This is a genomic window from Streptomyces sp. UG1 (genome assembly GCF_049974585.1).
Classification (GTDB): domain Bacteria; phylum Actinomycetota; class Actinomycetes; order Streptomycetales; family Streptomycetaceae; genus Streptomyces.
Map to the genome: position 1 here is coordinate 1 of NZ_JBNGGG010000011.1, position 56,227 is coordinate 56,227.

A 56,227-nucleotide genomic window follows, 5' to 3' on the forward strand; every position below is an offset into this window, starting at 1 on the left:
CTTCAACCGATCACTCGGGAAGGTACGCCCTTCGCGTCCCAACCCGAGCCCGATCCACAGGTCCTGAGCATTGCTCGCCGGAGAGGTGGATGGGGTGGGAGCAGCCGCCGGTGGCGGTGATCTGCTCCAGCCAGCGCGAGAACTGTGGGTCTTGGGCGAGCCGGATGGCGTCGCGATCTGCTTCGGAGAGCTGACGCAGGCGCGCCGCGCGGTCGAGAGCGGCGCGCCTGTCAGCCGGGGAGAACTCCGGGGTGATGGTGGTGACCTTCCGGGGTGGGCCGCCGCAGCGGCACGGTCAATGGGTGGTGGCGCGAGGTCGCTCATGGGGTGGCTCCCTTGCTGTTCAGGTGTCGTGCGGCGGGGTATCAGCGGATGGTTCCGGTGCCCCGGCAGACGCGGCAGCGCCGCCGCCGTCCAGTCCAGGTCCTGCGGGCGCCGTCTCCCTTGCAGTGCGGGCACCTCACGCGAGGCATAGGCATGAGTGGTGTCCCTTCCTGGTCAGAAGTTGCTGAAGCCGGTGAGGAACCAGGTCACGAAGCCGTCGACCGTGAGGCTGGCCGGGGTCTGGCCCAGGTACATGCCGAACAGGGCGATGCAGATCGCTTCCCAGGCACGGACGCTGTGGGAGCGGACGAGGAGGGCGGTGATGATCCCGAAGATCACGACCAGTGAGACCGCGCTGCCGGTGCTGATCACTTGGCGCCTCCTTCCAGCACCGCGAGGGCGCGGTCAATGGCGGGCAGGTCGGGTGCCATCGCGCCGTACTTCCGTGCCGTCGACACCGCTTCCTCCGTGGGGGTGAGGTGGGAGCGGGCACGGCTCCAGCCACCGTCCGGGCCGGTGCACACCGCCACGCCGCGTTCGGGTGCGGTGATCGACTGGGCGACGGCGACTGCGTCCTTGTTGAGGTCGCCGAGGGTCATTTCGGCGGTGCCAGGGTCGTTGACGCGGTGGCAGATCCGGCCGCCGAGCTGGGCGCGTAGTGCGGTGACGCCGGGGCCGAGGTCGGAGCCGACCCGCTGTCCGGCCACCACCAGGTGCAGCCCCAGCGCGGCCCCGAGCTGCGTGAGGCGGAGCAGGAGCGTGGAGCACTGCTCCGCCTCCGCCTTGCCCTCCCTCGTACCGTCGGACAGACAGTTCCGCGATCTCGTCGACGATCACGACGACCGGCACAGGCCGGAGATCCTCGGGCAGCTCCCAGATCGAGCGCACCCCGGCCGACCGGCACGTACTCATCCGGTCCTGTATGTCGACGACCAACGCGGACAGCACGCCAACCGCCTCACGCCTGCATGTGGCCAGCGCGCTCAACCGACCGGCGAACAGGCCCAGTTCCATGCCGCCCTTGCAATCGATGCCGACCAGGGCGACCGGCTGTGTCGCGAGCTGTGTAATCAGCCGGGCGAGGAGTGTGGACTTACCCGAGCGGGTGGCCCCGGCGATGAGCCAGTGCGGCACCAGGCGCAGGTTCATGACCCAGGCGCCGCCCGACTCCAGGACGCCGATGAGCGCCGAGAGGAGTTCCGCCGGGGCCGTGGCTAAGCCAGGTCGCTCTAACGGGTCGGTGGCGGTCGCGGTCAGCAGCACCAGCCCGCGTTCCGGGGAGGTGATGCGCACGGCGTGGACCTTCCACGCGTGCACCAGCGCGTCGGCCGCCTGCATATACGCTGCCGGAGTCTGTCCCGCATGCAGGCGCGCGGTCACGGTCAGCCCCATCCGCGTGGCGCGCGGAAAGGAGATCCGGGGAGCCACCGGCCGTAGCGGATCACCCTTGACCATCAGGTCCCCGAGCAGCCCGCGCGGCGGACGCCGGGAGACGGCAAGGTCGTTGAGGATGGCCACCTTGCGCCAGGTGAACACCACCCGGCACGCGGCGGCGGGGTAGCCGACGAGGTACCAGTGCCAGGCAGGACGGTGCCGGCGCACGAGGTCACCGACGACGAGCAGCCAGGCCAGAGCGGCGAGGACGAGCGCGAGGAGGATCGGACCCATCACGCCTCACCGCCCTTGCTCTGTAAGGGCGTTCCATGCACGGGCGTGATCGCGTCCGCGCGGAAGCTGAGCCCGTGCCGGTCGCCCATCGACCAGGCGAACGCGGTCAGGCCGGTGACCTTGACGATCTGGCCCTCTTGGATGCCCTTGGGTTCACCGCTCACGGCGATCTCGATCACGGAGATCCGCCGTCCGTCCTGCCGCACGGTGACGGCCACGGTATAGACGGGGTTGCCGTCGCGGTCTTTCTTCACCTCCTGCGTCTCGTGGTTGCTGATCTTTGCTTCGGGCGCGATGGCGCACCGCAGTACGCCGAGCCGCGCCGTGTCCACAGGAATGGACTGCATTTCGTTGGCCTCCTTGGCCAGTTAGGACGCCGACTCATATGCCGACGTCACTTGTCCTTACGAGTTATGACTATGAAGTCCTGTACGACGAGAGTGCAACTACTTATGCTGACGAGTGATGTCGCGCGTGCGACGTGCCTACGACCTCACCCGGAGATGCCGAGATGTCAGAGATCCAGCGCCCTGGAGCCCTCTACCAGCAGGTGGCCGCCGCCATCCGCGAGGCCATCCTCACCGGCGAGTTCGCGCCCGACGCCCTGTTGCCATCCGAAGCGCAGCTCATGACCCGCTACGGCGTCTCCCGCCCCACCGTCCGCAACGCCGTCGCGGCACTGCGCGCGGAAGGCCTGATCGACGTCCGCCACGGCAAGGGCAGCTTCGTACGCTCCAGCGGACGGCCATACCTGACGATCGAGCGCCGCATCAGCCGTACCACCGGGGGCGCATTCGTCATGCCGGGCGCCGACGTCTGGCAGGAGGTCGAGGAGCCGACCACCTACCGCACGCACACCACCAAGGACACCGGCCGAAGCCTCCAACTCGGCGAGGAGGAGGCACTGTTCGGCTGTGATCGCCTGCTCATCGACCCTGGCACCGGCACGCGCGCCATGCACCGCACGCTGATCCCCTTCGAGGTGGCCGAGGCCGTCCCCGGTCTTGCCGAGCAGCCATGCGAGCACCCGACGGCTCTCTACGGACTGCTCACGGAGGCCGGGCACAAGCTGTCCTGGACGGAGACGGTTCGCGCGCACATGCCGCTGCCGGACGAGCGCACCACGCTCCGCCTGCCGGACGCGACCCCGGTCCTGCACGTGTCCCGCGTCGCGCACGGCGCCGACGGCCGCCCGCTGGTTCTCGAAGAGCTCCGCATCGGCGCCGACCGTGCCGAACTCGCCTACCGGATCACCGCCGACAAGCAGCCCGCACGGCGCACCCGCACCTGACCCCGAGCGGGCATCGGTCGAAACAGTCTTCACTTCCTCAAGGGCGCGCCTGCGGCGCGCCGGGTCGCCCGGCCGCCCCGGCCGGGCGTGCGGCGTGGACGCCGGTCCCGTCCGGTCGCCCGGCGCCCGCAGCACACCCGAGGAGTCGAAGCGTCGACCGGCCGCCGGGAGCAGGGGCCCGCGGGGCTGGGGGTCGACGGCCTCCGGGACTTTAGGCAGCCACCATGGGGCGAGCCTCGAAGACCAGGGGGCCCATCGGGCACATACGCAGGCAGCACCAGGGCCTGCCCGATTCGCCGGGCCAGCGTAGGGCCCCCTGTTCCCTCGCCCCATGGCAGCTCCCGCCCAAAGTCCCTCCGGCCGGCGACGTGCCCGCGCGCACCGCTCACCAGCGAAGCCGCTCACGCTGCACCACCGCCGCACTGCGCGCGCTCCTCCAGGAGCCCAGCGAGCCGCATCACCGCGCCGGGCGTGCCGACCAAGCGAACAAGCCCCCGCCCGTCGTCGGCCGTCGCAGCCACGGCCCGTAACTCGGACGGCTCGAACTCCGCTCCGAGGAAGGCCAGGTTCACGTGATCAGCAGCCTCCCGAGCCTCACGCCAGCCAGCCACATAATCGACGCCGCTCACCCACAGGCCGGATTCCGCGCCTGTGACGTCCAGCCCGTCGCCGTGCCACTCCGCACCCACGCCAGTCACCTTGCCGCTCCCATCGAGGTAACAGATCGTCAACTCTCTTTGGCCCAGGGCGAATGCACAGCACAGCGACCCCGGTACCATCAGGCACCGGGGATCGCTGTGTCCCCTCCCGGACCACCCCGGTTGCTGCCAGGCGCGGGGGTGGTCCGGTCTCGGTATGGGGTTGTGAAGCGTGGCCCCCAAGGGGCCGGGTGGGGAGCCCGACGGGAAGTCCCGGGGAGCCACGCCCCGATCACCAGAGGAATCAACCTCCAGCCCCGAACTGCCGCCCGCTCCCGAGAGAGCAACGAGGAGGCGACAGCCCGGAGATCATGACGGTGGGCCGCCTCCAGCACTGCTGTCGAGGTCGAAGCGGCACCACACGGTCTTGCCACCGTGATCTTCCGGCGTGCACCACACCGCCGCCGCCAGCCGCTGGACGATGAACAGCCCACGGCCGCTGTCAGGCACGACAGCCTCCGCCAACTCACCCATCAGGCCCGGCGAGAAGCTGTCACCAAGTGGAAGCACCGGAGGAGTCGAATCCTCGTCCGTCACGCCGATGAAGACCCACTTCGGCCAGATCTTGAACGTCACGTGGATGCGCCGACTGCCGCCAGGACGGCTCAGGGAGGGTTCCGGCACCGCGTGGTTCACCACGTTGCCCACCAACTCAGACACAGCCAACTTGGCGTCGTCGACGATCTCCGCCGCACCGGAGTCCTGGAGGAGCTGAGCCGTCACGTCACGCGCGACGTGCGCGGAGTCCGGGAGCTCCGCGAAGAGCGTCAAGGCCGCGTAGCGCGCGCCCGCCGACGGATCCGGCGCCGCGAACCAGTGAGTGAACGCGTCTAAGTCACCCATCACCCGTTCATGCCGTCGCGTTTCTCTCGCGTTCATGACACGGATCACCATCTCTGGTCATGCCTGCCGAGCCCCTCCCGGCAGGGTGACCCGAGAGTGCACGCCATGTCCCGCCTGTCGCTCCCCCCTCTTGGGGACCCCCCTCGTGGGTACACTCGCGAGAGGCACAAGGCACGGACGAGAACAAAACACGCAGGTCAATCACAATGGGGAAGTGAGATGGCCGAAGCTGCACCCACACCGGCAGCTCTACCGCCGCACGTGCTGGAACGAGCAGACGTGCGATCCGCAATCGCCAGCCACGACTTCGGCGAGGTCTTCAGACTCGCCAAGATCCACGGCCACATCAGCTACGCCAAGATCGCCGAAGCGGTCAACTACAAGCGTGAGCACATCGGAAAGATGGCCCGCCCGGAAACCGACGGCAAGGGCGTACGACCCCGGATCACCCAGTACTCCAAGATCCTCGAAGTGGTGGACGGCCTACGGATTCCCGGTCACCTCGCGGGACTCGCGCCACGCCCATGGGAGCAGAACCGACCGGCCGCGATATCCGCACCCGACGACCCGAGCACCCTGATCGCTCAGGGCGGGGCCGGACTCTGGGACGTCGCCGAGATGCTCCGGCGCACGGAGATGTCCAGCATCAACAGCGCCGCCCTGGAGTCGATCGAGCAGGGCATCGACCAACTGGCGCGCGCCTACCCGTACGCCGACGCCGACTATCTCCACGACCGCACCCGCAACGGCCTGCAATACGTCACCAAGCAGCTCGAAGGCCGGATGACCCTACGCCAGCACCGCGAACTACTCGTGGACGCCGGATGGCTCTTCCTACTCAACGCGTGCGTCCAGTACGACCGAGGGCAGCGCGAAGCCGCCAACCTCAGCAAAGCCGCCGCACTCCGCATCGGCGAGGAAGCCGGGCACGGCGAGATCAAGGCATGGGCATGGGAGATCGAGGCCTGGTTCGCCCTCACCCAATGCCGCTGGCAAGACATGCTCGCCGCCGTCGAGGCCGGGCACATGGCCGACCAGACCCACTCCGTCGGCGTCCAGCTCTACGCCCACAAGGCCCGCGCCGCAGCCCGCATGGGGGACGGCCGCCTGGTCCGCGACTCCCTGGACGCCGGCCGAGCCCGCCTGGACCGCCTCCCCAAGCCCGACCACCCCGAACACCACTTCATCATCGACCCCGACAAGTGGGACTTCTACGAGATGGACGCCTACCGTCTCCTCGGCGACGACGAACGCGCCGCCACCCACGCCCGGTCAGTAATCAACATCAGCACCGGCCCCGACGGAACCGAGATCTCCCCCATGCGCGCAGCAGAGGCCCGGCTCACGCTCGGGGTCGCCGCCGCCCGCACGGGCGAGATCGAAGAAGCCATCGGCATGGGCACCACGGCCCTGGAGGCCGACCGCAAGTCTCTGCCGTCCCTGCTTTTAGTTGCCGACGAGTTGGACAAGGAACTGCGCGCGCGGTACCCCCGAGAAGCGGCAACACGTGACTTCCACGAGCAGGTCACGGCGATCAAGCGAGGCGCCGCCCGTCCCGAGCTTCCCTTCTGAACAGACCAAGTAATGCCCTACGCTCCCGTGCCAACGCGGTCCGTGCGGGTAGTGCGACTCATTTTCCAGGGCACGAAGCTCAGTCGGGCAGTGGCAGGTAAATCCTGCGGCCTCGTAGGGCAACAATTTGAAGCTTTCCGTGATCGAACGGAACACGCTGTGTGAGCTATTGGCCCTGCGGGAGGCCAGGATCTTCGACAGCTGCGAACAAGAAATCTGGGTGCACACTGGAGGAGCGGGCAGATAGCCGAGATGTAGCCGCTCGTTTGGACGTGGGAGAGCAGATGTCGACCGTTGAGGATGATCCCAACATTATTCCCATCACACGCGAAGAGATCGTCGAGCGCCTCGCTTGGGCTGCCAAAAGCCGCTGCGGCATGAGCCTGGAAGAGGTTCTCAAGCAAGACCGTTCGGGAAAGTTGGAGGACAGAGGAGCCCTCACCGACGTCCTGATCCTGCTCCATCTACTCCCAGCCGACGACCCGTTGCTGAGTGTGCGATCCGATGAGTGAAGTCGAGAGCGGCCGCGCTGAAGTGCGCGCGCTGACCGCCAAGGTTCACCAGGGCGGCAGGCAGTCTGCCAAGGCATTCCGCGATCTTGCCCAGAAGCTGCTGGCGATCACGGTCATGGCGCAGGGGCAACACCTGGTCCTGAGGCCTAACCAAACGGGTACCGGACCATGGGTTATGGAAGGGGCGCACAAGTCACAGATCGCTTCCGACGCCGGGATGGTAAAGCTTCGAGACGGCCACTGGCTGAGGGTCGGCTACCTGCTGTCGCTCACAGCGAACGATCGCTTGGCAGTGACTGAATCCAAGATCCAATACCAGTGGACAGACGGCGACCGATCTGAAGTCTTCCGATATGACTACGCCTACGAGGCAGAGGGCCAGCACCCGGCAGCGCATCTCAACATTCATGCCCTGCTGCGCCAGCCTGATGACCTAGGCAGCTCCGAATGGCCCCTTGAGCGAGTTCACTTTCCCACCGGCAGGACCTCTCTTGAACAGGTGCTCCGTTTGCTAGCTCAGGGATTCGGGGTCGCCACCGCCAAATCAATCGAGGTCTGGGAGCCTGTTCTGGCAGAGGCGGAAAGAATGTTCTACGAAGTAGCTCACCAGCCGGGATTCACTTCCGCAGATGCCGCATGACAAAAACCCAAGATGGGTCGCATCCCTCTTATTCCGAAGGACATCCGCTCAATTTACGCGCTGGGCACGCCATCGTTCATTATGAGCAATTGTCATGTTTTCCAGCGAGCGACCCTCTCCGTGCAGATCACCATCTTGCCGGTATAGCTCAGCAGCTTGACGAAAGGCGTCGATGGATTCATCAAACCGGCGCAGCCTTAGGAGTGCACCGCCACCGTTTCCGATCGCCCTGGCTCTGCGATGCGTGTCACGAAATCGCTCAAAAATTTGTGCAGATTCCTGATGGACACGGAGCGCTTCGCGGAAACGTCTTAGTCGGTACAGTGCTGTACCTTGGTTATCCAGGGACCCAGCCCGCCGATGCTGGTCACCGAATTCCCCAAATACCTCCGATGCTCGTTGGTGAAGATTTAGAGCTTTACTGAACTCCTGTAGTCCCTGAAGTGCCGTTCCCTGATTATCCAGCGCTGCGGCTCTGCGATAGCGATCGTCTAGATCTTCATAAATTTCCGCAGCTCGGATGTGCGCATCGAGTGACTCCTCAAAACATGACAACTCCATCAGCGCCACTCCTAAATTCGTCAGAGCGCCAGCCTCACACTGCCAGTCACCAAGTTCCTGGAATACCGATGCAGCTTGCCGGTGAAGCTCTGCCGCCTCATTGAAACGCCGAACTCCCTGCAGAGAAACTCCACTAGCGTCCAAGGCTTTCTGTTCGCCAAGCCGATCTCCAGTTTCCCGAAGAATCTCTACTGACTGCTGGTAGGTTTCGGCGGCCTCCTCAAAGCGTCGCGCTTCTTGCAGGTCCAGGCCCAAGCTGTGAAGTACTCCGCCCTCGCGCTGACGGTCACCCACACTCTGAAAAATCGAAACCGACTCCCGATGAGCTTCGATCGCTTCATCGAATCGCCGCACTTGACGTAAAACCAGCCCCAGATTATTCAGAGCAGTTGCTTGGCCATGACGATTTCTAGTCGCTCCAGTAGCGCGCACGGCCACCTGTGCAATTTCCAGCCAATCCTCGATGTGGCGACGCCAGTTCAAGAAAGGACTCAGCGCCAAAGAAAGGAGCGCGGCTACTGTGAGGAGGTTTTCATCTTCGGCAAAGCGCACAGCTGCGACCAGACATTCATACTCATCATCGAGCCAAGACAATGCAGCGTGGCGATCGGCAAAGCGTTGCGAATCACCCGCGTTATGTACGAATTGGAGGAATGAATTAGCTGCGCGAGTGCTAGTCAGGAGATAGTCGAGGAGACGTTCAATAGCCGTCTGACGTTGATCAGTATTCGCTTGTTCCCGACTAAGCTCATCGGCGTAAAGACGAATCAGATCGTGCATAGCCCAGCGCTCACTCTGCTGCTTTTCCAATAGGTGAGCGCGTGTGAGCCCCGCGAGGAGTCTCCGTGTGGTGGCGATAGGGCGGTCAAGCAGGATCGCAGCAGTCTCCGTAGAGATGTCCGAACCAGGAGCTAGAGCTAGCAAGCGAAAAGCACGAGCTCGTTCACTGTCATCGCTAACCAGTTGGCTGTACGACAAGTCAAAGGCAGCACGTACTGAGAGCGGACGGCCCTGTTCGTCAACGTCGTCGTACTGAAGAATTTCCAAACGAGTTCGGGCATCGCTAAGATCGGCGATCTGGTCGACCAGAGGTCGATCTGGCTCGTCCCGAAGTAGCGCCGCGATGATATGCAAGGCCAACGGCAACCGTCCGCATAGCTTGGCAAGACGCTTGGCATCCGCAGGGTGATCCGATACCCGGTTGTCACCCGGGCGGGTCGCTCGTAGAGCTCTCTGGAGAAGTTCAACGGCCTCATGTAGGGAAAGTGCTGTGACCTCTACACGGTGAGCGGGCAAAGCCGAAAGAGTGTGACGGGACGTGACGATCACGCGATGGGGTGGGCCAGGCAACAATGGCGAAACCTGCACAGCGGTCGCAGCATTGTCCAATACTGCCAGCAGAGGGTTACCACTCTCGGCCAGGCGATCTAGGAGAGCGCGCCATGAATCCATTTTCGCCTCGAAGGTTGGCGGTATGGCTGTGTCCGCCAATCCCAGTGCACGCAGAAATTGTTCAGCGGTAGTGCCTGCCTGTTGCGGGCCACTGTGGCCGTAACCGCGCAGATCAGCGAAGAGGATGCCGCCTGTAAACCAACCACGTTCACGGGCCCGGTGTGAGGCGTGTACCGCTAGGGCAGTCTTGCCTGCGCCCCCCATACCCACGATGGCCGAGGCAACCGGCGCAGTTGGAGAGCTCTGGATACTTGGATCGAGGTGATCAAGTAGTTCCTCCAGCAGCCCGCTGCGACCGGTAAAACCCACTGGGTCAGGAGGTAGGGTCACTGGCCCACGAACTGGCATGGAGGCCTCTGCCAAGCCCTGCGCTGACCTAGGTCGACCACCTCGCTTAGCCGATCGCTCTCCTCGGGCTGCGGCAAGCATCTGCAGCCACACCCCCTCTGAGCGCTTTTGATATGCGCTCTCTTGCGGCACCCGGGCTTGAAGGAAAGCAATCAGCACCTTGAAGTAGCGCTCGGACCTGTGGCCGGGCACAGCCTTGGCGGTCAGCCAGTCGTCGATGGTCGCGACGCCGAGACGAAGTGGTGGCTGCTGATCCTTGCCGAGCTTGACCAGCCGGCTGAGCGGAGGCGCTCCCGCCACGTCATACAGTCTGCGCAGTTCGCCCCAGAACCGCTCCGCAGCCCCGCTCACGAAGAAGCACCGCCCGTCCGGGCCATCCGGAACATCTCATGCCCGGAAATCCTGTTCTTGCCGTGCTGACCAGCGTACTTACCACGCGATGCCGAGGCAGCAGATCGCCGGAAACCCTCCGGAAGATGGACACCTGTGCCTCCAGCGCCCGGCAGGAGACAACCCACCGGGCCCGTTCCGGAGGTCTGTTCTCCATGTCCGTCCTGCCTCAGGTGTTCCACGACGGGGCCATCCTCGCTGGCGCCGCCACCCTCCTCTACGCAGCTACGGTCGCCACCACAGCTGTCACCTCTGTCCTCGCCCCCTCCTCAGAGCGGCGCCGCGACGCTCGCGAGACCCTCAAGGTCCTGCTCGGCCGCCGACCTGCACGTTGACTCTTCGTCTTTGGGATCACGACGAAGGGTGATCTCACATCAGGCTGGCGAGGGGGCAGGCTCGATGGTCTACCCCCTCAGCCGCGCTACCACCGGACCGCTCTGGGAGGCTTTGGCCGATCTTCATCGGGCAAAGCCTCCCACCCTCGAATCGAGCCGGAGCGAGCCGTATCCCGCACGAGCTCCTCGCTCGCCGGTCCCGCTCGGTCCATCCCGGGGCACTCATCGTGTCGTTGCCGACCAACCAGGACATCCTCAAGGCGCCAATGCGCCCTCTCCCAGCAAGGAGAGGGCCACTAGGCGACTCAGACCCACTCGACCTCGGAGACAACCTGCGAGGCACTCCCAGGGCTAGGCAGAGGCGTCGGGGAGGAGGTCGCTGGCCCCGCCGGGCGAGGACGAGAAGTACTCAGCGCAGCCATGACCGTAGCTACCTCCTCCTCATTCACTCCCGCCAGAGCCTCGACCACCCTTTCGAGTGCCTCGCTCACCTCAGTGCGAGTGCTCGCTCGGCGCTGGCGCAGCGTTCTTGACCGTAAGAGGCAGCAGCTTCTTACCGGTCGGCCCGATTTGTATAGCCGTATCCATCTGCGGACACACCCCGCAGTCGAAGCACGGCGTCCACCGGCAGTCCTCGACCTCGGTCTCGTCGAGGGCGTCCTGCCAGTCCTCCCAGAGCCAGTCCTTGTCCAGGCCCGAGTCCAGGTGGTCCCAGGGGAGGACCTCCTCGTATGTGCGCTCGCGCGTCGTGTACCAGTCGACGTCCACGCCGAACGGCTCCAGCGCCTTGTCCGCGCAGCTCATCCAGCGGTCGTAGGAGAAGTGCTCGCGCCAGCCGTCGAAGCGGCCGCCGTCGTCGTAGACCGCGCGGATGACCGCGCCGATACGGCGGTCGCCCCGTGAGAGGAGGCCCTCGACGATGCCGGGCTTGCCGTCGTGGTAGCGGAAGCCGATCGAGCGGCCGTACTTCTTGTCGCCGCGGATCTTGTCGCGGAGCTTCTCCAGGCGGGCGTCCGTCTCCTCGGCGGAGAGCTGCGGGGCCCACTGGAAGGGGGTGTGGGGCTTGGGGACGAAGCCGCCGATCGAGACGGTGCAGCGGATGTCGTTGGACCTCGACACCTCGCGGCCCTTGGCGATCACGTTCATCGCCATGTCGGCGATCTGGAGCACGTCCTCGTCGGTCTCCGTCGGCAGGCCGCACATGAAGTACAGCTTCACCTGGCGCCAGCCGTTGCCGTAGGCGGTGGCGACCGTGCGGATGAGGTCTTCCTCCGACACCATCTTGTTGATGACCTTGCGCATGCGCTCGCTGCCGCCCTCGGGGGCGAAGGTCAGGCCGGAGCGGCGGCCGTTGCGCGTCAGCTCGTTCGCCAGGTCGACGTTGAAGGCGTCCACGCGGGTGGAGGGGAGGGACAGGCCGATCTTGTCCTCTTCGTAGCGGTCGGCCAGGCCCTTCGCGATGTCGCCGATCTCCGAGTGGTCCGCGGACGACAGGGACAGCAGGCCGACCTCCTCGAAGCCCGTCGCCTTCAGGCCCTTGTCGACCATCTCGCCGATGCCGGTGATCGAGCGCTCCCGGACGGGGCGCGTGATCATGCCTGCCTGGCAGAAGCGGCAGCCTCGGGTGCAGCCGCGGAAGATCTCGACCGACATGCGCTCGTGGACCGTCTCGGCGAGGGGGACCAGGGGCTGCTTGGGGTACGGCCACTCGTCCAGGTCCATGACCGTGTGCTTGGACACGCGCCACGGGACACCGCTCTTGTTCGGTACGACACGGGCGATACGGCCGTCGGAGAGGTACTCGACGTCGTAGAACGCCGGGATGTAGACCGCGCCGGTCTTCGCCAGGCGGAACAGGACCTCTTCGCGGCCGCCGGGGCAGCCCTCGGCCTTCCACTCGCGGATGATCTTCGTCATGTCGAGCACGGCCTGCTCGCCGTCGCCGATGATCGCCGCGTCGATGAAGTCCGCGATCGGCTCGGGGTTGAAGGCCGCGTGGCCGCCGGCCAGGACGATCGGGTCGTCGATGGTCCGGTCCTTGGACTCCAGGGGGATGCCCGCCAGGTCCAGGGCCGTGAGCATGTTCGTGTAGCCGAGCTCCGTGGAGAAGCTGAGCCCCAGCACGTCGAAGGCCTTCACCGGGCGGTGGCTGTCCACGGTGAACTGCGGGACGCCGTGCTCCCGCATCAGCGCCTCCAGGTCCGGCCACACGCTGTACGTGCGCTCGGCGAGGACGCCCTCCTGCTCGTTCAGCACCTCGTAGAGGATCATGACGCCCTGGTTGGGCAGCCCGACCTCGTACGCGTCCGGGTACATGAGCGCCCAGCGGACATCACAGGACTCCCACGGCTTGACCGTGGAATTGAGTTCTCCGCCGACGTACTGGATCGGCTTCTGCACATGCGGGAGCAGAGCTTCGAGCTGCGGGAACACGGACTCGGCGGCCGCAGCGGCTTCGGCAGGCATCTCGCGAACCTTCGTGAGCTGGACTGAACTGACAGGGGTGACCATCCAGCCTAACGCGACCGCGAGGGTCCTCCGTACGCCCGCACTACCACTTGGGTGCCGGTGACCTCAGACGGCCGACCCGGCTTTCATCTCCGCCCACGCCTGGGGCAGCGCCGCCTCGTCGGCCGCCGCTCGCTGCTCCTCCCTGCCGTACAGCAGCCCGTACGTGAACGAGCTCTCCCCCGCCGCATGCGCCTGCCGCGCCAGTTCCCGCAGGGCCTCCCGGGTCATCACGCTGTCCTGGTGGTCGCCGAGCAGGTTCTGCAGGGACTTCATCGACTTCACCAGCTTCCCGGCCCGGTCCCCCAGCGCCGGTACCGCCGATTCCGCCGCGTAGCGGGTGCGCTTGGCCTTCTTGCGCGCCTCGTGCAGTGCCAGGTCGCGGTCGGCGCCGGGCTCGAGTTCGAGGGCTTGCTCGACCAGCCCGGACAGCTTCGCGAAGTCCGTCCGTACGACCTTGCCGATCACCTTCTCCGGCGGTCCGGCGGCCGCCTTCAGCAGGGGCGGCTCGGCCACCAGCGCGTCGAGGGTGTCGAGGAGCTGCAGATACCTTTTGCCGTCCAGCACGTTCATCAGCCGCCGGCGCGAACCGCCCCGCCTGGCGTTGGACCAGGTGCGCAGCCGGGTGCGCACGGGCCCGGAGAGCAGGGTCCGCGGCAGCTCGCCGATGGCCGCCGTCAGGCGCTCGGTCAGCACCTCCTGGTCGCGGTCCACGCCCAGTTCCCCGGCCAGCCACTTCAGCTCCTCGCCGATCGGGTCGGTCACCGCCCGGTCGAGGACCTTGCCATACGACCTGAAAGCACTGCGCATCCGACGGGTCGCGACCCGCATCCGGTGCACGGAGTCGTACACGTCCCGCCGCACCGCCGGGTCGAGCTCGACGATGGCGTCCCGCTGGGCACGGAGGTAGGCGAGCACATGGTCACCGGCGGTGGCCGGCGCCTTGGCCGCCCGGGCCTTCTTGCCCCGCTTCTTCTTCGGCGCCGTCTCCTCCAGCGCCCTTTGCAGCTTCGACGCCGACGACGAGGGCCGTACGCCCGCCTTCCGCAACCGCTTCTCGACCTTGTCCAGGAACACCGGATCGTTGCCGTCGGCCAACTCCACCTCGATCTCGGTCCACTGGACGGTGCCGCCGCCCCCGCCCAGCCGCTCGGCCCGCACGGCGTCCACGCCGACCTCGGCCAGCAACCGGCCCTCGGCGTCCACGAGGTGGCGCACATCGCGGTCGGAGCGCAGCCGGACCACGGGCACCAGCTCGGTCTCCCGGACCCGGGAACGGACCAGCCCCGCGAGCGTCCGGGGCAGCTCGTCGGACAGCGGGGCCTGGATCTCGTCCCGCACGCCTTGCGCGACGGGGAACTTCAGATGCCAGCCCGCGTCCGCGCCACCCGTTCTGCGGCGCAGCGTGATCGACGACGCGGCCAGGCGCTCGTCCGGGGTGTCGTAGTAGGTGGCGTCCAACTGCGCTACACCCTTGTCGACAACGGCCGCGACACCGGCGACGCCGGTCAGATCGGGCAGGCCACTGTCATCGGATTCATACTTACGCTCGATTTCGCGCTTCGTGTCCGCCATGAACCGAATCTAGTGGGAGTCCCGACCGGACGACAGGGCTTACCAGCCATGAACCCCGAGGAAACGGACGATGACGGCGCGGAAACGACCCATGGAACCCGGCCTCAGGCCGACATCGGACGCTGCACCCGGATCGACTGGAGCAACCCCACCGCCACCCACACCGCGAACATCGACGATCCGCCGTACGACACGAACGGCAACGGCAGACCCGTCACCGGCATGATCCCCAGCGTCATCCCGATGTTCTCGAACGACTGGAAGGCGAACCACGCCACGATCCCCGCCGCCACGATCGTCCCGTACAGCTCCGTCGTCTCGCGTGCGATACGGCAGGCCCGCCACAGGATCACGCCCAGGAGGAGGATGATCAGCCCGCCGCCGACGAAGCCCAACTCCTCCCCCGCCACCGTGAAGACGAAGTCGGTCTGCTGCTCCGGCACGAACTGCCCGGTGGTCTGCGAGCCATGGAACAGCCCCGCGCCCGTGAGCCCGCCGGAACCGATCGCGATACGGGCCTGGTTGGTGTTGTAGCCGACGCCCGCCGGGTCGAGCTCGGGGTTGGCGAAGGCCGCGAAACGGGCGATCTGGTAGTCGTCCAGGACGCCCAGTTGCCAGACCGCGATCGCGCCGATCGTCCCCGTCCCGATCAGCCCGAAGACCCAGCGGTTGGAGGAGCCGGACGCGAGCAGCACGCCCAGCACGATCACCACCATGACCATGACCGAGCCGAGGTCGGGCATCAGCAGCACGATCAGCATCGGCACCGTGGCCAGCCCCAGCGCCTGCATCACGGTGCGGTGGTCGGGGTACTGCTTGTCGCCCGCGTCCACTCTCGCCGCCAGCAGCATCGCCATGCCCAGGATGATCGTGACCTTCACGAACTCCGAGGGCTGCAGCGAGAATCCGCCGGGGAGCTTGATCCAGGAGTGGGCGCCGTTGATGGTCGAGCCGAGCGGGGTGAGCACCAGCAGGATCAGGAAGACCGAGACGCCGTACAGAATCGGCACCGCGCCACGCAGCGTGCGATGCCCCAGCCACACGGTCCCGACCATCAGCGCCAGCCCGATACCGGTGTTCAGGACGTGCCGGATCAGGAAGTAGTACTGGTCGCCCTGGTTGAGCTCGGTGCGGTTGCGGGTCGCCGAGAAGACGAGGAGCGTGCCGAGCAGCGACAGGACCAACGCCGACAGCAGTATCGGCCAGTCGAGCCGGCGGGCGAGCGAGTCGCGGGCGAACAGGCGGGTCCACCCCGCCCGTTCCGGCCCGTACCCGGAGACCTGGAAACTGTTGGCGCCGGTCATGTGAGCATCCTCCGGCTTTTCCGCTTACGGCCCCCGCGTCGCCTGCGCCGGGTGTCCCGGTTCTCGGCCGTCGGCGGCGCCACCGTCCCGGCGAGCCGCTGCTCGTCCGGCGCCTTCTCGCCCTCCTGGCTGGCCCGCTGGTCCTTGGCCGGGTCCTTGGAGACCTTCGGCGAGGTCATGGTGCCGTCGGTGCGGACCTTCGGCAGGTTCTTCTGCGGCGTCGGCAGCAGTGCGTTCTTCTTGTTGATCGTGCCGTCGTCGGAGACGCCGTACAGCGCGTCGTAGATATTGCGCACCGCCGGACCCGAGGCGCCGGAACCCGTACCACCCTGGGAGATCGTCATCACGATCGAGTAGTCCTTGGTGTACGTCGCGAACCACGAGGTCGTCTGCTTGCCGTAGACCTCCGCGGTACCGGTCTTGGCGTGCATCGGGATCTTGTCCTGCGGCCAGCCGACCTGCGCGAACCGCCACGCGGCGGTACCGCGGGTGGCGACACCGGCGAGGGCGTCGTCCATCTCGGCCAGCGTCTTGCGGCTTATGGGCAGCTTGCCGTGCGACTTGGGCTCGATCTCCTGGACGGTCTTGCCGTCGGCGCTGACCACGGCCTTGCCGACGGTGGGGTCGTAGAGGGTGCCGCCGTTGGAGATAGCCCCGTAGATGGTGGCCATCTGGATGGGGGTGACCAGGGTGTCGCCCTGTCCGATGGAGTAGTTGACGGAGTCACCGGCGCGCATGCGGTTGCCTTCGAGGCAGTTCTCGTAGGCGATCTTCTCGGCGTAACTGCCGTTCTTCTTGCCGTACTTGCACCAGGCGTCCTTGTTGGCCTCCCAGTAGTCCTGCTTCCACTGGCGGTCGGGGACGCGGCCGGTGACCTCGTTGGGCAGGTCGATGCCGGTCTCCGCGCCGAGGCCGAACTGGTGGGCGGTCTTGTAGAACCAGTCGTTGGGGTTCTTCTTCGGCTTGTTGCCGCCGTCGCGCTTCCATTCCTGGTGCGAGAGCCGGTAGAAGACGGTGTCGCAGGAGACCTCCAGCGCTCGGCCGAGGCTGATCCCGCCGTAGCTCTGCGACTCGAAGTTCTTGAAGACCTGCCCGCCGATCGAGTACGAGCTGGAGCATTCGTAGGGGCCGTCGAAGGAGTACCCGGCGTTGACCGCGGCGGCCGTCGGGATGACCTTGAAGATCGAGCCGGGTGCCGACTGGCCCTGGATCGCCCGGTTGAGCAGCGGGTAGTTGGAGTCCTTGCCCGTCAGCGCCTTGTAGTCCTTGCCGGAGATGCCGCCGACCCAGGCGTTGGGGTCGTAGGTCGGGTTGGACGCCATGGCGACGATGCGGCCGGTCTTGGCCTCCATCACGACGACAGCGCCGGAGTCTGCCTTGTACGGCTTGTTGGTGTTGCGGTCCCACTCCTTGCGGGCCTGCTTCATCGCCTCGTTCAGCTCGTACTCGGCGACCCGCTGCACACGGGCGTCGATGCTGGTGACGAGGTTGGAGCCGGGCTGCGCCTCATCGGCCTTGGCCTGGCCGATGACGCGGCCGAGGTTGTCGACCTCGTAGCGGGTGACGCCCGCGTTGCCGCGCAGCTCCTTGTCGTACTGGCGCTCCAGGCCGGAGCGGCCGACCATGTCCGATCGCAGGTAGGGCGAATCGGTGTCCTCGGACTGCTTGATCTCCTCGTCGGTGACCGGGGAGAGGTAGCCGAGGACCTGCGCGGTGTTGGACTTGCCGGGGCCCGGGTAGCGGCGCACGGCCTGGGGCTCGGCGGTGATGCCGGGGAAGTCCTCGGCGCGCTCACGGATCTGCAGGGCCTGCTTGGCGGTGGCCTCGTCGGTGATGGGGATCGGCTGGTACGGCGAGCCGTTCCAGCACGGCTGCGGGGTTTCGGCGTCGCACAGCCGGACCTTCTCCATGACGTCCGCGGGCTTCATGCCCAGCACGCCGGCCAGCTTGGTCAGGACGGCCTTGCCGTCGTCCTTCATCTTCAGCAGGTCGGTGCGGGAGGCCGAGACCACAAGCCGTGTCTCGTTGTCGGCGAGCGGCACTCCGCGCGCGTCCAGGATCGAGCCGCGCACGGCGGGCTGGACGACCTGCTGGACGTGGTTGCCGGACGCCTCCTTGGCGTAGGCGTCGCCCTCGCGGATCTGGAGGTACCACAGGCGTCCGCCGAGGGTGCCCAGCAGGGAGAGGACGAGGATCTGGATGACGACGAGCCGGATCTGGACGCGTGGCGTCCGGCCGGTCTCGGGGATGTTGGTCACTGCGCTGCCTCCCCCTCTCAGTGCGAGTACCAGTGCGAGTACCTGTGCGGATACGACTGTGTGCGTTCGACTGGTGAACGTCCGGCCCGCATGGCCCGGTTCCTGCCGGCCTCACCCGTCCGGGTGAACTCCCCTGCCCTCACAGCCGCTTGACCCCCTTGATGCGCCCGGCGCGCGCCGTGCGCGCCCGCACCGCCTTCACCTTCAGACCGTTCTTCAGTCCGGCGCGCTGGCCGCCGATGCGCAGCCCGGTGCCGCCGGAGAGCCAGCCGGAGGAGATGTCGGCCTTCTTCGCCTGGGAGCCGGTGTCGGCGAGCGGGTCGTTCTCCGCGCGCCGGGCCAGCGCCATGATCCCGGGGACGACGAACGGCGCGAGCAGCAGGTCGTACAGGGCGGCCGTGAACAGCAGGCTGCCGAGCCCGACATGCCGCGCGGCGGTGTCTCCGACGAGGGCGCCGACACCCGCGTACAGCAGCGTCGCGCCGATCGCGGCGACGGCCACGACGACCATCGGCCCGGTGGCCGACTTCAGCCGGCCGTTGTCCGGCTTGATGAGCCCGGCGAGATAACCGATGACGCACAGCACCAGCGCATAGCGGCCGGCGGCGTGGTCCGCGGGCGGGGCCAGATCGGCGAGCAGTCCGGCGCCGAAGCCGACGAGGGCGCCGCCGACATGGCCGTACACCATGGCCAGGCCCAGGACAGTGAGCAGCAGCAGATCGGGGACGGCGCCCGGGAGGTGCAGCCGGGCCAGGACGCTCGCCTGAAGGACCAGGGCGACGACGACCAGGGAGGAGGAGAGCAGGATTCGGTTGACGCGCATGGGGCTTCAGCTCCTACTGCTCTTGCTGGTACTCGTACTGGTTCTGGCCGTCGAGCGCCGGCTGGTCCTCGCCGTCGACCCGGGGCTCGAGGCGACCGTCGGCCTGTGGCTGGTTCTGACCGTCCTCCTCGGGCTGGACCTCACCGTCGGCGCCCGGCGTGACCGTGACCGTCACGGTCGGCGTGGGCTTGGGCCGGGCCTTTTCGGGGAGCACCGTGTCGCGCGGGTCCTTCGTGGGGGCCTGCACGACGACACCGACGATGTCGAGCTTGGAGAAGCCGACGTACGGCGTGACGTAGAGGGTGCGGGTCAGGTCGCCGCCGGACGGGTCGACGCGGGAGACGACGCCGACCGGGACGCCGGGCACGAAGGGCTTGTCGGCCTGCGAGCCGAAGGTGACGAGCCGGTCGCCCTTCTTCACCTCGGCCTTGCCGTTGAGGAGTTCCACGCGCAGCGGGCGGTCGCCCTGGCCGGAGGCGAAGCCGAGTTCGTCGGTGGACTCCATGCGCGTGCCGACGGTGAAGTCGGGGTCGTTGGCCAGCAGCACGGTCGCGGTGTTGGGGCCGACGGTGGTGACCCGGCCGACCAGCCCGTCGCCGTTGAGGACGGTCATGTCGCGCCGGATGCCGTCGTTCGCGCCGACGTCGATGGTGATGGTCCAGGAGAAGCCCTGGGCCGCTCCTATGGCGATGACCTCGGCGCCCTTGATGCCGTACTGGCCCTTGCCCGCGACCTTCAGCATCTTGTCGAGCTGCCGCAGCCGGCTGCGATCGCGGTCCTCGCTGCCCAGCTTCGCCTTGAGGGCGGCGTTCTCCTGCTCCAGCCGGGCGAGCCGGTCGTGGCGCTCGCCGGAGTCACGGATCGCGGCGACCGCGTTGCCGACCGGGTTCACCGCGGCCGACACGCCGTCCTCGATCGGGCCGAAGACCGTGGCAGCGGCCTGGCGGGCACCGTCGACCGGGGAGTCCTCACCGCCGCGGATGTCCACCGTGATCAGCGCGAACGCGATGGCGATCAGCAGCACCAGGAGCAGCCGGCTCTCTCGTGTGTCCCTCACGTGCGGCGGCCGTGCCTTTCCTCATAGGAATGTGCAGAGGTTTTGGTGTTCAGGTGTACGGAGGCTCACGGGCGAGCTTATGCCTCCATATCAACGATCCGCCGTACGAGAGGAGATCATCCCGTACGGCGGAACCGAAGAGTTACTCGGGTCTGCGTCATCTGCGCGGCTGGGCGTCCAGCACCTGCTGCAACGCCTCGAACTCCTCGACGCACTTGCCGGAGCCGAGCGCCACGCTGTCGAGTGGGTCCTCGGCGATGTGGATCGGCATGCCGGTCTCGCGGCGCAGGCGCTCGTCGAGGCCGCGCAGCAGGGCGCCGCCGCCGGTCAGAACGATTCCTCTGTCCATGATGTCGCCGGACAGCTCCGGCGGGCACTTGTCGAGGGTCGTCTTGACGGCGTCCACGATCGCGTTGACCGGCTCCTCGATGGCCTTGCGCACCTCGGCCGCGGAGATGACGACGGTCTTGGGCAGCCCGGAGACAAGATCCCGGCCGCGGATCTCGGTGTGCTCGTCGGAGTCGAGGTCGTACGCCGAACCGATCGTGATCTTGATCTGCTCGGCCGTCCGCTCACCCAGCAGAAGGGAGTACTCCTTCTTGATGTGCTGGATGATCGCGTTGTCCAGCTCGTCGCCCGCGACGCGGATGGACTGGGCGGTGACGATGCCGCCGAGGGAGATGACCGCGACCTCCGTGGTGCCGCCGCCGATGTCGACCACCATGTTGCCCGTGGCCTCGTGGACCGGCAGGCCGGAGCCGATGGCCGCGGCCATGGGCTCCTCGATGATGTGCACCTGACGGGCGCCGGCCTGGGACGACGCCTCGATGACGGCGCGGCGCTCGACGCCGGTGATGCCCGAGGGCACACAGACGACGACCCGCGGACGAGCCAGATACCGCCGCTTGTGGATCTTCAGGATGAAGTAGCGGAGCATCCGCTCGGTGATCTCGAAGTCGGCGATCACGCCGTCCTTCAGCGGACGCACGGCAACGATGTTGCCGGGCGTGCGCCCGATCATCTTCTTGGCCTCGGCACCGACCGCGAGAATGCCACCGGTGTTGGTGTTGATAGCGACCACGGACGGCTCGTTGAGTACGATCCCGCGACCCCTGACGTACACCAGCGTGTTGGCGGTCCCGAGGTCGACAGCCATGTCACGGCCGATGAACGACATTGAGTTCCCCATCAGGATTCGTCTGGCCTTCCTGGGAGCTTTTGATGGCTTGTCAGGTCGGCGAAGTGGGTGCTGTGACGTGAAGGCTTCCATCGTAGACGCGCCTGCACGAACACTGCGGGAAGGTCTTCGCCATTGTCATCAGATGGCGTGCCGCCCCGCTTGTGGAGACGGGCCATCGGGGGCTCTCGTTCCCTCGATCGCCACGCATATGCCTGCTACTGCATTCGGGTGCCGCCGTGGGCGTCACGCACGGCCCGGGAAGAAGATCTTCACCTCGCGCTCGGCGGACTCCTCGGAGTCGGAGGCGTGGATCAGGTTCTCACGGACGATCACACCGTAGTCACCGCGGATGGAGCCCGGCGCGGCGGCGATCGGGTCGGTCGGACCGGCGAGCGCGCGCAGCCCCTCGATGACCCGCTCGCCCTCGACGATCAGCGCGACGACCGGACCGGAGGCCATGAACTGAACCAGCGGCTCGTAGAAGGGCTTGCCCTTGTGCTCCCCGTAGTGCTGCTCCAGGGTCTCCTGATCCAGCGTGCGCAGCTCCAGCGCCGTGATCTGCCAGCCGGCCTTGCGCTCGATACGGCTGATGATCTCGCCGGTCAGGCCACGGCGTACAGCGTCGGGCTTGAGCAGGACGAGGGTGCGCTGGGTCACGGGAGGGCTCCTTCTTACTGCCGGTGTGCGGTGGGATGAGGTTACAGGGCGTGTCCGGGCGCCTGTTACGCAGCGTCAGGTGTGGAGGCGTCCCCTTGCTCGGCCTGCGCAGCGAATCTCGCCTTCGCCTCGTCGACCTTCCGGCCGTAGTGCACCGAGGCCCACCACAGCGCCGCGAAGACCACGCCCAGGAAGAACATCGTCGGGACGACGAACCCGGAGGCGATGAGGGCGATCTGCAGGGCCCAGCCGAGCGCGACACCGCCGGGCCGGGTCACCAGACCGCACAGCAGCACGCACAGGAACATCGCGATCCCGCTGACCGTCCACACCGTCGACATGGCCAGATCGGGGTCCTTCATGGCGACCAGACCGGCGAAGCCGATGACGAAGAACTCGCCGATCAGGGTCGAGGAACAGAGCGTACGCATCGTCGGACTCAGCCCTTCCCCAGCAGCAGCCGGGCCTCGCCGACCGTGATGACGGATCCGGTGACCAGCACACCGCCGCCCGCGAACTCGCCCTCCTCCTCGGCCAGCGTGATCGCGGCCTCCAGGGCGTCCGGCAGCCGCGGCTCGACCTGTACGCGCTCGTCGCCGAACACCTCGACGGCGATGGCGGCCAGTTCGTCGGCGTCCATGGCGCGGTGCGAGGAGTTCTGCGTGACGACGACCTCGGCGAAGATCGGCTCGAAGGCCTCGAGGAGATCGCGCACGTTCTTGTCGCCGCTCGCGCCCACGACGCCGATCAGTCGGCTGAAGTCGAAGGCCTCCCCGATCGCCTCGGCGACGACCCGCGCACCGGCCGGGTTGTGGGCGGCGTCCAGCACGACGGTCGGAGAGCGCCGTACGACCTCCATCCGCCCCGGCGAGGCCACGGCCGCGAACGCCTTGCGGACCGTGTCGATGTCCAGCGGCTCGGCCCGCGCGGCGCCGACCCCGAAGAACGCCTCCACGGCGGCGAGGGCCACGGCGGCGTTGTGCGCCTGGTGCGCGCCGTGCAGCGGCAGATACACCTCGGGGTACTCACCGCCCAGCCCGCGCAGGGTGACGAGCTGCCCGCCGACGGCGACCTGACGCGAGACGACCCCGAACTCCAGGCCCTCGCGCGCGACGGTGGCGTCGACCTCCACGGCCTTCTTCAGCAGCACCTGCGCGGCGTCCACCGGCTGCTGGGCCATGATCACGGTGGCGTCCTGCTTGACGATGCCGGCCTTCTCGGTGGCGATCTCGCCCGGAGTGGAGCCCAGCCGGTCGGTGTGGTCGAGGTCTATGGGCGTCACCACGGCCACGTCACCGTCGATGACGTTGGTGGCGTCCCAGGAGCCGCCCATGCCCACTTCCACGACGGCGACGTCGACGGGCGCGTCCGCGAAGGCCGCGTACGCCATGCCCGTGAGCACCTCGAAGAAGGACAGGCGGTACTCCTGCGAGGAGTCGACCATCTCGATGTACGGCTTGATGTCCTGGTACGTCTCGATGAACCGCTCGGCGGAGATCGGGGCGCCGTCGAGGCTGATCCGCTCGGTGATCGACTGCACATGCGGCGAGGTGTAGCGGCCGGTGCGCAGCTCGAAGGCGCCGAGGAGGGCCTCGATCATGCGGGCGGTCGACGTCTTGCCGTTGGTGCCGGTGATGTGGATCGAGGGGTACGACCGCTGCGGGTCGCCGAGCACGTCCATGAGCGCGGCGATGCGGTTGACCGAGGGCTCCAGCTTGGTCTCGCCCCACCTCGTCGCGAGTTCCGCCTCGACTTCGCGCAGGGCCTTGTCGACCTCGGGGTCCTCGGGGCGCGTGGGCACGTCTGCCTGCGGCGGGCCGCCCTGCGTGCGCAGGGTGCGGCTGCCGGCCTCGATGACGGCGAGGTCGGGGTCGCGGTCGGTTTCTGCCGCGATGATCTCGTCGAAGGGGTCGTCGCTCTCACTCACGGGGTCAGTCTACGGAGGGGGACTGACAGAGTGCGTAGGGAGTGGGGGCGGAGTGCCTAGTGGGTGGGATGGCTGATGCCGTCCGGCGGGCGCGGGGAGGTCTGTGGCTGGTCGCGCAGTTCCCCGCGCCCCTGGGTCGGCTACTGCTGGGGCAGCCTGTCCAGCTGGGCCTGGATTCGGGTGATGTCCTCCTCGGCCTTCGCCAGCCTCCCGCGGATCTTGTCCACCACCTGGTCCGGCGCCTTCGCCAGGAACGCCTCGTTGCCGAGCTTGGCCGTCGCCTGGGCCTTCTCCTTCTCGGCCGCCGCCAGATCCTTCGCCAGGCGCTTGCGCTCCGCCGCGACGTCGATCGCGCCGGACAGGTCGAGCGCGACCTGCGCGCCCGCGACCGGCAGCGTCGCCGTGGCCGTGAAGGCGTCGCCCTCCGGCTGGAGGCGCAGCAGCTGGCGGATGGCCGGCTCGTGCGGGGCGAGTGCCGTGCCGTCCAGGGTCAGACGGGCCGGGACGCGCTGGCCCGGCTGCAGGCCCTGGTCGGCGCGGAAGCGGCGGACCTCGGTGATGACCTGCTGGAGAACGGCGATCTCCTGCTCGGCCGCCGCGTCCCGGAAGCCACTGTCCTTCGGCCAGTCGGCGATGACCAGCGACTCGCCGCCGGTGAGCGTGGTCCACAGGGTCTCCGTGACGAACGGGACCACCGGGTGCAGCAGCTTCAGCGTGACGTCGAGGACCTCGCCGAGGACGCGCTTGGAGACCTCGGCGGCCTCGCCGCCCGCGGCGAACGTCGTCTTCGACAGCTCGACGTACCAGTCGAAGACCTCGTCCCACGCGAAGTGGAAGAGCGCGTCCGACAACTTGGCGAACTGGTAGTCCTCGTAGAACGCGTCGACTTCAGCGACGACGGAGTTGAGCCGGGAGAGGATCCAGCGGTCCGTCGAGGACATCTTCGACGGCTCGGGCAGCTCGCCCTCCACCGTCGCGCCGTTCATCAGCGCGAAGCGCGTCGCGTTCCAGATCTTATTGGCGAAGTTGCGGGAGCCCTGGACCCAGTCCTCGCCGATCGGGACGTCGACGCCGGGGTTGGCGCCGCGGGCGAGCGTGAACCGCAGCGCGTCGCTGCCGTACTTGTCCATCCAGTCCAGCGGGTTGACCGCGTTGCCGAAGGACTTCGACATCTTCTTGCCGAACTGGTCGCGGACCATGCCGTGCAGGGCGATGGTGTGGAACGGCGGGGTGCCGTCCATCGCGTACAGGCCGAACATCATCATCCGGGCGACCCAGAAGAAGAGGATGTCGTAGCCGGTGACCAGGACGGAGTTCGGGTAGAACTTCGCGAGCGACTCGGTCTGTTCGGGCCAGCCGAGCGTGGAGAAGGGCCACAGGCCGGAGGAGAACCAGGTGTCGAGGACGTCGGTGTCCTGGTGCCAGCCCGCACCGGACGGGGGCTCCTCATCCGGTCCGACGCAGACGACCTCACCCTCCGGGCCGTACCAGACCGGAATCCGGTGCCCCCACCACAACTGCCGCGAGATGCACCAGTCGTGGAGGTTGTCGACCCAGTCGAAGTACCGCTTCTCCATCTCCTGCGGGTGGATCTTGACGCGCCCGTCACGGACGGCGTCACCGGCGGCCTTGGCCAGCGGGCCGACCTTGACCCACCACTGCATGGAGAGCCGGGGCTCGATGGTGGTCTTGCAGCGCGAGCAGTGCCCGACGCTGTGGACGTACGGCCGCTTCTCCGCGACGATCCGGCCCTCGGCGCGCAGCGCGGCGACGATGGCGGAGCGGGCCTCCAGCCGGTCCAGCCCCTGGAACGGGCCGTGGGCGGTGATGACGGCGTGCTCGTCCATGATCGCGACGGTGGGCAGATCGTGGCGCTGGCCGATCTCGAAGTCGTTCGGGTCGTGCGCCGGGGTGACCTTGACGGCGCCGGTGCCGAACTCGGGGTCGACGTGCTCGTCGGCGACGACGGGGATACGGCGGCCGGTGAGCGGCAGCTCGATCTCGCGGCCGACGAGGTGGCGGTAACGCTCGTCCTCGGGGTGAACGGCGACGGCCGTGTCGCCGAGCATGGTCTCGGCACGCGTCGTCGCCACGACGATGGCGTCGTCACCGTCGCCGTACCGGATGGAGACGAGCTCGCCGTCGTCGTCCTGGTACTCGACCTCGATGTCCGAGATGGCCGTCAGACAGCGCGGGCACCAGTTGATGATGCGCTCGGCGCGGTAGATCAGCTCGTCGTCGTAGAGCCGCTTGAAAATGGTCTGGACGGCCTGCGAAAGCCCTTCGTCCATGGTGAACCGCTCGCGCGACCAGGCGACGCCGTCACCGAGGCGCCGCATCTGCCCGCCGATCTGCCCGCCGGACTCGGCCTTCCACTGCCAGACCCGCTCGACGAACGCTTCCCGCCCGAGGTCGTGCCGGGACTTGCCTTCCTTCCCCAGCTCCCGCTCGACGACGTTCTGCGTGGCGATGCCGGCGTGGTCCATGCCGGGCTGCCACAGCGTCTCGAACCCCTGCATGCGCTTACGCCGCGTCAGCGCGTCGATGATGGTGTGCTCGAAGGCGTGCCCGAGGTGCAGACTGCCCGTGACGTTCGGCGGCGGGATGACGATGGTGTACGGCGGCTTGTCGCTCTTCTCGTCCGCCTCGAAGTAACCGCGCTCTACCCAGCGCTCGTACAGCGGCCCCTCTACATCGGCCGGCGCGTACTGGGTCGGCAGTTCGGTGTGGGGCGCTGTTGGCTGCTGCTGAGCGTTCTCGGTCACGGGCTCAGTTTAGGGGTGTCCCGGGCGTGTCCCGAAACACGATTCTTCTGTAACGGTGGGCACCCCGATGCCATGCGTTGCCTGTGTCTGCGCCAGGATGTCAGGAACACATAAGCATCTGGAGGGGAACCCAGAAATGAGCTACAACCAGCCGGGCCCGTACGGCGGGCAGCCCCAGCAGCCCGGTCCGTACGGCCAGCCCGGACCGTACGGCCAGCAGCCGCAGGCGCCCCAGCCCGGCTACGGCTACCCTCAGCAGGCTCCGCCCGCCCAGCCCCAGCCGGGGTACGGCTACCCGCAGCAGCCCCCGCAGGGCGTCCCGCCCCAGCAGCCGTACGGCCAGCAGCAGCCGCCGTACGGCCAGGCCCCGTACGGGATGCCGCAGCCGCCGGCGCCGGGTGGCGGTGGCAAGAAGGCGGGGCTGATCATCGGGGCGGTGGCGGTTGTGGCCGCGATCGGTGTCGGGGTGTACTTCGTGATCGGCGGGGGTGGGGGCGCGGGCGCCCTCGAGGACGACGGGGCGCACAAGCTGACGACGCCGCAGACCGTGCTCGGCGAATACAAGCGGTTCGGTGAAGGCAGCCAGGCCAATGACTCCGACACCGTGAAGGACATGGAGAAGAGCGGCGTCAAGAACGGGACGACCGTCGTCGGCCAGTGGTCCACCGCCGACCTCAGCGGTTTCGACCCGAAGGACCCCTCCACACTTCCCTCCCAGGCCGAACTGCTGGCCGCCAAGGGCGTCACCATGTTGGGCGGTTATGGCGAGATCGCCGACCCCGAGTCGGCCCTGGACGAGTTCTTCGCCTCCATTCAGAAGAAGGTCAAGGAGAGCTCTTCGAGCAAGTCTTCCACCATGCAGAACGCCGAGCTGGTCGGCGAACCCGAGGAGGTCGAGATCGACGGCACGGTCGCCAAGTGCCAGTCGACCAAGGCCACCAACGCGCTCACCAAGAAGGAGTCGACCGACTGGTTCTGCGCCTGGGCCGACTACAGCACGATCGCCATGGTCTCGCCCGGCGACAACACCGGCACGGGTGTCGACAAGGACACCACGATCGACATCACCACCAAGCTGCGCGAGGAAGTCCGCGCCAAGGCCTGATGCCGTAAGTCTCACATGCGAAGGGGCCCCGGTCGCTCGACCGGGCCCCTTCGTACGTCTGCGGTACGGCTACGCCGTCTTCTGCTCCCCCGGCCCGCGCCCCCGCGCATCCCGCGGAATCAGCGTCGGGTTCACGTTCGAGTGGACGACGTCCGCCGTGATGACGACGCGGGCCACGTCCTTGCGGGACGGGATCTCGTACATCACGCCCTGGAGGACCTCCTCCATGATGGCGCGCAGGCCGCGGGCGCCGGTCTGGCGGAGGATGGCCTGGTCGGCGATGGCCTCCAGGGCCTCGCGCTCGAAGTCCAGCTCCACGCCGTCGAGTTCGAAGAGGCGCTGGTACTGCTTCACGAGCGCGTTGCGCGGCTCGACCAGGATCTGGAGCAATGCCTCGCGGTCCAGGTTGTGCACGCTCGTGATGACCGGGAGGCGGCCGATGAACTCGGGGATCATGCCGAACTTGACCAGGTCCTCGGGCATGACGTCCTCGAACTGGTCCTTGGCCTCCAGCTCGCGCTTGGAGCGGATCGTCGCGCCGAAGCCGATGCCCTTGGCGCCGGCCCGCGACTCGATGATCTTCTCCAGGCCCGCGAAGGCGCCGCCCACGATGAACAGGACGTTCGTCGTGTCGATCTGGATGAACTCCTGGTGCGGGTGCTTGCGGCCGCCCTGCGGCGGGACCGAGGCGGTGGTGCCTTCGAGGATCTTCAGGAGTGCCTGCTGGACTCCCTCACCGCTGACATCCCTGGTGATCGACGGATTTTCACTCTTGCGCGCGACCTTGTCGATCTCGTCGATGTAGATGATGCCTGTTTCGGCTTTCTTGACGTCGTAGTCCGCCGCCTGGATCAGCTTCAGCAGGATGTTCTCGACGTCCTCGCCGACGTACCCGGCCTCCGTCAGCGCGGTGGCGTCCGCGATCGCGAACGGGACGTTCAGCATCCGGGCCAAGGTCTGGGCGAGGAGCGTCTTGCCGGAGCCCGTGGGGCCCAGCAGCAGGATGTTGGACTTCGCCAACTCGATGGCGTCGTCGCGGCCTTGGGCGCCGCCGTTCTCGCCGGCCTGCACGCGCTTGTAGTGGTTGTAGACGGCGACGGAGAGGGCTTTCTTGGCGGCCTCCTGGCCGACCACGTAGCCCTCCAGGAACTCGTAGATCTCGCGCGGCTTGGGCAGTTCCTCCCAGCGGACCTCACTGGTCTCCGCGAGCTCTTCCTCGATGATCTCGTTGCAGAGATCGATGCACTCGTCGCAGATGTACACACCAGGGCCTGCGATGAGCTTCTTGACCTGCTTCTGGCTCTTGCCGCAGAACGAGCACTTGAGCAGATCGCCGCCGTCACCGATGCGTGCCACGGTGTGCTTCCCCTTCGCCTGGGAGACGCCTGGACGTTTTCGAATCCAGCGGCTCCTGGTGCTGCCTTATGTCCGACGGTACCTTGCCGAGCCCCCCGTTCGGGCCCCCCTTGGCGCGGTTCACTTTGACGTGCACCGTCCCAAACCGTGCCAAGGGGCAGCAGACAATACCGGGTCCGCGTCAGCGAACGTCGGCGTTGTTCATCTTCCGCGTGGAGATGATCTGGTCGATCAGCCCGTACGACAGCGCGTCCTCGGCCGTGAGGATCTTGTCGCGCTCGATGTCCTCGCGGATCTTCTCGATCGGCGTGGTGGAGTGTTTGGCCAGCATCTCCTCCAGCTGCGAGCGCATCCGGAGGATCTCGTTGGCGGCGATCTCCAGGTCGGAGACCTGGCCGCGGCCCGTCTCGCTGTAGGGCTGGTGGATCAGCACGCGCGCGTTGGGCAGCGCCATGCGCTTGCCGGGCGTGCCGGCGGCCAGCAGGACGGCCGCGGCGGAGGCCGCCTGGCCCATGCAGACCGTCTGGATGTCCGGCTTCACGAACTGCATCGTGTCGTAGATGGCCGTGAGCGCGGTGAAGGATCCGCCCGGGCTGTTGATGTAGACCGAGATGTCCCGGTCGGGGTCCATCGACTCCAGGCACAGCAGCTGCGCCATGACGTCATTGGCGGAGGCGTCGTCGATCTGCACGCCGAGGAAGATCACGCGCTCTTCGAACAGCTTCGCGTACGGGTCGTACTCGCGGATGCCCTGCGAGGTGCGCTCGACGAAGCGGGGGATGACGTAGCGGGACTCGGCGGCGGGACCCGTGTACTCGGCGCGCGTGCGGTCGTACAGGCCGCTGCCGGGGAAGTCGTTCACTGTCTGTCTCCTAGGGGCTCAGGCGGTCGGCTGGGGGCGCTGTGGGGGCCTCAGGCCCCGGTGCCGCCGCCGCCCGGCATACCGGCGGCCGTGGGCATGATGTCGTCGATCAGGCCGTACTCCTTGGCCTCGATCGGGTCGAACCAGCGGTCGCGGTCCGAGTCGCGGGTGATCTGCTCGACCGTCTGGCCGGTGTGGAAGGCGGTCAGCTCGGCCATGCGCTTCTTGGTGTGCAGCAGCCGCTCCGCGTGGATCTTGATGTCCGAGGCGGAGCCCGCGAGGCCGGCGGAGGGCTGGTGGATCAGGATCTCGGCGTTGGGCAGCGCGAAACGCTTGCCGGGGGTGCCGGCGCTGAGCAGGAACTGGCCCATCGAGGCCGCCATGCCCATGGCGATGGTGACCACGTCGTTCTTGATGTACTGCATGGTGTCGTAGATCGCCATGCCGGCCGTGATCGAGCCGCCGGGGCTGTTGATGTAGAGGTAGATGTCCTTGTCCGGGTCGGCGGCAAGGAGCAGCAACTGTGCGGTGATCCGGTTTGCGATGTCGTCGTCGACCGGCTGGCCGAGGAAGATGATCCGCTCGTTGAGCAGCCGGTTGTAGACATGGTCGCCGAGGCCACCGCCGATGGAGGGCTCGCCTGCGGCGGAGGGCATCAGATTCGTCACGTATCCACCTGCTCGTCTTACGACGGCGCCGGGCCGTCTCACGTGTTCTGCGTGGGCAACGGGGGCTCCCCTGCCCTCATACTCATGGACCCTAACGCGGTGGCCCGGTGCCGCAATCCCGGTTCCGCGGGTGTTCGCCGGGGGCGTAGAGCCTCCGGCGGTTGGGCGGATGCCTACGCGCCGTGACTGTGCCGGTGCGTGGGCGGCCGCGGGACCGTCGGGGCCGTTCGCGCAGTACCCCGCGCCCCTTCAGGGACGATGCACAGCCGCACGACAGAAGGGCCCCGGGACGTGATACGTCTCCAGGGCCCTCCCTACGATCTTCCAGGCGCCGTGGGCTCAGCCCTCGGACTTCTCCTCGTCGGCGGCGTCGGCGGTGCCCTCGGCGACCTCCACGGTCTCCGTGGCCTGCTCGACCTCGTCCTCGTCGCTCAGGTCGATGACCTCGCCGTTGGTGTCCTTGACGACGGCCTTCTCGACCACGACGGCCAGGGCCTTGCCGCGGGCGACCTCGCCGACCAGGAGCGGAACCTGGCCGCCCTCGACGACCGCCTGGGCGAACTGGTCGGGGGACATGCCGGAGGAGGAGGCGCGGCGCATGAGGTGCTCGGTGAGCTCCTCCTGGTTGACGTTCAGCTTCTCCAGCTTGACCAGCTCGTCGAGGACGAACTGGGTCTTGATGCCCTTGACCGCGGCCTCGCGGGTCTCGGTCTCGAACTCCTCCTCGGTCTTGCCCTGGATCTCCAGGTACTTCGCGAGGTCCAGGCCCATCTGGCCGAGCTGGTGGTGCTCGAGGTTGTGCTTACGGGTGTTGATCTCGTCCTCGAGCAGCTTCTCGGGGACCGGGACCTCGACCAGCTCGAGCAGCTTCTCCAGGACGCGCTCCTGGGCCTGCGTGGCCTGGTCGTACTGCTTCATGTTCTCGAGGCGCTTGCGGCTGTCGGCCTTGAGCTCGTCGAGGGTGTCGAACTCGGAGGCGAGCTGCGCGAAGTCGTCGTCCAGCTCGGGCAGTTCGCGCGCGGCGACCTGGCTGACCTTGACGGTGACCTCGGCCTCCTTGCCGGCCGCCGAGCCGCCCTTGAGCTCGGAGGTGAAGGTGGCCTCGCCACCGGCCTCGAGCCCCTTCACGGCGTCGTCGATGCCGTCCAGCAGCTCACCGGAGCCGATGGTGTAGGAGACGCCGCTGGCGACGCCGTCCTCCAGGACCTCGCCGTCGACCTTGGCCTCCAGGTCGATGGTGACGACGTCGCCGTCCTCGGCGGCGCGCTCGACGGGGGACGTCGAGGCGAAGCGCTCACGGAGCTGCTCGACCGACTTCTCGATGTCCTCGTCGGTCACCTCGACGGCGTCGACCTCGACCTCGATGCCGGAGTAGTCCGGGATCTCGATGGCCGGGCGGACGTCGACCTCGGCGGTGAAGTTCAGCGTCTCGCCGTCCTTCAGCTCGGTGATGTCGACCTCGGGCTGGCCCAGGACGCTGAGCTCGGCCTCGTTGACCGCGTCGGTGTAGAACTTCGGCAGCGCGTCGTTGACGGCCTCCTCCAGCACGGCGCCACGGCCGAACCGCTGGTCGATGACGCGGGCCGGGATCTTGCCCTTGCGGAAGCCCTTCACCGTGACCTGCTGGTTGATCTTCTTGTACGCCGCGTCGAGGCTGTCCTTGAGCTCCTCGAAGGGCACCTCGACAGTGAGCCGAACCCGGGTCGGGTTCAGGGTCTCCACGGCGCTCTTCACGGTTCGGTCTCCTTGTGGCTGACTTCTTGGGTTCTGCCGGAGCCAGACTGGTCCGGCGGATTCGCCGCCCGGAGGACTTCGTGACTTCGTACGGTTCGTACGGAGAGACATACGGGCGTGCAGCTTGCATAGTAACGGCAGCGGCGACACGCCCTCAAAGGCGATCACGGGACGCGATCACCGAGGTCGTCGCGCATATGGCCGGTCTTCACCGGACGTGGTCGGGGTGGCGGGATTTGAACCCACGGCCTTCCGCTCCCAAAGCGGACGCGCTACCAAGCTGCGCCACACCCCGTGCTGGTGCGACACGTAGGGTACATGCCCGCAGGCAGTGGGGCCGCCGCATTTATGGGGTGTGCGGCGAGGGGGGCCGACCCGCTACGATGCATCCTGTGCCGCGGTCGCCTGACCTGCGGCGCGTCCGTGCGGGCGTAGCTCAATGGTAGAGCCCTAGTCTTCCAAACTAGCTACGCGGGTTCGATTCCCGTCGCCCGCTCTGTACGGCTCAGGGCCAGGTCAGAGGGAAATCCTCCGCCTGGCCCTGATCGTTTTCGGGGGCTCCGTTCAGTCCGTCGTGTCCCCCGCGTGCCCCTTGGGCTTGCGATCTTTCTTCTTCTTGGACTTCTTGCCGCTCTTCCGACTCTTCTTCACGATCTCGCTCACGCCATCCGCGATCAACCGGTCACGGTCCGCGCTCGCGTGCTGATAAATCAGCGCGGCACGGGTCGTGCTGTGTCCCATGCGGGCCATCAGCTCCCGCGTGCTCGCACCGGTCGACGCGGCGAGGGTGTTCCCCGTGTGCCGGAGATCATGAAAGTGCAGGCCCTTGATGCCGGCATCGGCGCACGCCTTGTGCCACAGCCGGTTGAAGTGGTTGCGGCGAGGAGTCGCACCCTTGGCCCCGACGAAGACACGGCCATCGGCGCCCGGCTCGGCATACTGCTTCAGGTGCTCGCGGATCTCCGAGAGGATCACGACCGGGATCGCGACGGTGCGCTTGCCAGCCGCGCTCTTGGGTGCCTTGATCTCCCGTTGCCCGTTGAACAGCTCAGCGACCGCACGCCGAACCCGTACGGTGCCATGCTCCAGGTCGACGTCCCGGCGGTGCAGCCCGATCAGTTCACCCCAGCGCAGGCCGAGGAGGCCGGCCATGAGAACGAGCACCTTGTACCGGGGCTGGATCTTGCCGGCGAGGGCATAGACCTCTTCCACGGTGGCAGTCGGCCGCTCCGGGGTGTGTACGACGCTGGCACCCTTGATCTGGCACGGATTGCGCCTGATCATCTGGTCCGACACAGCCGTGCCCATGATCGAGCGAAGCAGGGCGTACGCCTTCGCGACGGTGGTCGGTCCCGTGCCGGAAGCAAGCTTGTCGGCGCGCCAGCCCCGAACGAGTGCGGGTGAGATCGCGGCGACGTTGACCGTTCCGAAGGCGGGCTCAAGGTGGTGCTTCAGGAGCGAGCCGTAGAGCTGTCGCGTGGTGGTCGTGATCTCTCGTTCCTTGATCCAGGCTTCGGCGTACGGGCCGAAGGGCACTTGCCCCGCGTCCGGGTCGTGCCAGTCGCCACGGCGCATTTCCGACTGCTTGTCGGCGAGCCATTCGTCAGCGTCCTTCTTCGTGCGGAAGGTCTCGGGAGCCGGGCGGAGCTGACCGTCAGGGGCGAGGTAGCGCGCCTGATAGCGCCCCGACGGGAGCTTGCGGACGCGCCCGAACTGGCGGCGCTTGCCGGCCATCAGGCGGCCTTTCCGTAGCGCTGGCGGGGCTCCACCGTGTTGGCGGCCAGGAACGCTCGTACGGCGCTCTCGGGGATGCGGACGTGCCGACCAACCTTGACGTACGTGATGCGCCGCTCTTCGACCAGGCGCCGGGGGAAGCGCACGGTGGTGCCGAGGATCTCGGCTACGTCGGTGACACTGAGGTATCGCTCATTCATGGCCGTACTTCCCTTCTGTCCGGGGCGAGTTGGCGAGTTCGGTGCGGGCGGTTTCGCGGTTGAGTTGGAGGTCGCGGGCCATGGACGCGGCGAGGGCGGATTCACCGGGGGTGTGGCCGTGGCCGGCGTACTGCCAGGAGGCGAGGACGAGCACGGTGTCCGGTTCGTGGCCGTCGAGGCCGAGGGCTTCGCGTTCCTGTGCGGCGCGGTAGTCGGCGCGGATCTGCCGCAGCACGCCGAGGGTGGTGGAGTAGCGCCGGGACTTGGAGGAGAAGTGGCCGCGAAAGCCGAGCATGTGTGCCCACGCGGTCAGCCGGCGATCCGGGTAGACCGGATCGAGGTCGAAGCAGGCTTCGATCAGGCGGCGGGGATGGTCGGGCAGGCCGAGGAGAACGGCGGCTTCCCGGTTGCCGATGCGCCGGTCCACGGTGCCGGTGTTCTCGGCTGCTTTGGTGGCGTACTTGGCGACGTAGGAGGCCACGGCCTGTTCGGTGATCTCGGAGCCGTCTCCGAACGCCTTGATCGGGCGGACGTCGAGCTGTCGACCCCAGCGCAGACGCCAGCCGTCGAGGTAACCCATCTCTTCGTTGGGCGGCACCGTGATCGTGGTGTACGGGTGTGCGGCGGCGGCGCGGATGGCCCGGGTGAGTAGTTCCGTGCTCGCCCAGGAGGGCGGTGCGGTATCGGGGCCGTCCGGTCCGTCGAGGCGGATCACGGCGTGGAAGTGGACGGCACCGCGCTTCTGGAACTCGGCGACCTTGCCGTAGGAAAGCCGAGCGACCTCTTTGAACGCCTTCTGTGTGATGCCGACCTGAGCGGCGATCTCGCGGCGCAGCCGGTTGGCGAAGCGGTGCCACAGCTCCCCGGCGTGGTTGTTGAACAGCACCGCACCCGCGTAGTCGTACGCGTCGGGATCGAGCGGCGTGCCGAGCGCCGGGTCGTCGTCGCGGTGGGCGGTGCCGCAGCGGCAGGCGCCGTGTGTGGGCCGGTTGTGGACGGGGCCGAAGGACGGTGCGGTGAGGGTGGCGAAGACGCGGGGCCGGTTGCGGATCGTGGCGGGGATCTCGTGGCGGGTGTCGCCGACGAGGCCGGCGCGGATGAGGTGGTAGGTGTCCCCGGCGTAGGTCCAGGCGCACGAGGGGCAGCGGGAGGCACGGCGGTTGCCGCAGGCGATGCGCAGCCGGCCACCGGGTTCGGTGTCGGTGGTGTAGTTGCGCAGCGTCTCGCCAGTCGCCTTGTCCTTGGTGATGGACCAGCCGGTGAGGTGGATCGGGTCGGAGCAGCCACCGGTGCGCTTGATCTGGTCCTGCCAGCGGTCGAAGCCGGGGGATGAGGCCACCCGAAGCATGTCGCCGAGGGTGGCCTCATCCAGGCCCGCCGCCAGGGTAGCGGTGTCGGTCACACCAACACCTCCTGACGGGTGGTCAGGAAGGCGGTGCCGATCCACCGCGTGTAGGCGGGCGGGATCGCCTCGGTCAGTTCCTCGGGGACGTCGGTCCAGGTGATGCCCATGGCCTGTTGCATCTCGGGGACGGTGGCCTTGCCGCCGCCGTCCCCGTACGCGGCCACATAGGGGCCGTCGCGGTAGACGCCGTGGCGCCAGCCCCGCACGTAGCCCCGGTGGCGGGGGTGGGCCGGCTGCATGGCACCCCAGCCGCCAAGCTCGAAGTTGCGGTGCCGCAGCACGCCGAGACCGAACATCTCGCCGCACAACGACACGTCTTTGCGGATCTCGGCGCGGCCGTTGGGCTGTTCGATCACATACGGCAGGCCGGACCGGTCGAGCAGCGTCCGCGTGGGGGCGACGAGGTCGGTGTGCGTGCCGCCCCAGCCCTGGGAGGCGTTGGTTCCCACGGTCAGGGCACAGCCGGCCTGGCAGGGCGGGGAGGCGTGCACGAGGGTGTACCGGGCGATGTCGCCGGTGAAGATCAGGTGGGCGAGGTATTCGAGGGCATCGCCTCGGTGGTAGGCGAAGGGGTAGTTCGGGCGGTCGGCGATGTCGCAGCCGTCGACCTCGAACCCGGCGAGGTGGTAACCCCAGCCGGCGCCACCGGCGCAGGAGAACAGGTCCAGGACGCGAGGGCGGTTCATGCGGCGACCTCCAGCGCGGCGGGGACCAGGGGGCGGCGAACAGTGCGGGTTCCGGTGCCGTGACAGGCCGGGCAGTGGGTGGTGACGGTGCGCAAGTGGCTGTGTCGGTCGCGCCCGCCGAGGGTGACCTTGACCGAGGCGAAGCCGTCGCAGTCCGGGCAGATCCGCGCGTTGGTGGCGGTGGCAGGAGTGGGGCCGGTCATGATGGTGGTTCCTTCCGGTTCAGTGGATCGGACAGGGACGGCGCCCGGAGCGGACGAAACTTGGCGGTAGAGGCCGCTCCGGGGGCCGGTCAGCGTCGCTTCGCGTCGGAGGCGAGCAGGGAGCGCAGTACGACGGCGCACACGGCGACCGAGGCGCCGGTGATGGCGACCGCGAGGAGCATGGAGACCAGGACGGCGCCGACGACGAGAACCACGGCGGTGCCGCCGCCGACGAGGGCGACCAAGGTGCCGGGGGTGAGCTGCACGACCGGTCGGGACGGCGCCGGCGCCACGGGGGCGGGCGGCGGGGTCTGGGCGGCCGGGATGACGGCGGTCGGCTCGACCACGGCGGGCGGGGCGGTGTGGCCGGTCGGGGTGGGCATGGTCGGGATCTTCGGGCGGAGCATCGGTCAACTCCCTTCCAGAGCGGGTTACTTGACGAACGGGTCGATGGTCGGGGCGATCAGGCTGCCGGCGAGGATGTAGCCGCCGATCAGCAGGACGAGGACGAGCCAGAGCGGCGGGCGGACGAGCTTGATGCCGACCACGGCCAGGCAGGCGATGAAGAACCACAGCGGCACGGACACGACGGTCAGCTCCCCCGGTTCTCGTACTTGCTCTTGATCCGGCAGCGGTGGCCCTTGGCCGCGACGCACACGGCGCCGTAGCTGGAGTACTCGGCCGACCAGCCGCACTGATCGGCGGTGCAGGAGGCGAGGTAGCCCTTCTCGCCGTCCCGGGTCAGCGCACGGCCGATCTCTACGGGGCCGTAGCGCACCAGGCGCTGGAAGAGGAAACCCATGGCTTCAAGTCCTTTCTGAATCAGGCGAGTTGGGCGGCGATGGCATCCGCCATGGCGGGCGGAACGTTGAGACGGGCGCGCAGGGTGTCAAGGTCGATCGGCGATCCAGTGCGCGCCTGGTGGTCATCGGCAAGCCGGCGGGCGTGCGCCACGAGCGCCGGCGGGGCCTCGATCGCGGGAGCCGGAGGGGCTTCCGGTAGGGCGGGGGCCGGTTCGGCGGCGGGGATCGACTCGGGTTCGGCGATCGGCTCGGGGGCGCGCGTCACCGTGGCCGGCTCAGCGGGCTCCGGAGCATGGTCGCCGGACACGGGGCGGGGTGTGGGGCTGTGGGCGAGGAGGGTGCCGCCGAGGAAGGCGAGCGCGGGCCAGCCGGCGACACCGAGGCGGAGCAGGGCGGGCGGATGTTCCAGGTCGAGGAATCCGGCGGTGGCGACGTTGGCGCCGAGCGAGGCGACCAGGGCGATCAGGAACCAGCACCAGGCCAGCCGGGACGGGCCGTCCGAGCGCAGCCGACGCCACGCAGCCACGAGCAGCAGGTCGACCGAGACCGGATAGGCCCATGCCTTCCAGCCGGTCTGTCCGGCCGCGGCGGCGAGGTCGTGCAGGTGGGCGAAGGACAGCGCACCGGCGATCACGGCCTGTACCAGGACGGCGTCCGGGCGGATCGTGCGGGGCATGCTCTTCACCTCCTTCAAGGGGGTTGGGCCAGGGCGGGGCGGGGATCGAGTCCGGCCGCCCAGCCCTGGCGGGGTTCAGTCGGTGGTGGCTTCGCCGGAGCCCCAGCAGGTCAGGCAGAGGCCGGTCTGGTGGTCGTCGGTGATGCGGCCCTTGCGGGTGCCGACCTTGACGGCTTCGGTGATCTCGCCGTTGCCGTTGCAGTCCGGGCACTTCGCCGGTTTCGGCGGAGCCGGCTTGCGGCGGGTGGCGGGCTTCTTCGCGGCACTCACGGCGTCCACCCCTCGCCGGGGTACTCCGGGCCGTCGCTGGGGTCGTAGCCGGGCGGGAACAGGCCGGGCGGAGGCTCCGGCAGCGACACGGCCAGGGCGCCGCCCACGACATCGGCGAAGTCCAGGTCGGCACCCGGGGTGTCGGCGTAGAGGGCGAGCCGACCGAGCATCGCCACGGTGAGGACGAAGTCCTCGCAGTTCGGGCACATGGCGGTCACCGGTCCTGGGTGTTGTCGCCGAGGTTCTCGGCAGCCCACAGGCGCAGGTCTTCGGCTTCCTGCTCGTTCAGCGGCTCCGGGACCGATCGGGCCTGGTCAAGGGCGCCCTCCAGGTTCCGGAAGGTCTCTTCACGCATCGGATTTCCTCCTGATTCGGGCATGGCTGGGGTAGGGACGTGGCGCGATGCGGTCACGCCGACCGGGATCGAGCGGGGAGGGATCAGGCGGCTTCGGCGAGCGGTTCGACCGTCGCGGGCGCCTCGACCGGGCCGAGGTCGAGCACGGGGCGGAAGCGGGCCAACTCCGGAATGTCCGGGGTGAGACCGGCGTACTTGTTGCAGGCGGTCACGGCCTCCCGCATCGACGTGTACGGGGCCCGGATCCGGGTCCAGTCGCCGTTGGAGTAGCCGACCACGGCCATACCGGGCCGGTCGTTACGGATCTGCGTCGCGGCGAACACCGCGTGCGGGGACACGTCACCGAACGCCATCTTCGCCGACGACTCGTCATTGACCCGATGCGCCATCCGGCCCGTGAGCTGGGCACGCAGCATCGTGATGCCGTCGCCGAGTTCGGAGCCGAAACGCTGACCGTAGATATCGAGGAAGATGCCGGCCGCGCGACCGAGCTGGGCCAGGCGGACCAAAGCGACGATGATGCGCTCACGCCGCTTCTTCTCCGCCGTGGTCGTGAACAGGGCGAGTTCGGCGATCTCGTCGATCGTGAGCACCACCGGCACCGGCCGCAGATACTCCGGCAGACCCCAAATGTTCGCGGTGATCTCCGCATCCGGGGTGTCCGCGCTGATCCGCTGTTCCCGACGGATCACCTGATACGTCGCCTCCATCCGCGCCACCAACGCCTCCAGCAGATCAGCCGCATCATCCGGGTTGTCCGCGAGCGCAGAGAACCGGCGAGCCAACGGAGACAGCTCCACGCCGCTCTTGCAGTCGATGCCGACCAGCGCGACGTGCTGCGCGGCGAGTTCCTTGATGACCCGGCGTTGCGTGACGGACTTGCCGGAGCCAACCGCGCCGAGGGTGACCGAGTGCGGCACCACCTTGTAATCGCGGTAGTGGACCGAGCCGTCCTCACACAACGCGACCGGGATCCGCAGTTCGCTCCGCTCGGTCCGGGCTGGCATCTGCACCCGCCGGAGCACGTCATAACCGGTCGTCGCGATCTCTACCACACCGGGCTTGATCTCGCGGGAGGTGACCTGATGGACACCGAAGGCATGCCGCAGCCGATCAACGGCCGCCGAGTAGTCGAAGGCATCCTGTCCCGGCATCATCCGGATCCGCAGCCGCAGCCCCGTCCGGGTCGGCTTGATCCACATCAGCCGGGGGACCCGTTGGCGCGGCGTCTGCCACTTGAAGATCCGGGACAGCCACAGCCGGAACCGGGAGGCCGGGACCGTCAGGTCACAGGCGTCCATGACCGACGCGTAGCGGATACGGACCTTGGCCGTGGCGTAGACGACACCGAAGGTCATCCAGAACCAGGCGGGGCGGCGCCACCGAAGCAGCAGCGCCAGCCCAACCAGGACCACCACGACGGCGATCAGCAGCCACCGCATGATCAGGCCGCCTTCAGGTTCTTCGAGCCGCCGGCGTCCACGGCGGTGACCGCGACCGCGCGGAAGCTGATGCCGTGCCGCTTCTGGCCGTTGAACTCGTTCTCCCACGGCCGAGCCACCAGACCGGTCAGCGCGACCGGCGTACCCATCGCCAGCTCACCGGAGATGGCCGACTCACCCACGGTGACCTTGACCACCTCGGCGTTGCCGTTCATCACGAACAGCACGTCCAGGGTCACCAGGAACTCACCGGTCTGCCGGTCCGCAGCCCGCTCCTGGGTCTTCTGGTTCGCGTACTTCGGCTGCGGAGGCTGAGCCACCATCAAGGTCGCGCCGGCGGTGTCCACGGGGATCTGCTGCATGATGGAACTCCCTTTTGGGATGAGCCCCGGACTGCGTCGTGATCTTGGCGGATGGCACGCAGTCCGGGGCGACTTGTTGTTGCGACACCACCGAAGCTACTCGCAGAAAAACTGCGAGTCAACAGAAAAACTGCGACTAGTAGGAGTTCTCTGAGTCTGCGACACTGAGTGCGACGACAAGGAGGAAGAAATGGCCAACTTCGGGCTTTTTGTTCGCTTCACGCTGCGTGATGGTGCTGGCGAAGCGTTCGACGCACTCATGCGAGAGACGACGGCAGGGATTCGGGCGCACGAGCCCGGCACGCTGGTCTATGCATGCCACGAGGTCGAGGGCGCACCCAATGAGCGGATCTTCTACGAGCTGTACACCGATCACGACGCCTTCGAGGAGCACGAGCGCCAGCCGCACACGCGCCACTTCCTGGCCGAGCGCTCCAAGTACGTCGAGAAGACCGAGGTTGACCGCCTCCAGCCGTACGCCGGCAAGTACCCCACCGGAGCCGAGAAGTGACGGTTTCCGACGCCAAGACCGTCGGCCAGAGAGTGAAAGAGCTGCGCCGCGCCGCCGGCATGTCACAGGGCGACCTTGCTGCCGCCATGGGGCGCTCTGAGAGCTGGGTCTCACAGGTCGAAAGAGGCGTACAGCCAGTTGAGCGGCTGTCGGTCCTTCAAGCTCTCGCCGACGCGCTCAACGTGCCCGTACGCGACCTACGGCCGGATGCCGCTGCCCCGGCGGAGGAAACCGAGCCAGAGGAGCAGACGAAGAGCAACGACCTCGACGGTCTACGGGTAGCCCTTACCGGTCACCCCGCGCTGGGCAGCCTCTTCCAGCAGCCCCCTGCCGAATCGACTCCGTCACTTGCCGACTTCCGCCAACAGGTCGACAAGGCGTGGACTCTCGTACACGCATCAAGCTACGCGGCACTGAGCGATCATCTTGCCAAGCTCCTCCCGAGTATCGAGACCGCAGTACGCCAAGCGCCAGCAGGCGAACGCGCGGAGCTCCATGCCCTACGCGCCAAGGCATACCAGGTGGCCGCATCTAGCTTCACCCGCCAAGACCAGGCTGACGCAGCATGGGTCGCAGCCGACCGAGCACTACAGGCAGCCGAACTTGCAGGCCAGCCGCTGGAAGTCGTCGCAAGCCTGTTCCGAATGGCGCACGCTTTCATGCGGCAGCGGCACATGGACCAAGCCGAGCAGGCAGCGCAATCCGCTGCGGCCGTCATGGGTCCGAGGACAGAGGCACCGGCGTGCCCACCGGAAGAGCTGTCGCTTTTCGGCGCCATGAACCTCGTCCTTGCAGTGATCAACGCGAGGGAGGGCAACCGAGGGCGGACCCACGAGCACATCGATCGAGCGCGCGGGATCGCAGCGCGGTTGGGCGGGGACCGAAACGACTTCGACACGGAGTTCGGGCCGACGAACGTCGAGATCCACGCCGTAAGTACCGCAGTGGAGTTGGGAGATGCTGGACTCGCCCTAGAGGTAGCCCAGCAGGTTGACGCATCAGGTCTTTCGCCCGAAAGGCAATCGCGTTTCCTGCTTGACGTGGCGCGGGCACACGCGCAGCGGCGACACGTCGGTGAGGCCACAGCCGCACTCATGGAGGCCGAGTCCCTGGCACCGGAGCAGATCCACGATCACCACTTGGCCCGCGAGGTCATCCGCGACTTGATCCAACTCTCGGACCCTCGCATCCCCGAGTCGCTGCGCAACTTGGCTGAGCGAAGCGCCGTGATCTAGGTGCCCGTCACCCGAAGCCCCGCGCGGTAGGAGATCTCGTACGTCACGCACGGCGGCGCGGACAGAGTTTCCCTACTTCATCAAGGCTCGCTTCGCTCGCGGCTGCTGCTTCAGCCGCGAGCGCTGGCCACCCGATCCACGGGGCAACATCCCACGGGAGCGGGAGAGCTCGCAGCACACCGCCGCCACGATCCGACCTCTGTAGGGGGAACACTTCAGTACCTGTTGCCTCGCACCTGCGGGCCGAACCCACCAGCCACACCAACACCCGCGCTGCCTGACAGAGTCAGGTCGATCAATGATCGAGGGCCGCGCACGCGCGGCGGCGCCGGGCGGCCGCCGCCCCGCTGCCTCCATGTCTGCGCCACCGGCTGCGCGTCGCCGTCCGCCCGTCGCCACCAGCAGCGGCCAAATACAGCACTGGGACAGGTGAGCCAAGGGGACTGCCGCACAGCAGGTCACAGACGCTTTGTGTTACCGAATGAGGCCGGATCGTGGCGGCGGTGTGCTGCGAGCTCTCCCGCTCCCGGGGTCGTTGCCCCGTGGCTGGGGTGATCGACTCCGCGACTTTAGGCAGCCACTTTGGGGCGAGCCTCGAAGATCATGGCCCCAACGTCGTGCTTTAACGGGCAGGTCCACAGACTGCCCGACTCGCCGGAAGCTTACGGGGCCATGATCACTCGCCCCAAAGCAGCTCCCGCCCAAAGTCGCTCCGTCGATCACGTGGGCGGGCGCCCCAAGCCGATGATGAAGTATCTGAGAGATCGGAGGGCCATCGCCAGCATGGATGAGGGAACAGCAGCGCTGATTGCAGGGCTTGCCGGGCTAGTGGGAGCGCTTGGAGGCGCCATCGTCGGCGCCGTAGCGGCGGTGCGAGGCGCCCGCATCGGGGCCGAGCAGGCGGCCGAGACTGCGCGACAGCAGGTTCGAGACCAAGCGTCTGTCGACCACGATCACTGGTTGCGTCAACAGAGACTTGAGGCGTACACCAGGTTCCTCGCGGGATACGACGACTGCACCAAGGTCATGCAACGAATCCGCAGACAGATCCTGGATATGTCCGCTGAGGCGGATCCACCCGAGCAAGATTTCGACGAGGTAGCCGCAGCAGTGAACGCGCTCCGTCGATTGCGACAGAGCGTCAAGCTGGTGGGCCCTGATTCCATCCACTCCCGCGCTGTTGCTCTGGAAGACGCCGTCTGGGACTACCACGCCGCCCTCCAGGACCTTGCCGAGGCCGTGGCAGGCGCTGATCCAGTAACTGACCAGGTGCGCGAGGAGGAGTACCAAGGAATGCGTGGCACGGCAGACGCTCATGATGCCTTCGTCCGAGCAGTTGGCTCACTTCTTGAGCATGCGGGCACCCCCACGACCTGACGATGACTGGCTGGAGCCCTGAGCGAACAGGGGCGGACAGCGGCGGTGAACGCCGGCGCACGGTCGGTCGAGGTCTACGGCGAGTTGGCCGACGTCCCTAGAGCCCCATGATCGACCTGATAAGGATCACGCCAGTCGGCAAAGGCCAGCAGGGCGCGAGTACGTGACCGTTGAACAAGGCCAAATCGCGCCCTACTGGCATCCGCTCGGAATCAACCACACTTTGGCACATGGGGGTTTTATCCGATCAGGACCACTTCGTATGTGATCGCTGCGGTAGTGCAAGCCCGACCGTGTGCGAACGAGGGCGAATCGACCTCATGGCCAAGCTCTGTGACGGCTGCTGGAACAGGCTCGCCAACGAGATGGCCGAAGTCGACGGTGCTACAGCCGTTCCGAGGCCCGATCCCGACCCCGACGACGTGTCATGGATCGAACCGCCCACTTGTCCCAGATGCGGAGCACTCATCCGCGTGTACCCCACGAACTATGACCGGTGGGTCAGCTTGGCCACGGTAGAACTGCCCGCCAAAGACGTCCCAGAGGCCTTCCGCTGGCGTTTGACGCCGCTCCCGACCCGATCCCACATCGCGACCGATATCGTGGCTGTACGGGTCCGTGGAGTCGATCCTCTACCCGGCGAACCCGTCGTGCCGGCTCACCGCATGATGTGCATCCCCGATCGGGATGGGCCGTAGGTGACAGCGCGTATGCGCAATGTAGGCGTGCCCCCAGCGTGCCCGGTCGAGCAGCACGCAGCGGGGAACAACGGGGAATCTCGGCGAGCAGCGCAACAACCCGCAGGTCAGCGTCTTGCCAGTTCAGCCCGGATCCGCATACGCGATCTTCCAAACTAGCTACGCGGGTTCGATTCCCGTCGCCCGCTCTGAACGGCTCAGGGCCAGGTCAGAGGATCAATCCTCCGCCTGGCCCTGATCGTTTCCGGGCCCGCGCGCAGCGTGGTTTCACAGGTCGCGTACGTCCGTGGTGTAGACGGCGCGCAGGCCGTACGGGACGTAGAGGGCGTCGCCGACCAGGACCGGTGGTGCGGTGATGGAGGTGGTGAGGTCGAGGTCGCCGCCGTCGTCGCGGCCCGCGCGGGTGCCCGTGACCCTGCCGGTGCGCACGTCGATGGCGGCGAGGCGGCCGCTGGGGGATCCCAGGTAGAGGCGGGTGGCGGAGGCGACGGGTGGGCCCGACTGCTCCACCGTGGAGTCCGTCTTCCAGAGCTGGCGCCCGGTGCTGGGGTCGACGGCGCGGACGCTGCCGCCGGGGAGGGTGAAGTACAGGGTGCCGCGCAGGAGGTGGACGGACGCCCCCTCGGGCTGGGCCGACGCCAGGCGGGCGGTCGTCACGACGTGCGATTCGGCGTTGATCAGGGACACCGTGCGGTGGGTGCCGGTGACGTCGGCCAGTACGAGGCGTCCGTCGGCCTGTCCGGCGAGGTCCTGGTCGCCCTTGAGCTTCACGGTCCAGTCGGGCCGTCCGGTGGTGGGGGCGAGGCGCGTGACGCTCGTGCCGGTGATGTCGTTGCCGGTGAACTGCGCGCAGAGCAGATACGCCTGCCGGTCGACGGCGCGCAGCAGGCAGGGATCGTTGTCCGGATCGGGCAGCGGGCGCCTCCAGCGGACCTTGCCGTCGTCGGCGCCGAGCAGCGCGTAGTACTTGGCGTCGTCGCCGTGGACGGTGATGACGCCGGCCGGTACGGCGATGGAGGCGCCCTGTTCGCGGTTCGGCTCCCTGGCCCCCTCGCCGTCGCCGGTGACGGTCTTCCAGATCACCTTTCCGGTCTCGGCGTCGAGGGCCTGGACGGTGTAGCGGTTTTGGACAGCCCTTCGCCGCCGATGGTCCGGTCGTCGGCGCCGTAGACGTACACCCGGCCGCTACGGACGCCGATGATCGTACCCAAGGAGCTGCCGCCGAGGTCGTCGGCGGTCTCGTCGATGGACCGGGCCCAGGTGTTGCGGCCGTCGGCGAGGTCGAAGCGGGTCGCCATGATGTCGTCGCCTGCGCAGACCAGGGACCGGCCGGTGGCGGCGCAGCGGTTGAAGGGATTGCCGGGGCCGATCGGGTCCTTGTCGGGGCTGGGGTCCTTCGATCTCTTGTGCCAGGCCTGCCATCCGGACGGCAGGTCGCCCGCGACCGGGGCCGGCCCGGCGTCGGCGGACAGGACCGTGAGGGTCGTCGCGGCGGCCGGCAGCAGGGCGCTCAGCGCGGCGAGGAGGAACAGGCGCTTTCGGCGTCGGGGCGTGGCGGGCTCGTCCCGGGTGGTGCGCGGGCCGAGTTCGGGGCGTGGGCCGGGCATCTCGCCGTCGCGCAGCAGGCGCAGCAATTCGTCCGGTGTCGGCCGGGACTTGGGATGCTTTTCCAGGCAGAGCCGGACGAAGGGGAGCAACTCTGGCGGTACGTCGTCGATGTCCGCGGCGCCGTCGACGACCCGTACGGCCGTCTCGTAGGGGCTCGGGCTGTCGAACGGGCCGCGCCCGGTGGCGGCGTACGCGACGACCGAGCCGAGGGAGAAGACGTCGGCGGCGGGGCCCACGTCCTGCGGGGACGAGAACTGCTCGGGGGACATGAAGGGCGGTGTGCCCTCCCCCACTCTCGGCTTCGCTCGAGCGGGCGGTACCCCCATCGCGGCCGGTCTGGGTGAGGACGTCGGAGGCGGCGAACTCGGCGGCGCGGGAGATGCCGAAGTCGATGACGCGGGGGCCGTCCTCGGCGAGCATCACATTGGCCGGTTTCAGGTCGCGATGGACCATTCCGGCGATGGGGGTCCCCCCGCTCGAGCGAAGCCGAGAGTGGGGGAGGATGTCGCGATGGCCTCGGCGAGGCCGGCGGCGAGTTCGTACAGTTTCGGCGGCGGCAGGGGGCCGTGGCGGCGGACGTGGGTGCCCAGGTCCTCGCCGGGGATGTAGAGCGTGGCCATCCAGGGGCGCGGCGCGTCGTCGTCGGCGTACTGTGCGTGCACGACCTTGAGGGCGAGACGGCGGCCGGAGTCGGAGCGGGCCAGATAGACCACGCCCATGCCGCCGGAGCCGAGGCGGTCCTCGATCCGGTAGCCACCGACCTCCGCCGGATCCGACTCGCGCAGCGCCATCCCGTACGTCCCCCCGTTCCGTACCGTTCGACGATCTCGAACGAGGGTATCCGTACGTTTCCGGGGCGCCCCACGAGCCCTAGAACTGGATGGAGTTGATGGTCTCGGCTATCGAGTTGAGGAATCGCTGGATGTCGTCGGCCATGCCGGTCGAGGCGAGGAAGAAGCCGAACAGCACGGCGACGACGGCGGGGCCGGCCTTCAGGGATCCGCCACGGATCAGCACCACCAACACGATCGCCAACAGCAGCACCACTGACAGCGAAATGGCCACAACAGATCACACCCTCGGTCGGTCCGCTCTCCCGGCCCGGGGACGCGACCCCGCGCACCCCCGCCAGAACCATCGTGCCACCAACCGGCCCTCGCTATGCGGCACGTGACGTTTCGTTCGCCACACCTGTGCCGGATCTGTGTGGGTGCCCGGCACACACCGACCTCTCACGTTGTGCTCGTACGGCATTTCGAGCGGGCACCCGCACACCTAATTCGACGGGATCGTTTCCGTCGCCACACAACGTGTTCGCCGGTATTTCGAATTTGCGACGCGGTGATCATTTCATCGACGTCACCTCCTGGGCATATGCACCACTTAGTCTGGATGAATCCGGACAAGAAGGATGGCCAACGGGTGGCTGCCAGGTGCACGTTCGCTGTACACGCGAAGCCGTGCACGCAAAGTTGTGCCAATAACCACTGACGACCTCGGGCGTTTTACGAAATCCCACAGGCAACGCTAGGGTGCGTCAGATGTTCCACGCTGCCTCGTCCCCCGCATACGCAGCGAGGTCCCGGACCGGCTTTCCCCGCTTCCGGCGGGAGGGTCTGTGACGGACTCACTGCGACCGCACGGCAACAACAGAACGCCACTCCCCCCGACCCAGCAGTCGGCGGACGGAGTGCCCAGTCCGCGCTCACCGCAGAGCAAGAAGGCTCAGGGCGACGCCCGAGCCGCGTCCGGCGGTGCCAAGCGGCGCGACGCGTTCTTCGACAACGCCAAGTTCCTGGCGATCGTGCTCGTCGCCATAGGCCACGCCTGGGAGCCGATCAAGGGCGACAGCCGGACCCTGCAAACCATGTACACCGTCGTGTACAGCTTCCACATGCCGGCGTTCATCATCATCTCCGGCTACTTCTCACGCAGCTTCGACGCGAGCCCCAGCCGGGTGAAGCGCCTGATCACCGGCGTCGCGGTGCCGTACATCGTCTTCGAGACGGCGTATCCGCTGTTCAAGCGCTGGATCGACGAGGACCCGAGCCAGGAGATCAGCCTCCTGGACCCGTGGTACCTGACCTGGTTCCTGTGCGCGCTGTTCATCTGGCGCATGACCACGCCGATCTGGAAGATGGTGCGCTGGCCGCTGCCGCTCGCGCTCGGCATCGCCATGCTGGCGACGGTCTCCCCGGAGATCGGCAACGACCTGGACCTTCAGCGGGTGCTGCAGTTCCTGCCGTACTTCGTGCTGGGCCTGTGCATGAAGCCCGAGCACTTCCACATGGTGCGTACCCGCAGGATGCGGATCGCGGCCGTGCCGGTGGGCGCGGTGGCGCTGGCCTTCGGCTGGTGGGCGGTGCCGCGCATGAACACCGCGTGGTTCTACCACCGGGACGCGGCGCAGGAGCTGGGCGCGCCGTGGTGGGCCGGGCCGGTCATGGTGCTGGCGATGTTCGGCTGCTCGCTGCTGCTGACGGCCTGCTTCTTCGCCTGGGTGCCGGGTCGGCACATGTGGTTCACGGCGCTCGGCGCGGGCACGCTGTACGGCTATCTGCTGCACGGCTTCTTCGTGAAGGCCGGTGACTACCAGGGCTGGTTCGAGGCGGCCTGGCTGCACCGGCCGCTCGGCGAGATCTTCGTCACGGTCGTCGCGGCCGCCGGGGTCACGCTGCTGTGCACTGCGCCGGTGCGGCGGGTGTTCCGGTTCGCGATGGAGCCCAGGATGGAGTGGGCGTTCAAGCGGGACGCGGGCCAGTTGGCGCGGGAGCGGGAGAAGCGCGAGGGGGCGGCGGCGCGCGAGAAGGTCAACGCCTGACTCTGCGCCGTTCCTTCACATCGATCACATAGCGGAGAGGCGTCCTCCGGGTGGACGCAGACCGAGAAGTGCGCGCATCCGTGCGTACTTCTCGGTCAGTCGTTTCCGGGTCGCTTCGTCCAGGGCGGCGAGGCGCTCGGGGTCCGCGTTGTGCGCCAGGTCCGCCTCCTTCACCAGGAGGGCGCCGGGGGTGGCGAGGATGCGCGCCGCGTACGCCTCCGGCGGTTCTCCGGGGCGTTTGGTGACCGCGAGCACGATGTCCTTCGTACGGCGGCTCAGCGCGGCTTCCTCCAGCCACTGTTCGGACAGGGCGTCGTCCTCCACGGCGTCGTGCAGCCAGGCCGCGGCGATCTGCTCCGCGGTGCCGCCGCGGGTGCGTACGCCTTCGGCCACGGCGCTGAGGTGCTCGGTGTAGGGGCGTCCTGCCTTGTCGGTCTGGGTGGCGTGGGCGGCGCGGGCGATGGCTTCCACGGCGGGGAGGGAGAGGTGCTGCTCGGGTATGTCGGTCACTCGTCCAGTGTCTCGCCCCCGCCGCCCCTACCCATTCCCGTCCCCTGGGGGCTGCCGCCCCCGCTGTCGGCCCTGAACGGGCCTCGTCCTCAAACGCCGGACGGGCTGGGTGGCACGCCGGGGTTGGGAGGTGGCGCCCCTCTGTGGTGGGTGGGGCCAGGGACGGCAGGACCTGTCCTCAAACGCCAGGCGAGCCGGACGACGCGAGTCGGCGTTGGAAGGTGGCGGGCGACCCCGGTCGGGGTGGGTTGGGGGGTCAGCGGGGGGTTGATTGGGTTGTTGGGCCCTCTCGGGAGATCAGTAGGAGGGCTCGGTCGTCGTTGACGTCCTTGGCCACTGCCTCGATCAGGTGCCAGGCCGCGCCGTGGAAGCCGCCGGCGACGTAGCGGTCTGCCTCGCCCGTGAGGCGGTCTATGCCCTCGACGATGTCGCGGTCGGACGTCTCGACGAGGCCGTCGGTGAAGAGCATCAGGACGTCGCCGGGGCGCAGCGAGCCCTTGACCGGGTCGAACTGGGCACCGTCGTAGACGCCGAGGAGGGGGCCTTCCGCCGCCTTCTCCTCCCAGCGGCCGCTGCCCGCGCTCAGTTGCAGGCCTGGTGGATGGCCTGCCGAGTAGAGTTCGTAGTCGCCCGAGTCCATGTCCAGGACCAGGTGGATCGAGGTGGCGAAGCCCTCGTCCCAGTCCTGGCGGAGAAGGTAGCCGTTCGCCGCCGGGAGGAACGCGTGTGGGGGCAGGCTGCCCAGGAGGCCGCCGAACGCGCCCGACAGCAGCAGCGCACGCGACCCCGCGTCCATGCCCTTGCCCGAGACGTCCGTCAGGACGACCTCCAGGGTGCGGCCGCCGTTGGTGCGGGCCGCCACCACGAAGTCGCCCGAGAAGGACTGGCCGCCCGCCGGGCGCAGGGCCATCTCGCGATGCCAGCCGGGTGGCAGGCCTGGCAGCTTGCTCTGGACCCGGATGCGTTCGCGCAGGTCGAAGAGCATCGTGCCGCCGCGCCGCCAGGGCACTCCCACCCGGCTGCGGAACTGCGCGATCAGCAGGCCGAAGAAGCCGCAGGCGGCCACGACCAGGACCACGCCCGGGGAGACGCGGGCCGGGCCCTCGGTGTACGGACCGAGCTGCACCGACTCCACGATCAGTGCCGTCGCCGCCGCCGCGTACAGGCCCAGCAGGCTCGCCGGACGCAGCAGTAGACCGCCCGCGACGATGGGCAGGACCAGCGCGGCGGGCGAGAACCACACCGGGTTGGCCATCGTCATGGCGCAGATCAACGGGACCGTCAGCAGCAGGCCGACCAGCGCGATCCAGTCCGAACCGTCGCCGCGGAAGTAGTCCACGGCGCTTCTGCGCACGCCGACGCGGGCCCGGTGCCAGTGCATCCTCAACCGGGCCATGAACGTCTCGGCCGCCGCGCGCCGCTCTCGTCCTGCTGCCATTAGTTCGGGACCCTATCCATCGGACCTGCTGCTTGGCACGGGAGGTCCCACTTGTCCCCCGTCCGAGGTTCAACTTCACAGTGAACTTCACGGAAAGCGGTCGCGCCGCCCGCACCGAGAAATTCCCTCGCTCGTCCCGCAATGCCCTGGTAGGCATGATTCATGGCGAAAGACAGTGCGAGCGGGGCCGGTCGCCTGGAGCTGCGGGTGCTGCGGCAGGGCGAGAGGGATGTCTGGTACGACACACTCATCCGGGCCTTCGGCGGGGTCCCGGAGGCGGCCGAGGAACGGGAGTTGTGGGACTCGCTCACCGAGCTCGAACACTCCCTCGGCGCCTGGGACGGGGACAGGTGCGTGGGGACGGCCGGCGCGTTCAGCTTCCGGCTGACCGTGCCCGGCGGGGCCTCGGTGCCCGCCGCGGGCGTCACGATGGTCAGCGTCGCGGCCACGCATCGCAGGCAGGGCGTGCTGACGTCGATGATGCGGCGGCAGTTGGACGATGTGCGTGCGTCGGGCCGGTCGCTGGCGATCCTGACCGCCTCCGAGCCGGAGATCTACGGCCGGTTCGGCTACGGCGTCGGCACCTTCCAGGTGAGCACCGAGATCGACACCACACGCGTGCGGCTGTCGGTGCCGCCCGGTACCGATGACGTACGTCTGCGCTACGCCGTACCGGCCGACGTCCTCGACGTGTGCGAGGCGGTGTACGCGCGCAAGGTGTCCGGCCGGCCGGGGATGCTCGCGCGGCTGCCCGGCTGGGAGCGGCTCGGGCTGCTCGACCCGGAGGGTGAGCGGGAGGGGGCTTCGCCGCTGCAGTGTGTGCTGGCGGAACGGGGTGGCGAGGTCGTGGGGTACGCGCGCTTTCACGTCAAGCCGGAGTGGGATGCGAGCGGGGCGAAGGGTGTCGTGCGGGTGCGGGACGTGCAGGCCCTGGATGCGGCGGCGCAGGCCGCGCTGTGGCGGTTTCTGTTCGATATCGACCTGACGTCCACGGTGAAGGCGTATGCGCGGCCGGTGGACGAGGCGTGGCAGTACCAGGTGTCCGACATCCGGCGGTGTGCGGTGCGGGTGCGGGACGGTCTTCATGTGCGGCTGGTGGATGTGGGGGCCGCTCTGGAGGCGCGGACGTATCAGGCGCCGGTGGATGTGGTGTTCGAGGTGGAGGATGCCTTCTGCCCCTGGAACGCGGGGCGTTGGCGGCTGAGTGGGGACGCGAAGGGTGCGTCGTGCGAGCGTACGACGGACTCGGCCGATCTCTCGCTGTCCGTACGGGAGTTGGGGGCGGCCTATCTCGGGGGCGTGAGCCTTGCGGCGCTGGGGGCGGCCGGGCGGGTGCGGGAGTTGCGGCGGGGGGCGCTGGCGGAGGCGTCGGTGGGGTTCGGGTCCGTCGTGGCGCCTTGGCTGCCGCACGGTTTCTGAGCGCGGGGCGGGGGCGGGTCGGGCGGGTCGTTGTGGCGCCGTGTTGCTTACGGTGTCTGGCAGTTCGGGCACCAGAAGAGGTTGCGGGCGGCGAGGTCGGCGGTGCGGATCTCGCTGCCGCAGATGTGGCAGGGCAGGGTGGCCCTTCGGTAGACGTAGACCTCGCCGCCGTGGTCGTCGACGCGGGGTGGGCGGCCCATCGCCTCCGGGGTGTGTTCGGGGCGGACCGTGTCGATGCGGTTGTTGCGGACGCCCTCGTGCATGAGGTCGACGAGGTCGGTCCAGATGGCGTCCCACTGGGTGGGGGTGATGTCCCTGCCCGGGCGGTACGGGTCGATGCGGTGGCGGAAGAGGACCTCCGCGCGGTAGACGTTGCCGACGCCGGCGATGACCTTCTGGTCCATGAGCAGGGCGGCGATGGTCGTGCGGCTGCGGGAGATTCTCCGGTACGCGGTGTGGGGGTCGGCGTCGTCGCGGAGGGGGTCCGGGCCGAGGCGGTCGTGTATCGACTGCTTCTCGGGGGGTGTGATCAGGGCGCAGGTGGTGGGGCCGCGGAGGTCGACGTATGCGGTGCTGTTCGCCAGGCGGAGGCGGACGGTGTCGGTGGGGGGTGGTACGGGGGTGTCGCCGAAGGTGACCTTGCCGAAGAGGCCGAGGTGGATGTGGATCCAGCCGGTGGTCCGGAAGCCGAGGAAGAGGTGTTTGCCGTGGGCTTCGGTGTGGGTGAGTTCGGAGCCGTTCAGGAGTTCTGCGGCGTCTGAGAACTTGCCCTGGGGGCTGGTGATGTGGGGGGTCGTGCCGAGGAAGGCGGCGGCGTAGTCCTGGGCCAGACGGTGGATGGTGTGGCCCTCGGGCACGGGGGGCTCCTCTTGTTCGTGTGCGGATGGGGGTGGGGGTGGGGGTGGAGGTGGGGCGGATCCGGGTCGGGCTCGTAGATTCTCGCCCCCGCCGCCCCTACCCGTCCCATCCCCCAGGGGCTCCGCCCCTTCAACCCCGGGCGCTCTCTGGGGGCTGCCGCCCCCAGACCCCCGCATCGGCCCTTAAGGGGCCTCGTCCTCAAACGCCGGACGGGCTGGAGGGTGCGGGCCGACGTTGAGGGGTGGCGCCTCCTGCGGGTGGGTGGGGGTTCGGGACGGCGTGGCCTTGTGCTTCAACGCCGGACGGGCCGGAGAGTGCGGGCCGACGTTGAAGGGCGGCGCCCCCAGCGGGTGGGTGGGGGTTCGGGACGGCGTGGCCTTGTCCTCCAACGCCGGACGGGCCGAAGGGTGCGGGCCGACGTTGAAGGGCGGCGCCCCCAGCGGGTGGGTGGGGGCCAGGGACGGCGAGGACTTGTCCTCCAACGCCGGACGGGCTGGAGGGTGCGGGCCGACGTTGGAGCGTAGCGGCCCCTACGGGTGGGTGGGGTTCGGGACGGCGAGGACTTGTCCTCCAACGCCGGGCGGGCCGGAGAGTACGGGCCAGCGTTGGAAGGCGGCACCTCCAGCGGGTGGTGGGGGCCAGGGATGGCTTGGTCGTGTCTTCCGACACCGGACCGGCCGGACGATGCCGGCCGACGTTGGAGCGTAACGCCCCCTGCGGGTGGGTGGGGGTTCGGGACGGCGTGGGCTTGTGCTTCAACGCTGGCCGGATGATGTCGGCCTGCCTGTGTTGGAGTGGGCGATCCTGCCGGGTGGGGGCGGTGTGGTCTTGTGTTCGAGGGGTGTGGGCGGGCCGTGTCGGGGGTGGAGCGCCCCGCCTGGTGGGCGGGGGCTGAGGCGTGATTGAGCGCCGGGCGTGTGCGGGCGGGGCCGCCTCGGCCTTGGGCTCGATGTCGGGTGGGACTGGAGGCCCGGACCGGGGCGGCAGGGCCGGCTACTGCTGGGGGTGGTGCGGTGGGATGGGGGGGAGGTCGCCTGTGGTCTCGTAGGCGGCGAGCATCTCGATGCGGCGGATGTGGCGCTCGTCGCCCGAGAACGGCGTACCCAGGAAGGTCTCGACGAACTTCGTCGCCTCCTCCGTCGTGTGCATGCGCGCGCCCACCGCGACGACGTTGGCGTTGTTGTGCTGGCGGCCCAGCGACGCCGTCTCCTCGCTCCAGGCCAGTGCCGCGCGCACGCCCTTGACCTTGTTCGCGGCGATCTGCTCGCCGTTGCCCGAGCCGCCGATCACGATGCCGAGGGAGTCGGGGTCGGCGGCCGTCTTCTCCGCCGCGCGGAGGCAGAAGGGCGGGTAGTCGTCCTGGGCGTCGTAGATGTGGGGGCCGCAGTCGACCGGGTCGTGGCCCGCCGCCTTGAGCCATTCGACGAGGTGGTTCTTGAGTTCGAAGCCCGCATGGTCCGAGCCGAGATACACGCGCATGGAACGAGTGTGACATGGCTGTTTCGGAGCGGCAGCGTCGGGTTCCGATCAGCTCAAATGCGATGCCCGCTATAGAAGCTCAAGGAAAGGTTGGGTGAGGGTTAGTAATCGAAGGTTCTTCGATCTCTTCTCCTATGATTCACTGGCCCGACTCGTACGACTTCGCAGCCGAACCATGGCCTACAGGCCGGGCTCAAGAACCTCGGCGCCGGGCTCTTCGTCGGGTCCAAGACCGGTATCGCCACCGCGGGACCCGGCATCCTCCTGCCGTACGCCCTCGTCGGCAGCCCACGCCGACCGGGCGCTGGGAAACTGGGCCGGGTTCTCCATCGGCTCGCTGTAGAGCGGGCTCGGGAGCGTCTCGCGACGAGGTTCGGACCGGCTGAGAACGTCTGGTGCCCGCCCTCACAGGACCGTGAAACCGTCCCTCACTCTCTCGTACGTCTTCACGGCCTGCGCCTCCACCTCTGGGCGGTACCACGTGTTGACCTGGTACGACTTGCCGCCCACCGTGAAGCCGAGCAGCCGGGCGTGCCAGGGGTCGCCCCGCAGGGTGAAGGTGTACTCCCAGACGACCGCCGGGTGCCCGCGGAAGGTCGTGCGCTCCAGGCGGATCTTGCTGTAGTCCTTGCCCTGCTGGGCGTTCTGCTCGGACTTCTGCCAGGAGTCCATCAAGTCGTCACGGGCCAGTGAGGACTTGGCGGCGAGTTCCTGTTTGGCGTCCGGTGATGTGTAGTGCACCTCCGAGCCGGTCTTGACGTCCCGCCGCCATCCCTCGGGCGGCACCCACGCGAAGCCGCCCGCCTCGCGCCGCGCGCCGGGCGGCAGGCTCTGCGGCCGCGACGTGCCCTCGACCGTGGACGACGGGGTGGCGCCCGGGGAGGACGCGGTCGAGGAGGGCGACCCGGAGCCTGCCTCGTCGTCCTTCGGTGATCCGAAGTTGCCGGCCAGGAGCACCGCTACGACAGCGCCGGCGGCCGCGATGCCGATCGCGGCGACGATTCCCGTACGGCGATGCCCGCGCCGGGGGCGGCGGGGGTGGGCCGGAACCGGTGGGCCGGGTAGTTCGCCGGGGGGCATGGTGCCGTACAGCTGCCGGGAGCCGTCGGGGGTGCTTCCGGTTCCGGGGGGTGGGCCAGGAGGCGGTCGGCGCTCGGTCACCGCTTCGGAGCGGGAGAGGGAGACGCCGGGGCGGTGGGGGGTGGGGCCGGTGGAGTTGCCGGCCGGGGTCGCCGAGTGCGCCTCGGAACGGGACTCGGGGGTGGTGTGCTCGGTGGAGGCGTTCGGGGGGCGTGGGGGCGGCTCTGTGGTCGGGGTGGGGGTGGGTGTGGGTATGGGTGTGGGTGTGCGTGTGGGGGCCGCCGTGGTTGGTTCAAGGGCCGGGGCCGGGCTTGTGGTTGGCGTTGGGGCCGAGGCGGAGCTTTCGGCCGGGGTCGAGGCCGAGCTTGCGGTCGGGGCCGGGAACGCGGTCGGGGCCGAGGCCGAACTCGCGATCGGTGTCGTAGAGCTTGGTGGTATCGCGTCGCGTATGTCCTCCGGTTGGCGGGGATCGGGCGGGGCCGGGACGCGGGAGGCGTCCAGGAAGGCCGGGGTGGGGGATTCCGGTTCGTATGGGGACGCGCCTGGCGGTTCGGGCTCGGGCTCCGCCTCCGACTCGGGCGCCGCACCAGTGGCAGGTCCCGGATCTGGCGCCGATTCCGTACCCGGTTCCGTACCCGGCTCTG

53 protein-coding genes, 2 tRNA genes and 3 pseudogenes (1 of these 58 cut by a window edge) are annotated in these 56,227 nt (G+C 68.2%); 13 read left to right on the forward strand and 45 right to left on the reverse strand.

From position 1 onward, the window contains the following. Positions 1 to 498: 498 nt before the first annotated feature. The 3 genes and pseudogenes from ACP4J3_RS14085 to ACP4J3_RS14095 form a co-directional block, all read right to left on the reverse strand. Positions 499 to 696: a hypothetical protein gene (locus ACP4J3_RS14085; RefSeq protein WP_426534056.1), complete on the reverse strand. Its 198-nt coding sequence runs from the start codon at positions 694 to 696 to the stop codon at positions 499 to 501. Then, positions 693 to 1,992: pseudogene (locus ACP4J3_RS14090) on the reverse strand (FtsK/SpoIIIE domain-containing protein). Before ACP4J3_RS14090 ends, ACP4J3_RS14085 begins: the two are co-directional and overlap by 4 nt. Beyond that, positions 1,992 to 2,339: a hypothetical protein gene (locus ACP4J3_RS14095; RefSeq protein ID WP_426534058.1), complete on the reverse strand. Its 348-nt coding sequence runs from the start codon at positions 2,337 to 2,339 to the stop codon at positions 1,992 to 1,994. Before ACP4J3_RS14095 ends, ACP4J3_RS14090 begins: the two are co-directional and overlap by 1 nt. A 164-nt stretch (positions 2,340 to 2,503) precedes the next feature. Here ACP4J3_RS14095 and ACP4J3_RS14100 point away from each other — a divergent pair, with 164 nt between their 5' ends. Beyond that, complete coding sequence (locus ACP4J3_RS14100; RefSeq protein WP_426534060.1) at positions 2,504 to 3,283, forward strand: GntR family transcriptional regulator; 780 nt, start codon at positions 2,504 to 2,506, stop codon at positions 3,281 to 3,283. 401 nt (positions 3,284 to 3,684) lie between these two features. On the opposite strand, the gene ACP4J3_RS14105 is transcribed toward ACP4J3_RS14100, so the two are convergent. Both ACP4J3_RS14105 and ACP4J3_RS14110 read right to left on the reverse strand, forming a co-directional pair. Beyond that, positions 3,685 to 4,014, reverse strand: a complete 330-nt coding sequence (locus ACP4J3_RS14105; RefSeq protein ID WP_426534062.1) for a hypothetical protein — start codon at positions 4,012 to 4,014, stop codon at positions 3,685 to 3,687. 276 nt (positions 4,015 to 4,290) lie between these two features. Next, on the reverse strand, positions 4,291 to 4,860 hold the full coding sequence (locus ACP4J3_RS14110; protein ID WP_426534064.1) for an ATP-binding protein: 570 nt from the start codon (positions 4,858 to 4,860) through the stop codon (positions 4,291 to 4,293). Positions 4,861 to 5,103: 243 nt separating this feature from the next. On the opposite strand from ACP4J3_RS14110, the gene ACP4J3_RS14115 reads away from it, so the two are divergent. The 3 genes from ACP4J3_RS14115 (at position 5,104) to ACP4J3_RS14125 (ending at position 7,548) form a co-directional block, all read left to right on the forward strand. Further along, complete coding sequence (locus ACP4J3_RS14115) at positions 5,104 to 6,396, forward strand: tetratricopeptide repeat protein (RefSeq protein ID WP_426534066.1); 1,293 nt, start codon at positions 5,104 to 5,106, stop codon at positions 6,394 to 6,396. 284 nt (positions 6,397 to 6,680) lie between these two features. Beyond that, positions 6,681 to 6,908, forward strand: a complete 228-nt coding sequence (locus ACP4J3_RS14120) for a hypothetical protein (protein ID WP_426534068.1) — start codon at positions 6,681 to 6,683, stop codon at positions 6,906 to 6,908. Continuing rightward, positions 6,901 to 7,548, forward strand: coding sequence for a hypothetical protein (locus ACP4J3_RS14125; RefSeq protein ID WP_426534070.1), 648 nt, complete (start codon positions 6,901 to 6,903; stop codon positions 7,546 to 7,548). The genes ACP4J3_RS14120 and ACP4J3_RS14125 overlap by 8 nt, the downstream gene beginning before the upstream one ends. Positions 7,549 to 7,596: 48 nt before the next feature. Here ACP4J3_RS14125 and ACP4J3_RS14130 read toward each other — a convergent pair whose 3' ends face one another. From ACP4J3_RS14130 to ACP4J3_RS14185, 12 genes are all read right to left on the reverse strand, one after another. Beyond that, positions 7,597 to 10,260, reverse strand: coding sequence for an ATP-binding protein (locus ACP4J3_RS14130; RefSeq protein ID WP_426534072.1), 2,664 nt, complete (start codon positions 10,258 to 10,260; stop codon positions 7,597 to 7,599). Between the two features lie 866 nt (positions 10,261 to 11,126). Continuing rightward, the gene (locus tag ACP4J3_RS14135; RefSeq protein ID WP_426534073.1) at positions 11,127 to 13,100 is read right to left on the reverse strand and encodes a TIGR03960 family B12-binding radical SAM protein; all 1,974 of its coding nucleotides are present in this window, start codon (positions 13,098 to 13,100) and stop codon (positions 11,127 to 11,129) included. A 108-nt stretch (positions 13,101 to 13,208) separates the two neighbouring features. Continuing rightward, positions 13,209 to 14,717: a CHAD domain-containing protein gene (locus ACP4J3_RS14140; protein ID WP_426534075.1), complete on the reverse strand. Its 1,509-nt coding sequence runs from the start codon at positions 14,715 to 14,717 to the stop codon at positions 13,209 to 13,211. A 104-nt stretch (positions 14,718 to 14,821) separates the two neighbouring features. Continuing rightward, positions 14,822 to 16,021: a rod shape-determining protein RodA gene (rodA, locus tag ACP4J3_RS14145; RefSeq protein WP_426534077.1), complete on the reverse strand. Its 1,200-nt coding sequence runs from the start codon at positions 16,019 to 16,021 to the stop codon at positions 14,822 to 14,824. Continuing rightward, positions 16,018 to 18,279, reverse strand: coding sequence for a penicillin-binding protein 2 (gene mrdA / locus ACP4J3_RS14150; protein WP_426534079.1), 2,262 nt, complete (start codon positions 18,277 to 18,279; stop codon positions 16,018 to 16,020). Before mrdA ends, rodA begins: the two co-directional genes overlap by 4 nt. A 139-nt stretch (positions 18,280 to 18,418) precedes the next feature. Further along, a complete protein-coding gene (mreD, locus tag ACP4J3_RS14155; RefSeq protein ID WP_426534081.1) occupies positions 18,419 to 19,102 on the reverse strand; it encodes a rod shape-determining protein MreD in 684 nt (227 codons plus the stop codon). A 13-nt stretch (positions 19,103 to 19,115) separates the two neighbouring features. Next, complete coding sequence (mreC, locus tag ACP4J3_RS14160; protein ID WP_426534083.1) at positions 19,116 to 20,159, reverse strand: rod shape-determining protein MreC; 1,044 nt, start codon at positions 20,157 to 20,159, stop codon at positions 19,116 to 19,118. A gap of 157 nt (positions 20,160 to 20,316) precedes the next feature. Next, positions 20,317 to 21,336: a rod shape-determining protein gene (locus ACP4J3_RS14165; RefSeq protein WP_004001297.1), complete on the reverse strand. Its 1,020-nt coding sequence runs from the start codon at positions 21,334 to 21,336 to the stop codon at positions 20,317 to 20,319. Between the two features lie 246 nt (positions 21,337 to 21,582). Continuing rightward, positions 21,583 to 21,996: a nucleoside-diphosphate kinase gene (gene ndk / locus ACP4J3_RS14170; RefSeq protein ID WP_426534085.1), complete on the reverse strand. Its 414-nt coding sequence runs from the start codon at positions 21,994 to 21,996 to the stop codon at positions 21,583 to 21,585. Between the two features lie 65 nt (positions 21,997 to 22,061). Next, a complete protein-coding gene (locus ACP4J3_RS14175; RefSeq protein ID WP_426534087.1) occupies positions 22,062 to 22,427 on the reverse strand; it encodes a DUF4233 domain-containing protein in 366 nt (121 codons plus the stop codon). A gap of 8 nt (positions 22,428 to 22,435) precedes the next feature. Then, on the reverse strand, positions 22,436 to 23,923 hold the full coding sequence (gene folC / locus ACP4J3_RS14180) for a bifunctional tetrahydrofolate synthase/dihydrofolate synthase (RefSeq protein WP_426534089.1): 1,488 nt from the start codon (positions 23,921 to 23,923) through the stop codon (positions 22,436 to 22,438). 140 nt (positions 23,924 to 24,063) lie between these two features. Further along, positions 24,064 to 26,688 carry a valine--tRNA ligase gene (locus tag ACP4J3_RS14185; protein WP_426534091.1) on the reverse strand — a complete coding sequence of 875 codons (2,625 nt, stop codon included), beginning with the start codon at positions 26,686 to 26,688 and terminating at the stop codon, positions 24,064 to 24,066. Between the two features lie 136 nt (positions 26,689 to 26,824). Between ACP4J3_RS14185 and ACP4J3_RS14190 the strand changes: the two genes are divergently transcribed. Next, on the forward strand, positions 26,825 to 27,793 hold the full coding sequence (locus ACP4J3_RS14190) for a hypothetical protein (RefSeq protein WP_426534093.1): 969 nt from the start codon (positions 26,825 to 26,827) through the stop codon (positions 27,791 to 27,793). A 69-nt stretch (positions 27,794 to 27,862) separates the two neighbouring features. On the opposite strand, the gene clpX is transcribed toward ACP4J3_RS14190, so the two are convergent. The 5 genes from clpX to ACP4J3_RS14215 form a co-directional block, all read right to left on the reverse strand. After that, positions 27,863 to 29,149 carry an ATP-dependent Clp protease ATP-binding subunit ClpX gene (gene clpX, locus ACP4J3_RS14195; protein WP_030052243.1) on the reverse strand — a complete coding sequence of 429 codons (1,287 nt, stop codon included), beginning with the start codon at positions 29,147 to 29,149 and terminating at the stop codon, positions 27,863 to 27,865. A gap of 181 nt (positions 29,150 to 29,330) precedes the next feature. Further along, positions 29,331 to 30,011, reverse strand: a complete 681-nt coding sequence (locus ACP4J3_RS14200) for an ATP-dependent Clp protease proteolytic subunit (protein WP_308400784.1) — start codon at positions 30,009 to 30,011, stop codon at positions 29,331 to 29,333. Positions 30,012 to 30,061: 50 nt separating this feature from the next. After that, on the reverse strand, positions 30,062 to 30,667 hold the full coding sequence (locus ACP4J3_RS14205) for an ATP-dependent Clp protease proteolytic subunit (protein ID WP_426534427.1): 606 nt from the start codon (positions 30,665 to 30,667) through the stop codon (positions 30,062 to 30,064). Between the two features lie 351 nt (positions 30,668 to 31,018). Continuing rightward, positions 31,019 to 32,413, reverse strand: a complete 1,395-nt coding sequence (gene tig, locus ACP4J3_RS14210) for a trigger factor (protein WP_426534096.1) — start codon at positions 32,411 to 32,413, stop codon at positions 31,019 to 31,021. Between the two features lie 218 nt (positions 32,414 to 32,631). Then, positions 32,632 to 32,708 (reverse strand) — tRNA-Pro (locus tag ACP4J3_RS14215). Between the two features lie 130 nt (positions 32,709 to 32,838). Between ACP4J3_RS14215 and ACP4J3_RS14220 the strand changes: the two genes are divergently transcribed. Further along, positions 32,839 to 32,909: transfer RNA gene (locus ACP4J3_RS14220), tRNA-Gly, on the forward strand. 68 nt (positions 32,910 to 32,977) lie between these two features. Here ACP4J3_RS14220 and ACP4J3_RS14225 read toward each other — a convergent pair. The 14 genes from ACP4J3_RS14225 to ACP4J3_RS14290 form a co-directional block, all read right to left on the reverse strand. Then, a complete protein-coding gene (locus ACP4J3_RS14225; protein WP_426534098.1) occupies positions 32,978 to 34,147 on the reverse strand; it encodes a tyrosine-type recombinase/integrase in 1,170 nt (389 codons plus the stop codon). Beyond that, positions 34,147 to 34,347: an excisionase family DNA-binding protein gene (locus ACP4J3_RS14230; RefSeq protein ID WP_426534100.1), complete on the reverse strand. Its 201-nt coding sequence runs from the start codon at positions 34,345 to 34,347 to the stop codon at positions 34,147 to 34,149. Before ACP4J3_RS14230 ends, ACP4J3_RS14225 begins: the two co-directional genes overlap by 1 nt. Beyond that, a complete protein-coding gene (gene repSA / locus ACP4J3_RS14235) occupies positions 34,340 to 35,749 on the reverse strand; it encodes a replication initiator protein RepSA (RefSeq protein ID WP_426534102.1) in 1,410 nt (469 codons plus the stop codon). Before repSA ends, ACP4J3_RS14230 begins: the two co-directional genes overlap by 8 nt. After that, entirely contained in the window at positions 35,746 to 36,438 is a 693-nt protein-coding gene (locus ACP4J3_RS14240) for a DNA methylase (protein ID WP_426534104.1), read from the reverse strand. Before ACP4J3_RS14240 ends, repSA begins: the two co-directional genes overlap by 4 nt. Then, complete coding sequence (locus ACP4J3_RS14245; protein WP_426534106.1) at positions 36,435 to 36,641, reverse strand: hypothetical protein; 207 nt, start codon at positions 36,639 to 36,641, stop codon at positions 36,435 to 36,437. Before ACP4J3_RS14245 ends, ACP4J3_RS14240 begins: the two co-directional genes overlap by 4 nt. Positions 36,642 to 36,730: 89 nt before the next feature. Continuing rightward, on the reverse strand, positions 36,731 to 37,048 hold the full coding sequence (locus ACP4J3_RS14250; protein ID WP_426534108.1) for a SpdD-like protein: 318 nt from the start codon (positions 37,046 to 37,048) through the stop codon (positions 36,731 to 36,733). 24 nt (positions 37,049 to 37,072) lie between these two features. Next, positions 37,073 to 37,228, reverse strand: coding sequence for a hypothetical protein (locus ACP4J3_RS14255; RefSeq protein WP_426534110.1), 156 nt, complete (start codon positions 37,226 to 37,228; stop codon positions 37,073 to 37,075). Positions 37,229 to 37,233: 5 nt separating this feature from the next. Continuing rightward, positions 37,234 to 37,443 carry a mobile element transfer protein gene (locus ACP4J3_RS14260; RefSeq protein WP_426534112.1) on the reverse strand — a complete coding sequence of 70 codons (210 nt, stop codon included), beginning with the start codon at positions 37,441 to 37,443 and terminating at the stop codon, positions 37,234 to 37,236. A gap of 20 nt (positions 37,444 to 37,463) precedes the next feature. Beyond that, positions 37,464 to 38,120 (reverse strand): DUF2637 domain-containing protein, encoded by a 657-nt coding sequence (locus ACP4J3_RS14265; RefSeq protein ID WP_426534114.1) that lies wholly within the window; start codon positions 38,118 to 38,120, stop codon positions 37,464 to 37,466. A gap of 75 nt (positions 38,121 to 38,195) precedes the next feature. Next, on the reverse strand, positions 38,196 to 38,390 hold the full coding sequence (locus ACP4J3_RS14270; protein WP_426534116.1) for a hypothetical protein: 195 nt from the start codon (positions 38,388 to 38,390) through the stop codon (positions 38,196 to 38,198). Further along, the gene (locus ACP4J3_RS14275) at positions 38,387 to 38,599 is read right to left on the reverse strand and encodes a hypothetical protein (protein WP_426534429.1); all 213 of its coding nucleotides are present in this window, start codon (positions 38,597 to 38,599) and stop codon (positions 38,387 to 38,389) included. The genes ACP4J3_RS14270 and ACP4J3_RS14275 overlap by 4 nt, the downstream gene beginning before the upstream one ends. Before the next feature lie 5 nt (positions 38,600 to 38,604). Next, complete coding sequence (locus tag ACP4J3_RS14280; protein ID WP_426534118.1) at positions 38,605 to 38,745, reverse strand: hypothetical protein; 141 nt, start codon at positions 38,743 to 38,745, stop codon at positions 38,605 to 38,607. An 83-nt stretch (positions 38,746 to 38,828) separates the two neighbouring features. After that, positions 38,829 to 40,187 carry an FtsK/SpoIIIE domain-containing protein gene (locus ACP4J3_RS14285; protein WP_426534120.1) on the reverse strand — a complete coding sequence of 453 codons (1,359 nt, stop codon included), beginning with the start codon at positions 40,185 to 40,187 and terminating at the stop codon, positions 38,829 to 38,831. Between the two features lie 2 nt (positions 40,188 to 40,189). After that, a complete protein-coding gene (locus ACP4J3_RS14290; RefSeq protein WP_315886234.1) occupies positions 40,190 to 40,549 on the reverse strand; it encodes a hypothetical protein in 360 nt (119 codons plus the stop codon). A 190-nt stretch (positions 40,550 to 40,739) separates the two neighbouring features. On the opposite strand from ACP4J3_RS14290, the gene ACP4J3_RS14295 reads away from it, so the two are divergent. The 4 genes from ACP4J3_RS14295 to ACP4J3_RS14310 all read left to right on the forward strand — a co-directional run bounded on the left by ACP4J3_RS14295 (position 40,740) and on the right by ACP4J3_RS14310 (position 44,370). After that, entirely contained in the window at positions 40,740 to 41,060 is a 321-nt protein-coding gene (locus ACP4J3_RS14295; RefSeq protein ID WP_426534122.1) for a putative quinol monooxygenase, read from the forward strand. Beyond that, entirely contained in the window at positions 41,057 to 42,295 is a 1,239-nt protein-coding gene (locus ACP4J3_RS14300) for a helix-turn-helix domain-containing protein (RefSeq protein WP_426534124.1), read from the forward strand. The genes ACP4J3_RS14295 and ACP4J3_RS14300 overlap by 4 nt, the downstream gene beginning before the upstream one ends. Positions 42,296 to 43,039: 744 nt before the next feature. Next, a complete protein-coding gene (locus tag ACP4J3_RS14305) occupies positions 43,040 to 43,672 on the forward strand; it encodes a hypothetical protein (RefSeq protein ID WP_426534126.1) in 633 nt (210 codons plus the stop codon). 365 nt (positions 43,673 to 44,037) lie between these two features. Further along, the gene (locus ACP4J3_RS14310) at positions 44,038 to 44,370 is read left to right on the forward strand and encodes a DUF6083 domain-containing protein (RefSeq protein ID WP_426534431.1); all 333 of its coding nucleotides are present in this window, start codon (positions 44,038 to 44,040) and stop codon (positions 44,368 to 44,370) included. Positions 44,371 to 44,637: 267 nt separating this feature from the next. Here ACP4J3_RS14310 and ACP4J3_RS14315 read toward each other — a convergent pair whose 3' ends face one another. The 4 genes and pseudogenes from ACP4J3_RS14315 to ACP4J3_RS14330 all read right to left on the reverse strand — a co-directional run bounded on the left by ACP4J3_RS14315 (position 44,638) and on the right by ACP4J3_RS14330 (position 47,043). After that, positions 44,638 to 45,453 carry a PQQ-binding-like beta-propeller repeat protein gene (locus ACP4J3_RS14315; RefSeq protein ID WP_426534128.1) on the reverse strand — a complete coding sequence of 272 codons (816 nt, stop codon included), beginning with the start codon at positions 45,451 to 45,453 and terminating at the stop codon, positions 44,638 to 44,640. Between the two features lie 605 nt (positions 45,454 to 46,058). Next, positions 46,059 to 46,304 (reverse strand): annotated as a pseudogene (locus ACP4J3_RS14320) (hypothetical protein); the annotation flags it as partial. 108 nt (positions 46,305 to 46,412) lie between these two features. Next, a complete protein-coding gene (locus ACP4J3_RS14325) occupies positions 46,413 to 46,769 on the reverse strand; it encodes a hypothetical protein (RefSeq protein ID WP_426534130.1) in 357 nt (118 codons plus the stop codon). A gap of 79 nt (positions 46,770 to 46,848) precedes the next feature. Then, positions 46,849 to 47,043 carry a hypothetical protein gene (locus ACP4J3_RS14330; RefSeq protein ID WP_004001285.1) on the reverse strand — a complete coding sequence of 65 codons (195 nt, stop codon included), beginning with the start codon at positions 47,041 to 47,043 and terminating at the stop codon, positions 46,849 to 46,851. Between the two features lie 553 nt (positions 47,044 to 47,596). Between ACP4J3_RS14330 and ACP4J3_RS14335 the strand changes: the two genes are divergently transcribed. After that, complete coding sequence (locus ACP4J3_RS14335; RefSeq protein ID WP_426534132.1) at positions 47,597 to 48,799, forward strand: acyltransferase family protein; 1,203 nt, start codon at positions 47,597 to 47,599, stop codon at positions 48,797 to 48,799. A gap of 24 nt (positions 48,800 to 48,823) precedes the next feature. Here the strand turns inward: ACP4J3_RS14335 and ACP4J3_RS14340 are convergent, their stop codons facing one another. After that, positions 48,824 to 49,309, reverse strand: coding sequence for an HD domain-containing protein (locus ACP4J3_RS14340; protein WP_426534134.1), 486 nt, complete (start codon positions 49,307 to 49,309; stop codon positions 48,824 to 48,826). A gap of 256 nt (positions 49,310 to 49,565) precedes the next feature. Beyond that, positions 49,566 to 50,747: a PP2C family protein-serine/threonine phosphatase gene (locus ACP4J3_RS14345; protein ID WP_426534136.1), complete on the reverse strand. Its 1,182-nt coding sequence runs from the start codon at positions 50,745 to 50,747 to the stop codon at positions 49,566 to 49,568. Positions 50,748 to 50,909: 162 nt separating this feature from the next. On the opposite strand from ACP4J3_RS14345, the gene ACP4J3_RS14350 reads away from it, so the two are divergent. After that, positions 50,910 to 52,166: a GNAT family N-acetyltransferase gene (locus tag ACP4J3_RS14350; protein WP_426534138.1), complete on the forward strand. Its 1,257-nt coding sequence runs from the start codon at positions 50,910 to 50,912 to the stop codon at positions 52,164 to 52,166. Between the two features lie 47 nt (positions 52,167 to 52,213). On the opposite strand, the gene ACP4J3_RS14355 is transcribed toward ACP4J3_RS14350, so the two are convergent. Both ACP4J3_RS14355 and ACP4J3_RS14360 read right to left on the reverse strand, forming a co-directional pair. Continuing rightward, complete coding sequence (locus ACP4J3_RS14355; RefSeq protein WP_426534140.1) at positions 52,214 to 53,023, reverse strand: Fpg/Nei family DNA glycosylase; 810 nt, start codon at positions 53,021 to 53,023, stop codon at positions 52,214 to 52,216. Between the two features lie 994 nt (positions 53,024 to 54,017). Then, on the reverse strand, positions 54,018 to 54,503 hold the full coding sequence (locus ACP4J3_RS14360; RefSeq protein ID WP_426534142.1) for a ribose-5-phosphate isomerase: 486 nt from the start codon (positions 54,501 to 54,503) through the stop codon (positions 54,018 to 54,020). Positions 54,504 to 54,659: 156 nt separating this feature from the next. Between ACP4J3_RS14360 and ACP4J3_RS14365 the strand changes: the two are divergent. Then, positions 54,660 to 54,843, forward strand: a pseudogene (locus ACP4J3_RS14365) (amino acid transporter); the annotation flags it as partial. A 65-nt stretch (positions 54,844 to 54,908) separates the two neighbouring features. Here ACP4J3_RS14365 and ACP4J3_RS14370 read toward each other — a convergent pair. Beyond that, on the reverse strand, positions 54,909 to 56,227 hold the 3' portion of the coding sequence (locus ACP4J3_RS14370; RefSeq protein ID WP_426534433.1) for a protein kinase domain-containing protein. Its footprint extends 1,051 nt past the window's final position; only the last 1,319 of its 2,370 coding nucleotides appear in the window; the start codon falls outside the window, past its right edge; it ends in the stop codon at positions 54,909 to 54,911.

Bases quoted from the DNA above. Each gene is read 5' to 3' on its own strand.
- ACP4J3_RS14095 (WP_426534058.1), bottom strand. From the start codon at position 2,339: ATGCAGTCCATTCCTGTGGACACGGCGCGGCTCGGCGTACTGCGGTGC.
- ACP4J3_RS14100 (WP_426534060.1), top strand. From the start codon at position 2,504: ATGTCAGAGATCCAGCGCCCTGGAGCCCTCTACCAGCAGGTGGCCGCC.
- ACP4J3_RS14110 (WP_426534064.1), bottom strand. From the start codon at position 4,860: ATGAACGCGAGAGAAACGCGACGGCATGAACGGGTGATGGGTGACTTA.
- ACP4J3_RS14120 (WP_426534068.1), top strand. From the start codon at position 6,681: ATGTCGACCGTTGAGGATGATCCCAACATTATTCCCATCACACGCGAA.
- ACP4J3_RS14125 (WP_426534070.1), top strand. From the start codon at position 6,901: ATGAGTGAAGTCGAGAGCGGCCGCGCTGAAGTGCGCGCGCTGACCGCC.
- ACP4J3_RS14135 (WP_426534073.1), bottom strand. From the start codon at position 13,100: ATGCCTGCCGAAGCCGCTGCGGCCGCCGAGTCCGTGTTCCCGCAGCTC.
- ACP4J3_RS14140 (WP_426534075.1), bottom strand. From the start codon at position 14,717: ATGGCGGACACGAAGCGCGAAATCGAGCGTAAGTATGAATCCGATGAC.
- rodA (WP_426534077.1), bottom strand. From the start codon at position 16,021: ATGACCGGCGCCAACAGTTTCCAGGTCTCCGGGTACGGGCCGGAACGG.
- mreD (WP_426534081.1), bottom strand. From the start codon at position 19,102: ATGCGCGTCAACCGAATCCTGCTCTCCTCCTCCCTGGTCGTCGTCGCC.
- ACP4J3_RS14165 (WP_004001297.1), bottom strand. From the start codon at position 21,336: ATGTCGTTCATCGGCCGTGACATGGCTGTCGACCTCGGGACCGCCAAC.
- ACP4J3_RS14175 (WP_426534087.1), bottom strand. From the start codon at position 22,427: ATGCGTACGCTCTGTTCCTCGACCCTGATCGGCGAGTTCTTCGTCATC.
- ACP4J3_RS14190 (WP_426534093.1), top strand. From the start codon at position 26,825: ATGAGCTACAACCAGCCGGGCCCGTACGGCGGGCAGCCCCAGCAGCCC.
- ACP4J3_RS14205 (WP_426534427.1), bottom strand. From the start codon at position 30,667: ATGCCCTCCGCCGCAGGCGAGCCCTCCATCGGCGGTGGCCTCGGCGAC.
- ACP4J3_RS14225 (WP_426534098.1), bottom strand. From the start codon at position 34,147: ATGGCCGGCAAGCGCCGCCAGTTCGGGCGCGTCCGCAAGCTCCCGTCG.
- ACP4J3_RS14230 (WP_426534100.1), bottom strand. From the start codon at position 34,347: ATGAATGAGCGATACCTCAGTGTCACCGACGTAGCCGAGATCCTCGGC.
- ACP4J3_RS14240 (WP_426534104.1), bottom strand. From the start codon at position 36,438: ATGAACCGCCCTCGCGTCCTGGACCTGTTCTCCTGCGCCGGTGGCGCC.
- ACP4J3_RS14245 (WP_426534106.1), bottom strand. From the start codon at position 36,641: ATGACCGGCCCCACTCCTGCCACCGCCACCAACGCGCGGATCTGCCCG.
- ACP4J3_RS14250 (WP_426534108.1), bottom strand. From the start codon at position 37,048: ATGCTCCGCCCGAAGATCCCGACCATGCCCACCCCGACCGGCCACACC.
- ACP4J3_RS14260 (WP_426534112.1), bottom strand. From the start codon at position 37,443: ATGGGTTTCCTCTTCCAGCGCCTGGTGCGCTACGGCCCCGTAGAGATC.
- ACP4J3_RS14265 (WP_426534114.1), bottom strand. From the start codon at position 38,120: ATGCCCCGCACGATCCGCCCGGACGCCGTCCTGGTACAGGCCGTGATC.
- ACP4J3_RS14275 (WP_426534429.1), bottom strand. From the start codon at position 38,599: ATGTGCCCGAACTGCGAGGACTTCGTCCTCACCGTGGCGATGCTCGGT.
- ACP4J3_RS14280 (WP_426534118.1), bottom strand. From the start codon at position 38,745: ATGCGTGAAGAGACCTTCCGGAACCTGGAGGGCGCCCTTGACCAGGCC.
- ACP4J3_RS14285 (WP_426534120.1), bottom strand. From the start codon at position 40,187: ATGCGGTGGCTGCTGATCGCCGTCGTGGTGGTCCTGGTTGGGCTGGCG.
- ACP4J3_RS14290 (WP_315886234.1), bottom strand. From the start codon at position 40,549: ATGCAGCAGATCCCCGTGGACACCGCCGGCGCGACCTTGATGGTGGCT.
- ACP4J3_RS14295 (WP_426534122.1), top strand. From the start codon at position 40,740: ATGGCCAACTTCGGGCTTTTTGTTCGCTTCACGCTGCGTGATGGTGCT.
- ACP4J3_RS14305 (WP_426534126.1), top strand. From the start codon at position 43,040: ATGATGAAGTATCTGAGAGATCGGAGGGCCATCGCCAGCATGGATGAG.
- ACP4J3_RS14310 (WP_426534431.1), top strand. From the start codon at position 44,038: ATGGCCGAAGTCGACGGTGCTACAGCCGTTCCGAGGCCCGATCCCGAC.
- ACP4J3_RS14325 (WP_426534130.1), bottom strand. From the start codon at position 46,769: ATGGCGCTGCGCGAGTCGGATCCGGCGGAGGTCGGTGGCTACCGGATC.
- ACP4J3_RS14345 (WP_426534136.1), bottom strand. From the start codon at position 50,747: ATGGCAGCAGGACGAGAGCGGCGCGCGGCGGCCGAGACGTTCATGGCC.
- ACP4J3_RS14350 (WP_426534138.1), top strand. From the start codon at position 50,910: ATGGCGAAAGACAGTGCGAGCGGGGCCGGTCGCCTGGAGCTGCGGGTG.
- ACP4J3_RS14360 (WP_426534142.1), bottom strand. From the start codon at position 54,503: ATGCGCGTGTATCTCGGCTCGGACCATGCGGGCTTCGAACTCAAGAAC.